Source organism: Polaribacter gochangensis, from assembly GCF_046224025.1.
In the GTDB taxonomy this organism is placed as follows: domain Bacteria; phylum Bacteroidota; class Bacteroidia; order Flavobacteriales; family Flavobacteriaceae; genus Polaribacter; species Polaribacter gochangensis.
In genome coordinates this window covers 403,700-461,370 of sequence record NZ_JBJXRF010000001.1, presented here as the reverse complement: position 1 = coordinate 461,370, position 57,671 = coordinate 403,700, and the positions used below count along the sequence as shown (strand labels likewise).

Sequence of the window (57,671 nt, the reverse complement as noted above, 5' to 3'; positions counted from 1 at the left end):
ACCAGAAACATCTAGCATTTCTCGTTCAATAAATTTTAATGTTTCATACACTGTTTCTTTATAGAGTTCATTCTTTGTAATTAAAAAAGCATCAGAAAATAAACTTACCAACTGCCCATTGTCATACAACATCTTTTCGAAATGCGGAATATGCCATTTTGTATCTACAGAATATCTGGAAAATCCACCGCCAACATGATCAAAAATTCCGCCTAAAGCAATTTTTGTAAGTGTAGTATTTACGTATTTTAGTAAAGATTTATCGTTATTTTGATAAGCATGTCTCAATAAAAAATGATAATTATTTGGCATCGGAAATTTTGGAGCTTTGTTAAATCCTCCCAATACTTCATCAAAATAAATGCTCCATTTTTTTACAGTTTCATTTAGGTATTCTTTGGTAAAAAATGGCTTCTCCGTGTTTAATGTTATCAATCCAGATTGTTGAACTCCTTTCGTTAATTTTTCGGCATATTCAATAACTTTTTTAGGATTTTTTTGATATAAATCACCAATTTGATGTAAGATATTCGACCATTCTTCTTTTTTAAAATACGTTCCGCCCCAAACAGGTCTTCCGTCTGGTAAAGCAACACAGTTTAATGGCCAACCGCCTGCGCCAGTCATCAATTGAACAGCATTCATATAAATTTGATCAATGTCTGGTCTTTCTTCTCGATCAACTTTTACATTGATGTAATGGTGATTCATAATCTCGGCAACTTCTTCGTTTTCAAAACTTTCATCTTCCATGACATGGCACCAATGACACGAAGAATATCCGATAGAAATTAGCAGTAATTTATTTTCTTTTCTTGCTTTTGCTAAGGTTTCTGAATTCCATGCAAACCAATTCACAGGATTGTGTGCGTGTTGTAATAAATACGGACTTGTTTCTGAAGCTAAATGGTTCTTAAATTTTTCCATTGGTGGTTTTGTGTCTAACCAAAGATAAAAAAAGCGATTTGATAAAAACCAAATCGCTAGAAATTATAATTATATTAAATGTAGCTTAAAAATCGATTTGAAAACGAAATTGGAAAATGGTTGCTTTTCCTTTGTTTTTTACATCTGCAAAAACGTTGTTCACCATAAATCGAGTTGATGGGTTTAAGTACCAGTTAAGTCCCAAGGTAACATCAGTTTGCTCTCCGCCATAAATATCACGATTGTTTAAATCAGAATTAGAATACCTTAAGGCTATTTCCCAAGCTCCAGATCCACTTTTACCATAATTATTTTTTGGACTTAATCGATCAAATCCAGCATAAGAGCTTTTAAATTTTTTGCTTTCTCCAGTTAAAAAATAACTTACTTCTCCGTAATAACTAGAAAAATGATAAGTATCAATTGGATTAGCAATTCCTGTATTTATTTTCGTCGTTAAATATTCAGCCTGAAAAGCAAAAGCTTTTTTTACATAAGCGGTTTCAAAATTAAACATACTTACATTTTTAACGCTACTTATTGGACCAGTAAAGATATATTTAATTCTACTTAAATGACTTTCTGGTCTTGATTCAATTTTATATTCTTTAGAATTAGGTTTTCTATTTGTATATGCAACCCCAGCATGTAACATTTCTTTTTGTTCTTTATCATTAATTAATAAACTTGTTACTCTACCTGTAATTGCATAACCATTATTTGCTGATTTATCATCAGAAGAATTGTCTTCGTTTAAAAAATAACCAGCTTGAACAGATAATTTATTGCCAAAATAATCATTAAAAAATACGATTCCGTTGTTTCTTGTTTGCATAAAATCATCGGCAAAAGAACGCTCCATAAAAGTCATGTATTTGCTGCTTGTTATTACATCTAACCTAAAAGGTTCTTTCACATGACCAATTCTAAGATTGCCAATTATTGGTAAATTTTTTAATCCAATATAGGCGTCTTTGATAGTTGATTTATTGCCTGCAAAATCTACAGAGAACTTATAATCTACATTCCCATATAAGGTTCCAGAAGTAAATATTCTAGCGCGTCTAAGTTCGGTTCCAGATATTGTTGTTAATGGATTAAAAGCAGCATCTAAACCTTCATCCTGAGAAAAGAATGCATGATCTATCATAATTCTTCCTCCAAATTTTAATTGAAATTGTTTGTCTGCACTTTCAACTTTAAACCCTTTGTCCCATTTAAAATCAAACGAATTTTGAGAAAAACCAATTTGACTGATTAACAATAGAATAAATGAAAAATAATTTTTAGATAACGTCATTTTAAATTTTTATTAAAGTGCAAATGTTATAAATTTTAAGATAAGTTAACATATACAATGTTATTTCATAACACTTTGATAACATTAAAATAACATTGCGTGAGGATGCTGTATCTAATTTTGCAGAATAATAATTTAAGTAAATAAAATGGAGAATCCATATATTTTAATGCTAATTGCATTGACCGCTTTAGCAATTATAGATTTAGTTGTTGGGGTAAGTAATGATGCAGTCAATTTTTTAAACTCTGCAATTGGTTCTAAAGCTATTTCAGTTAAGAAAATTTTGATTATTGCCAGTATTGGTGTTTTTGTTGGCTCAGTAACATCAAGCGGAATGATGGAGGTTGCTAGAAAAGGGATTTTTGTTCCGAGCGAATTCTATTTTAATGAAATCATGTACATTTTTATGGCCGTAATGATTACAGACATACTACTGTTAGATGTTTTTAACTCGCTAGGAATGCCAACTTCTACAACAGTTTCTATTGTTTTTGAATTATTAGGAGCAGCAGTTGCAATGGCGTTGATAAAAATTTATACAACAGATTCTGGGGAGACAGTTGCTAACTTAGGGAAGTATATCAATACAGAAACAGCTATGTTTATCATTTTTGGTATTTTACTTTCTGTGGTAGTTGCATTTTCTATTGGAGCAATTGTACAATTTATATCTAGGTTAATTTATTCTTTTCATATAGAAAGTAGACCTAGTTATGTAAATGCATTGTTTGGTGGATTTGCCATTACTGCAATAACCTATTTTATTGTGATAAAAGGGTTAAAAGGAACTCCTTTTTATAAAGATGTAAAGCACTTAATAGAAGGGAATCTTGCAATAATTTTGTTAATAGGATTTACTTTTTGGTCTATCGCATCTCAACTTTTAATAAAGCTATTTAAAGTAAACGTTTTAAAATTAATTATTGGTATTGGTACCTTCTCATTAGCGTTGGCTTTTGCTGGAAACGATTTGGTAAACTTTATTGGTGTACCAATTGCTGCTTGGAATTCTTATGAAGCATGGCAGGCATCTGGTGTTGCTGCTGATTCATTCTCAATGGGAGTGTTGGCTAAAAAAGTGCCATCTAATGTTTGGTTATTATTAATTGCAGGGGCAATAATGGTCGTAACTATCTGGACTTCTAAAAAAGCAAAAACGGTAATTGAAACTGGAATTAATTTATCTCGTCAAGGAGAAGGGCACGAGAAATTTCAGCCAAACCCAATGTCTAGAGTAGTAGTTAGAGCAGCAATGGGGTTAAATATTGGTATTGGTTATTTATTTCCAAAGAAAACATTAGCATTTGTAGATTCTAAATTTCAAAAACCAGTCATAGAATTATCAAAAAACAAATCTTACGAAATGCCAGCTTTTGATATGATTAGAGCTTCTGTAAACTTAATTGTTGCTGGAATTTTAATTTCAGTTGGTACTTCGTTAAAATTACCTCTATCAACAACATATGTAACCTTTATGGTTGCAATGGGAACGTCTCTTGCCGATAGAGCTTGGGGAAGAGAAAGTGCAGTGTATAGAGTTGCTGGAGTATTAAATGTAATTGGTGGCTGGTTTATGACAGCCTTAGTGGCATTCGTTGCCGCTGCTACTGTTGCGTATTTGATCAATTTAGGCGGAATTGTAATGGTTGGTGTTTTACTTTTACTAGTATTTGGGTTGATTGCAAGAAACTCTATCAAACACACAAAGAAAAATCAAGAAGTAAAGAAACAAATGTATATTGAAAGAGCAGAATTAATTACTATTAATGGTGTAATTGAAGAGAGTTCAGATCATATTGCAGAAGTTGCTTCTCGTGTAAATAAATTATACACCAATGTTGTAAATGATTTGGCAAATCACGATCTAAATAAATTACGTAAAACCGACAAACATGTTGGGAAGTTAAATGATGAAATTGATGATTTAAAAGATGGTGTTTTCTATTTTATAAAATCACTAGACGAAACATCTGTACAAGCAAGTAGGTTCTATATTTTAGTATTAGGATATTTACAAGATGTTGCACAATCTATTAGTTATATTTCTAGAGCAAGCTTTAAACACGTTAATAACAATCATAAAAATCTTAAAAAAGGACAGTTAAAAGATTTAAAAGAAATTGACAATCAATTAACAGAATTATTAGATAAGGTCAGTGATGTTTTTGAAAATAGAACTTTTGATCATTTAGACGGAATCTTAATCGAAAAACAAGCATTGTTAAATGATGTTTCTGAATCAATAGAAAAACAGGTGGCAAGAATTAGAACAGACGAAACTAGTCCTAAAAACACTACTTTGTATTTTAGCGTGTTATTAGAAACTAAAGATTTGGTTGGTGCTTTATTAAACTTATTGCAAACCTATCAAGAGTTTCATTTGTCTACAAAAGAAGTAGAAAATCTATAAAAAAGATAAAAAGTAATGTGAAAAAAACCGAGTAGTATCTACTCGGTTTTTTTATGTAATACAGATTGCTATTTTAATTTTCCATTGATAATAACACCATTCTTAACTCCATAAAAGTAAAACTCTTATCTACTTTTTCTTTGAGTTCTGTTAAGTTTTTAAACGTTGTTTCTTCAATTGCTTTTATAATTTTGTTATAGCGTTTTAGTGCAATTAATTCTAAAACATCAATTTCTCCAGATGGAATATAACTTGCCAAATGACTTTCTATAGTGTTGCTTTTTAAACTGCGCTCTTTGGCAATTTCTTTTATCGATAACCCGCTTTTAAACAGCTCAAATGAAATTTGTTTCGTTGGTTTTTTATCTTCTTTTTTCTGTTGATTTAAATGATTGATACCATTTTCTTGACAGTAAGAATTTATCAATTCTAGAATTTCTTCGCCATATTTTTGAACTCGGATTTTACCCATTCCTTTTATTTTAAGCAATTCTTTTTCTGTTCTAGGAAGTTCATCACATAGTAAGTATAACGTTTCTTGTGTAAAAATTTGAAAATGAGGAATGTTTTCTGCTTTGGCAATATCATCTCTCAATTCTCTCAATTTTAAGGCGATAATTGGGTCTCTTTTAGAAGCAACCTTCTTCTTTTTTGGTTTTTCTACATTTTGTAAAACTGCGTTTGCTCTAACTTGCAAATACGTTTTTGTAGTAAAACCTTCAGTCATTTTTTTAAGAGCAAAAACTTTTTCCGTGAGCACTTCTTGTAATGCATCAAACTGCTTGTCAAAATCTTTTTTCACCGCTTTGTTATCTGAAGAAAAAGAAATTTTTGACAAAGGCTGAACGATATTTTTGATTGTTTGTGTTAAAAAATAATCAACTGCTTTTGTAAATCGTTCCTGAATTAAAGAACTGTTTTCTGGTAAAATTGCTGCTTCTGAAACTGTTTTTAACTGAATTTTAAATCCGTTTGCAACTTTCATCAATGCTACAATTCCGTTGTCTTTTATAATTTGTAAATGCTCAATTACGTCGCCTTTTATACTCGTTCTGTTTTTATAAAAAATGTCAATTAATCTTGTTGTTGGATATAAAAATTGTTGATAATCAAACAATTCTGAAATTAAATTAAGTTGAAATTGTTTTTCAGATTCGATTAAAACACTTTCATCTGGATGATTTTCTTCCACACTTTTATTAAACGAACCCACTTTTGCATCATTAATAATGGCGTTGCTACTAATTTTTGTCTTCAAGACAATACCTTCTAACGAAGTACATCTACTTAACGCAACATAGGTTTGTCCGTGCGCAAAAGAAGCTTCGGCATCAATAATTGCTTTTTCGAAGGTTAAACCTTGACTTTTATGGATGGTAATTGCCCAAGCCAAACGCAACGGGATTTGAGAAAACGAACCTGTAATATCTTCTTTTATATCTTTGGTTTCATCATTAATAGAGTAGTTGATGTTTTCCCACGTTTCTTTTTCGGTCACAATTTCGTCGATTTCATTGGCACATTGCACAGTTACTGTTTCTTTAGAAATGTCTGTAATAATTCCAATTTTTCCGTTGTAATATCTTTTTTCTTGCGAAGAATCGTTTTTGATAAACATGACTTGCGCACCAACTTTTAGCGCTAGTTTTTCATCGTTCGGAAAAGAGTTTTCGTTGAATTTTCCAGAAATATCCGCTTTAAAAAAAGAAGTTTTGGTTTTTAATTTTTCAAGCTCTAAATTGTTGATGGCATTTGCTCTATTATTATGTGTTGTTAAGGTAATATAACCATCGTCTTTTTTAGGAGAAAAAGTTGGATTGTAACGTTCGTTTAATGTTTTTGCTGATGCTTCAGATAAATTATCATTTCTAATTTCATTTAGAATTTTGATGAAATCTTCGTTTTTTTGACGATAAATATGTTTCAATTCTATAGAAACCACATTGGCTTCTTGATAGGCCTTTGAGCTAAAAAAATAAACCGTTTTATAATGTTGTTGTAGCAAACTCCATTCGTTTGGTTTTACAACTGGCGCTAATTGTTGTAAATCTCCAATCATTAAAACTTGCGCACCGCCAAACACTTTATTTCGGTTTTTATAGCGTCGCATCACTTGGTCAATTCCGTCTAGTAAATCGGCTCTAACCATAGAAATTTCATCGATAATAATTAAATCTAACGATTTGATAATATCAATTTTTGTTCGAGAAAATTTACGTTGTTGGTTAGAAGTATTTGCAATTTGATTTGGTAAAATTGGACCAAAAGGCATTTGAAAAAACGAATGAATGGTAACACCTTTTGCGTTAATTGCAGCAACACCAGTTGGCGCAATCACCACCATTCTTTTTAAAGATTCGTTTTTAATTTTATGTAAAAAAGTAGTTTTTCCTGTTCCTGCTTTTCCGGTGATAAACAAATTTCGATCTGTCTTTTCTATAAAATCTAAAGCAAGTTCTAATTCATTATTTTTTGACATGGTAGCATTTTTGTTGCAAGATAAACAATCAAAAAATGAGTGTATAAAAATTAAAGAAATTTGTTTTTGATTTAGAGGTTTTGCTAGTGTGTTTGTTTTTTAGTTTTCATTTTCCTACCCAATAGTAGATAATCTAAAGAAAAATAACCTCCTCCGCTTATTAATAGACAGATGTAGGTAATTAAAAAAATAAAACTCTTTTCTTGAAAAATAAAACCTTTTCCGCCATTAACTACCCAAGTCGCAACGATCATTGTAATTATTAATGGAATACAGCTCCACCTTGTAAACAACCCAACTATTAAGAATGTAGAACAAAAAAATTCGGCAAACACAACAAGACTTAAACTTAAGGTGGTTCCGATACCTAATGGATCGGCAAATTCAGTATGAATAGTACTGAAATTTATAAGTCTTGGATATCCATGTAAATAAATCATAGAAAATGATATTCCAATCCTTACTATAAGTAAACTAAAACTGACACCTATTTCAGAGGTAGTAAAAATCGATTTGTTTAAAAATGATATTGAATTCATAACTTAATCATTAAATTTTTTTAGAATAATATTTCTTGTACCTCTTAAAATATTGTTTTCATCTTTTGTTAAGGTTATAATGTTAGAAAATCCACCATTTCTTTCAATTTTATCTTTATATTCATTTACCCTATAATCATCAGCAAACCATAGTCCAGTTAACCAATACTCAGGGTAATCAGGAGCTTCAATATTATAATGTATGTGTGCTGGTTCTCCGTCGTGAGTACGATAAGGAGCAGGGCGAATGGTCTCAAATTCATACCTACCATTTGAATTTGTTTTCATCCATCCTCTCAAGTATCCATGGTGTTTTCCATTTTCTTTTTCATTTCCTTTTTTTGGATAGACTCCTTTCGTGTTGGTGTGATAAACGTAAATAATGACATCTTTTACAGGCGTTTTACCATCAGGCAAATAAATGGTTCCAGAAATAATTAGTTTGTCTCCTTGTTCCTCTTTTGGTGGAATAATAGTTCTCCAAGAAACATCTTCCGGAGCTTCAAAAGCTCCACACCAATTACAATCTTTTTGATTCGTATTTTTTGAGGAAATACCTGTTTTTAAATTTGCATTATATTTTTTAGTTGATTGTGAACACACGTTAATTGTAATGAATAAAATAGCTATGGATAACGCTATAATGTTTTTTTTATGAGTCATTGTTTTAAATTTTAATGAACATCAAAAGTCCAAAAAATCTAATGTGTTGAAAAGGGAACTATCAGAAAATAGGCTAACAGGATTGGTTTTAAAGCTTAGTGGTTTAACAACTCATTCCAGTTCTGACGATAATGTCTGCTAAACCGAACAGTTTGACCATTTGTTAAAATACCATCATAATCACCATTTTTTCGTGATTTCAATTCGGTGATGTGATTTTTATTAAGAATTGCAGAGCGGTGGATTCTAAGAAAGATTTGAGGATCTAATAATTTTTCAAGTTTTTTCAAGCTTTCATCGTGTAGAAATTTTTTATCCTTTGAATATACCTTTGTATAAGGTCGGTCTGTTTTAATAAATAAAATTGAAGAAGTGTCTATTTTAATTCTTCGTGTCCCGTTTTTTAATATTATGGTTTTGTTGACTTTTTGAGTGTGCCTTTTCCTTTTAAAGTAATCAATAACAAAAGGACTACATAAATATGCGATAATTGTAATTTGTAACTGATTAGAAATCGCATTTTTAAATATGGTTAGAAACCGGTGTGGAATAGGAAATATAATATGACTTCCTATAATAAAAATGGAAGTAAAAAGAAATATATGCAATATGCTAAATACAAATGCAGTAATTGAAGCGTAAAGAATTTTGTTTACTAATGATTTGGGTTGAACCTTATGATAAATGGAATTGGCAATTTTTAGAAAAGGGATAAATAAGAGCCAATAAATATTATAAAGCATGGTGTCTGACCAATAAAAACTTGCGGGTTTCACTTTAGAGAAAATGTAATCTTGAAAAATAGCCAAACCATATAAGATAACACAAAACACAACTAATAATCTAAAACTTGGATTTAGAAGTTTACTTTTTGTATTATTTACTTTCATCATTTTTTAACCTTGAAAATTTTTGTTGCAAGTTAAACAATCAAAAAATGAGTTTGTAAAAAATGGATAAAATTGTTTGGACATAAAGATTTTGTTAAGCAACAAATAGGATTCCCGTTTTAATAAAATTTATCTAATATTATCAAATTATATAGAAAGGGTAAATAAAAAAGCCTCCCCAACGGAAGGCTTTTTATAGTTTAAGAATGTATGTTATTATTCTGTAGCCTTATCTACAACAATACGGTTTTCTCTGTTAGCTAACTCCCAAGCTGTATGGAAAACAAGACGAGATCTGTTTTCTAGCAAGTCATAGTTAATTTTGTCTGGAGTATCTGTATGTCTGTGATAGTCATCATGTGTTCCATTAAAATAGAAAATAATTGGAATGTTATTTTTTGCAAAGTTATAGTGGTCAGAACGGTAGTAAAAACGATTTGGGTCGTTTTCGTCGTTGTACGTATAATCTAACTCAATATTTGTAAACGTTTTGTTTACTTGTTCAGAAACTTCGTGTAATTCTGTACTTAATTTATCTGCACCAATTAAATAAATATAATTTCTGTCTCCTTCACGTTTTGGATCAATACGACCAACCATGTCAATATTTAAGTTAGCAACTGTATTTGCTAAAGGAACTAAAGGCTCGTAATCTGTGTAGTATCTAGATCCTAATAATCCTTTTTCTTCTCCAGTTACGTGTAAGAAAATAACAGAACGTTTAGGTGTGTGACCATTATCAACCGCTTTTTTAAATGCTTGAGCAATTTCTAACATAGAAACTGTTCCAGAACCATCATCATCTGCTCCATTAAAGATTTCTCCTTTTGCATTTACACCAACGTGATCTAAATGTGCAGAAATAATAATGTATTCTTCTGGTTTTTCAGAACCTTTAATCATTGCTACAACATTTTCTGATGGTTGAGAAACGGTAATACTTTTAAAATTCATTTCAAACTTGGTTGCAACTGAAACGGTTTTAGTCGATTTTGTAATGTTACTTACTAATGCTTTCCCCATTTTTTCGCTAATTAAGAAATAGTACATTTCTGCATCACCATCTTGCTTAGTTGGTAGTGACAATCTATTACTGCCTCCTTTTTCTTCACGTTCTTTATATAATTTTGAATAACGCGTAAACAATGCGTCATCCATAAAAAATAAAGCTTTTGCTCCGTTGTCTTTTGCTGCATTTCTTTTTGATGAAAGTGCTTGACGACCATTAGACCATTTTGAAGCTTTTTTATCACCAGTAATTACATTGTTACCAGCTTTATCTGTTGGTTCTCCACTTCTAACAACTACTATTTTCCCTTTTACATCAAGGTTGTTGTAGTCAGAATATTTTTCATCATCAATTCCGTAACCTGCATACACCACTTCAGAAGCATTTACAGTTCCTGTAGCTGCAGCTGTTTGCGAAATAAAATCGTCAAAATAACTAAATGATTTTCCGTTTACAGAGATGCTTACTTCTGGAGTTTTTACAATGTTTAATGGTACATTCTGAAAATAGTTTCCATCAATTAAAGAATTAATTCCTAAAGCTTCGTAGTGTTTTTTAATGTATTCAACAGCTTTTTTTTGTCCTGGAGACCCAGTATCACGTCCTTCAAATTCATCAGAAGCATAAACATATAAATGCTCTTTTAATTCTTCTTGGGTAATAGTGCTCCCATAAGCGACAACATCCTCATGTGTTGCTTCTTTTTTACAAGAAAATGCTATAAACATTACGCTTAATAGTAATAGTGTTTTTTTCATTTGATTCGGTTGTTATAGTTAAGTAGTGCGATATTACAAAAAAGAACGATTAAGAGGTTCTAAAAGAGTGTCTTTTAACAGTTTTTAACACAATTTTTGTAATTGTAGCTTGCAAAGTTGTATACATAGGTTATTATTAACAAGTTAGTAGTTGATAATAACTAAAAAATCCCGAGCAATATGCTCAGGATTATTTATTTCTAAAATTTCTAAGAATCTAGAAATCCAATTTACATTTCTAATGCTTTTTTAATATCATTATCCATCAATAATTCTACTGGATTTTCTAATGCTTCTTTTATTGCAACTAAGAATCCAACAGATTCACGCCCGTCAATAATTCTGTGATCATAAGATAATGCCACATACATTATTGGCTGAATTACCACTTGTCTATCAACAGCCATTGGTCTGTTTACAATATTGTGCATTCCTAAAATTCCACTTTGTGGAGGATTGATAATTGGTGTTGATAACATTGAGCCAAAAACTCCACCATTAGTAATGGTAAATGTTCCTCCTGTCATTTCATCAACAGTTATTTGTCCGTCTCTAGCTCTTAAAGCCAAACGTTTTACTTCAGATTCTACACCTCTAAAAGATAAATTTTCTGCATTTCTAATTACAGGAACCATTAATCCTTTAGGGCCAGAAACTGCAATAGAAATATCTTGAAAATCGTGTTTGATTTGAAAATCTCCATCAATCATAGAATTTACATCAGGATACATTTTTAATGCTCTCACAACTGCTAAGGTAAAGAAAGACATAAAGCCTAATCCAACACCGTGTTTTGCTTTAAAATCTTCTTTGTATTGAGAACGTAAGTCAAAGATTGGTTGCATGTTTACTTCATTAAATGTAGTTAACATTGCAGTTTCACTTTTTACAGCAACCAAACGTTCAGCAACTTTTCTACGCAACATAGACATTTTTTTGCGTTCTGTTCCTCTTGAACCGTTTGCGGGCTGAGTTCCCATAGAAGGCACTGCTTTTACAGCATCATCTTTCGTAATTCTACCAGCTTTTCCAGTTCCGCTTACAGAAGCTGCATCGATTCCTTTTTCAGCTAATACTTTTTTAGCTGCAGGAGAGGCTGTTCCGGTTGCATAGGTTGTTGTTTTTGGAGCTTCAGCTTTCTTTACTTCGACTTTTTCTGTAGTTTCTTCTTCGTTAGGTGTTGATTTCCCTTCGGGCTTTGCGGCGCTAGTATCTATTAAACAGACTACTTCGCCAACAGCAACGGCATCGCCTTCTTCTGCTTTTAGCGTAATAATTCCGCTTTCTTCAGCAGGTAATTCTAAGGTTGCTTTGTCAGAGTCTACTTCTGCAATTGGTTGGTCTTTTTCAACATAATCTCCATCTTCAACTAACCAAGTTGCAATTTCTACTTCTGTAATTGATTCTCCCGGAGAAGGAACTTTCATTTCTAAAATCATCAGTACTGAATTTTATTTTTATCTAAATTTCTTTATTTTTTAATCAAAAACTTTGTCTAAAACTTTTTGTTGTCTTTTTTTAAAACGTGCGCTAGAACCGGCGGCAGGAACTGCGTGATATTCTCTAGATGCAACTTCTAACCTTAACTTAGGAAAGCGTTCTAACATATAGCTCCAAGCTCCCATATTTTTTGGTTCTTCTTGTGCCCAAACAAAACGCTCTGCTGTTGGATATGCTGCTATCACATTTTCTAATTGTTCTTCATGCAATGGGAATAATTGTTCTATTCTTACCAACGCAATATCGTTTCTTTCTAATTTTTCGCGTTCTGCAAGTAAATCATAATAGAATTTACCCATACAAAATACAACTTTTTTAACTTTTTCTTTATCAACTAAATGATCGTCAATTACTTCTTGAAAAGTTCCGTTTGCTAAATCTTCGATAGGATTCACAGCTTTTGGATGGCGTAATAAACTTTTTGGTGTAAAAACAATTAAAGGTTTTCTGTAGTTGCGTTTCATTTGTCTGCGTAAAATATGATACATATTTGCAGGAGTTGTACAATTGGCTACAATCATATTATCTACAGCACATAATTGCAAATAACGTTCTATTCTGGCAGATGAATGCTCAGAACCTTGTCCTTCATATCCGTGAGGCAATAAGATTACAATTCCGTTTTGTAATTTCCATTTATCTTCTGATGCAGATATGTATTGGTCAAACATAATTTGCGCTCCATTAGAGAAATCACCAAATTGTGCTTCCCAAATTGTCAAACAATTTGGAAAGGCCATTGCGTACCCATAATCAAATCCTAAAACACCATATTCTGATAAATGAGAATTGTAAATGGTCATATTCCCTTTATTTTCAGGGTTTGTATTTAGTAAGTTGATTCTTTCCTCTGTAATTTCATCACGTAAAACTGCATGTCTGTGTGAAAAAGTTCCACGCTCTACATCTTGTCCAGAAATACGTACGTTATATCCTTCTTCTAATAATGAACCATAGGCTAGTGTTTCTGCCATTCCCCAATCTAATTCATTAGATTCGAAAACCATTTTTTCTCTTCCTTTTAAAATACGTTCTGCTTTTCTTACAAACTTCACATTTTCTGGAACTGTAGAAACAACTTTGGCTATGTTTTTTAATTTTTCTATGGCATATGTTGTGTTTTCTGGCAATAACATAGCTTCTTTTCCCTGTCGTAGAAAACCTTTCCATGTGGTTTTCATAAACTCTCTTACTTTAGAAGATGTGTCTTGTTTAGCTTTGTCAAACTCAACTTCTAACATTGATTTAAATTCATCTGTAATTTGAGTTAAATACTCTTTTGTAACAGTACCTTCATTAAGTAATTGATTGGCATAAATATCTTTTAGGTTTTTATGTTTTGCAATTGCTTTGTATAAGTTAGGTTGGGTAAAACGAGGTTCATCACCTTCGTTATGGCCATATTTTCGATATCCTAGAAGATCAATAAAAACATCTTTCTTAAACTTCATTCTATATTCAATAGCAATTTCCATTGCATGACAAACGGCTTCTACATCATCTGCATTTACATGTAATACTGGTGATAGTGTTACTTTAGCAATATCAGTACAATAGGTGCTTGATCTTGCGTCTAAATAGTTTGTTGTAAAACCCACTTGATTGTTTACTACAAGATGTACAGTTCCACCAGTTTTATAACCGTTTAACTGCGCCATTTGTACTATTTCATATACAATTCCTTGTCCGGCTATAGCTGCATCGCCATGAATAACGATCGGTAATATTTTAGAATTATTTCCTTTGTATTTTTTGTCAATCTTTGCGCGAACAATACCTTCAGTAACAGCACCAACTGTTTCTAAATGTGAAGGGTTTGGTACTAAATTCATTTTAATACTTTGCCCGTTTTTATATGTCTTGCTTAGAGTTAGTCCTAGATGATACTTGACATCGCCATCTAAATCTTTATCTTCAAAATCCTTGCCTTCAAACTCATTAAATAATTCTCTAACGGGTTTTTTAAAAATATTAACTAATGCATTTAAACGGCCACGATGTGCCATCCCAAGGACACATTCTTTAACACCGTAATTTTCTGCAGCAGTTCTTAGTAAAACACTTAATCCTGGAATTAATGCTTCTCCGCCTTCTAAAGAAAAACGCTTTTGACCAACATATTTAGTTTGTAAAAAATTTTCGAAACCAACAGCTTGATTTACTTTTTGTAGAATGTACTTTTTAGAATCTACATTGTAATTAGGTAAGTTACTGTTTTTATGTAATCGATCTTGCCACCATTTTAATTCTTCAGGATTTCTTAAATACATGTATTCAACACCAATAGAATTGCAATACACATTTTCTAAGTGTTCAATAATTTCGGTTAAAGTTCTAGGGCCAATTCCTAAAACATCACTTGCATTAAAAACTGTATTTAAATCGTTTTGAGATAATCCAAAGTTTTCAATAGCTAAAGATGGAGTGTATTTTCTTCGTTCTCTAACAGGGTTTGTTTTTGTAAATAAATGCCCGCGAGTTCTATAGCCGTTTATTAAGTCGATAACTAAAAATTCTTTTTTAACATCATCGGGAACTTCTGCGTAAAATTCATCATCATCTGTTAATGAGTAATTTTCATTTGCTAAATCATAACCTTGAAAAAAACTCCTCCAACTTGGTTCAACAGCATCTGGATTTATCAAATATTGATCATATAAATCTCCAATAAAACCTGTATGTGCTGCGTTTAAGAATGAAAATTTGTCCATATATTTATTTAATACTTTGGGTATAATAGTATAACTGACACAAAAATACAACTTTTGCTAAAAATGAGCTTTCTTTTTTTAATTTATTGAATGAATATTTCTTTGTTTTTTCTTCAAAAAAATTTGGCGGTTTTTTAAAAAGATTTATATTTGCACTCGCAAAACTTTTAGTCTTGCAAACTCCTCCTTAGCTCAGTTGGTTAGAGCATCTGACTGTTAATCAGAGGGTCCTAGGTTCGAGCCCTAGAGGAGGAGCAAAAAAGCCTTAACAATACGTTAAGGCTTTTTTATTTTTATGTGCTAAAAATCAAATGGTTATCTGTCGATCTATTTGTTGGTCTAACGAAATAAACGTCTCTGTTCGTGCAACACCTTTGATTTTTTGAATATCTTGATTTAATAAATGCATTAAATCTTCATTGTTTCTACAAAGTATTTTAATAAAAATAGCATAATTACCAGTGGTATAATGGCTTTCTACAATTTCGGGAATTTCTTCTAGTTTTTTAATTGCTGATGTGTACATACTAGCAGAATCTAAGAAAATACCTACAAAAGCTGTTGTAGTGTAACCCAACGCTTTTGGGTTTAAAATCATTTTTGAACCAACAATTAACTTAGACGCTTCAAGTTTTTTTAATCTTTGATGGATTGCGGCACCAGAAATACCAACTTCTTTAGCAATAGTTAAGATAGGTGTTCGAGCATCTTTAACTAGGTTTTTTATGATAATTTTGTCTATACCATCGATTTTTACTTTATTGATCATAGTTTAAGGATATGTTTAGTTGATTTTATTGTGGGTAAATATAAAAAAAATTAGGATATATAACTATATCCTAATTTTTTTATTTAATTATTAAACTATATCTGTATTTTATGGTTGCATTTCGAAATCTTCCATGAATTTTGTTGTGTAGTTTCCAGAAATATAGTCTGGATGTACCATTAGTTGTCTATGAAATGGAATGGTTGTTTTTACCCCTTCAATTACAAATTCATCAAGAGCTCTTTTCATTTTGTTAATTGCTTCTTCTCTTGTTTGAGCAGTTACAATTAATTTAGCAATCATTGAATCGTAATTTGGTGGAATAGAATATCCAGCATATACATGTGTATCTATTCGAACTCCATGTCCGCCTGGCGCATGAAAAGTTGTTATTTTTCCAGGAGCAGGTCTAAAGTTGTTGTAAGGATCTTCTGCATTAATTCTACATTCAATCGAGTGCATTTTTGGGAGGTAATTTTTTCCAGAAACGGGTACTCCAGCAGCAACTAAAATTTGTTCACGAATTAAATCGAAATCAATCACTTGTTCAGTAATTGGATGTTCCACTTGAATACGCGTATTCATTTCCATAAAATAGAAATTACGATGCTTATCAACTAAAAACTCAACGGTACCAGCACCTTCATATTTTATATATTCAGCTGCTTTTACAGCGGCGTCTCCCATCGCTAAACGCAATTCATCGGTCATAAAAGGAGAAGGAGTTTCTTCTGTTAATTTTTGATGACGACGCTGAACAGAGCAATCTCTTTCTGATAAATGACAAGCTTTACCAAAAGAATCACCTACAATCTGAATTTCGATATGTCTAGGTTCTTCAATTAGTTTTTCTAAGTACATTCCGTCGTTTCCAAAAGCAGCTTTTGCTTCTTGTCTAGCAGAATCCCAAGCTTCTTGTAAATCCTCTTCGTTCCATACAGCACGCATTCCTTTTCCTCCACCACCTGCGGTAGCTTTAAGCATAACTGGAATCCCAAATTCATGCGCTAATTTTTTACATTCTTCAAAATCTTCGATAATTCCTTCTGAGCCGGGAATACATGGTACGCCGGCAGCAATCATTGTTGCTTTTGCAGAGGCTTTATCTCCCATTTTATCTATCATATCACCAGTTGCGCCAATGAATTTAATTCCATGTTCTGCACATAAGTTCGAGAATTTAGCATTTTCTGCTAAAAAACCATATCCTGGATGAATTGCATCTGCATTTGTAATTTCTGCTGCTGCAATTATATTTGACATTTTTAAGTAAGATTCGTTACTTGGAGGAGGGCCTATACAAACAGCTTCGTCTGCAAACTTAACATGTAAACTTTCAGCGTCTGCAGTAGAGTAAACTGCTACAGTTTTAATCCCCATCTCTTTACAAGTTCTAATTACACGTAATGCAATCTCACCTCTATTTGCTATTAATACTTTTTTAAACATACCTTGTGTATTAGTGATGTTCAATTGAATTTGAATTGCAAAAACAACTTATTCAATCGATATTAAATTATGATGGATCTACTAAGAATAATGGTTGATCAAATTCTACAGGAGTAGAATCATCAACTAATACTTTAACGATTTTTCCTGAAATTTCAGATTCAATTTCGTTAAATAATTTCATGGCTTCAATAACACAAACTGTATCGCCCGAATTAATAGTGTCACCAACTTCAGCAAAATTAGGTTTATCTGGAGAAGGTTTTCTATAAAAAGTTCCAATAATTGGAGACTTAATTGTTACATAATTTGAATTTTCTTCAGTTGCTGCAGCTGGTTTTGGTGTTTCAGTAATTGTAGGTGTAGCAACTTGAGTTGGCATTTGTGCAACTGGGTTTGCTTGTACAATAGTTGTTTCTGTTTTTTCAGAGCCAGTTTTTATGGTGATTTTTATATCTTCCATTTCTAACTTTACTTCACTTGCACCAGACTTTGCTACAAATTTAATAAGATTTTGAATCTCTTTAATATCCATAATTCTTAAATTTTAGTTATTTGATTTTATGCGTTATATGCCCATTTTAAGTAGATAGCTCCCCATGTGAAACCACCACCAAATGCGGCAAAAATTATATTATCTCCTTTTTTTAATTGGTTTTCGTAGTCAGCTAATAGTAAAGGTAAGGTACCAGAAGTAGTATTTCCGTATTTGTGAATATTTACCATTACTTTATCGCTTTCTAATCCAACTCTATTTGCAGTAGCTTCAATAATTCTATTGTTTGCTTGATGCGGTGCTAACCATTGTATATCCTCTTTTACTAGGTTATTTCTAGTTAGCATTTTTTCTGCGACATCTGCCATGTTAGAAACTGCAAATTTAAAAACAGTTCTTCCTTCTTGATGTACAGAATGTTGCTTGTTTTTTAAAGTTTCTTCTGATGTTGGTAAAATAGAACCACCTGCATCTATTTTTAGAAACTCTCTACCGTTTCCGTCGCTTCTAAGATATTCGTCTTGTAAACCAAGTCCTTCATTATTTGGTTCAAATAAAACAGCACCTGCTCCATCGCCAAAAATAATACATGTTGCTCTATCTGTATAATCTATAATCGAAGACATTTTATCGGCTCCAATAAGTAAAATATTTTTATATCTGCCAGATTCTATGTAGCTAGCAGCAGTAGACATACCGTATAAAAAACTAGAACAGGCAGCTTGTAAGTCGTAAGAAAATGCATTTGTTGCGCCAATTTTTGTGGCTACAAAAGCTGCTGTTGATGCTACAGGTAAATCTGGTGTTGCCGTTGCTACAATAACCAAATCTATGTCTAAGGGATTTTTATTGGATTTTTTTAGTAGGTTTTCTGCGGCTTTAATTGCCATAAAAGAAGTTCCTTTGCCTTCCCCTTTTAGTATTCTACGCTCTTTAATACCAGTTCTTGATGTTATCCATTCATCGTTGGTATCTACCATTGTTTCTAACTCTTTATTGGTTAGAATGTAGTCAGGAACGTATTTTCCTACTGCTGAAATTGCTGCAGTTATTTTTGTCATATTTTTACCTTAATTATTAGAAGGAGGCTTTAAATGCAATATTCAAAGAAATGAAAATTATTTTACATTTTTGAGTAAAAAGCATCAAAAAGCATTTGAATTTGGTTAAAAAACAAAAAAAACTCTCAAAAAAGAGAGTTTTATGTACTTTATAGTAAGTCTATTATGCTTCTGCAGCAGCAGATTCTAATACAATTTGACCTCTGTAGTATAATTTACCTTCGTGCCAGTGCGCTCTGTGATATAAATGAGATTCACCAGTTGTTGGATCTACGGCAATTTGAGGAACGCTAGCTTTGTAATGAGTTCTTCTTTTGTCTCTTCTAGTTTTCGATATTTTTCTCTTTGGATGTGCCATTTTATGTCTTTTTTTCTGTTATTAAACTTTTTAATTTATCCCATCTTGGGTCTACATCTTCTGTAGTTTTTACTTCTTTTACTCTTAATTTTTCTAACTTCTTTAATGCTTCTGATTCCATTGAGCCATCTAAAACTTTTGGATGAACTCTTTTTGTTGGTACTGATAATACAATCATTTCATAGATGTATTGTGCAACATTTAATTGAAATTCTGAATACGGAAGAATTAATATTTCTTCATTATCATCATTATATTCTTCTCCGAATTTTACAATTAACTGTAATTCAGTTTCTATTTCTTGATCAAAAGGTTCTCCACTAACATCACAAGTAACATTAATTGTGCCTTCTGCTTTAAATGATAAATTTAACAATGTGTTTTTCTTATCAAGTGTTAATACTATATTTATAGTAGCATCAAAAAAATCATCAAAATTATAAGCGTCAAAGAACGTTTTTCCAATTTGATATTCAAACAGATGACTTTCTTCTTTTAATCCTACATACTGGATGTTAAATTGTTTCAAGTCTTTCATCTACAAAATCAATTTGAGCGTGCAAAGATATAAAAAATTGTTTTATTAAATAAAGAATCTTTAAAAAAGAAATTTATCTTATTTGTTTCACTTCAAGTACATTAACAGTTAAGTTATTGTATTCTTTTCTTTTTCTGTAAATTTCAATTGCTGTAAAAAGAGCTTCTTTAAATGAGGTGTGATTTGCTTCGTTTTTTCCAGCGATTTCAAAAGCTGTTCCGTGATCTGGCGACGTTCTTATTTTTGATAAACCCGCAGTATAATTTACTCCGTTGCCAAAAGACAGCGCTTTAAAAGGCGCTAAACCTTGGTCGTGATACATGGCTAAAACGCCATCAAACTGTTTGTATGTGTTAGATCCAAAGAACCCATCTGCAGCATAAGGCCCAAAAACCAATTTGCCAGATTCTTTTATTTCGTTAATAGTTGGTCTAATAATCTCATCATCCTCTTTGCCAATAACACCTTTATCTCCGCAATGTGGGTTTAATCCAAGAATTGCAATTTTGGGTTTGTTAATTCCGAAATCTTTTACCAAAGTAGCATGCATAATTGCTACTTTCTTTTTAATCAATTCGGGTGTAATGGTTTCAGAAATTTTAGCAATAGGAATGTGTCCCGTAACTAGACCTACTCTTAATTTATCAGAAATTAAAATCATTAAACTTTCACCTTCCAATTCGTTTTCTAAATATTCTGTATGACCAGGAAAATGAAAGCTATCTGATTGTATGTTTTCTTTATTGATAGGTGCAGTTAGTAAAACATCAATGGTGTTGTCTTTTAAATGGTTTACTGCCGTTTCTAAAGATTTAAACGCATATTCGCCAGAAATTTTAGTTGCATTTCCTATTTCGAATGCAACCTCTTCTTTCCAAATATTTAATAAATTAATTTTATTTTCAGTTACTTGTTTTATAGCCGTAATACTGTGTATTTGTGTTTCAGAATTTAATAATTTTTTGTGATATGAAATACTTTTAGTTGACCCAAAAATAACCGGAGTACAAAAATCTAGCATTCTTTTATCTTCAAAAGTTTTTAAAATGATTTCAATTCCAATTCCATTTAAATCTCCAATTGATATTCCAACAACTATTTTTTCTAATTTATCCATCATTTATGATTCAATATTATTAGTTTTGATTCGTGCAAAAATAACGAATTAAAATTTAGAATCTATGTTTACTGGAATTATTGAAAGCTTAGGAGAAGTGAAACAAATCGTTAAAGAAAAAGACAATTTACACATAACGGTTACGAGTAATTTTACGAATGAATTAAAAGTAGATCAGAGTGTTGCTCACAATGGTGTATGTTTAACGGTTGTTGCTATAGATAATGATGCATATACAGTAACAGCAATTAAAGAAACAATTGATAAAACAGCTATCGGTGATTTGGTTATTGGCGAAAAAGTAAATTTAGAAAGAGCTATGAAATTAGGTGATCGATTAGACGGTCATATTGTGCAAGGTCATGTAGATGAAACAGGAGTTTGTTCAGCTATTTTAGAACAAAACGGAAGTACAATCTTTACGTTTACGTATAGTTCTGGAAGCAACAATCTTACGATAGAAAAAGGATCGATTACAATAAATGGTGTTAGTTTAACTGTTGTAAACTCTAAAGCGAATGAGTTTAGTGTTGCAATCATTCCTTTTACAAAAGAACATACTACTTTTCATCTATTAAAAATAGGAGACAAGGTAAACTTAGAGTTTGATGTACTTGGAAAATATGTTGTGAAACTAAATGCTTTAAGAAACTAATTCTTCTTTAGTTTTGTAACCCCTAAAAGAATTCCAGAAATAATTAAAAATAAAATTCCTCCATCTATTGGCAATCCCGGTGGTGGTGGTGGTGGAACTGGTGGTGGAACCATTTGCGCATAAGTGAAAGTTGTACAAAATACAACAACAAATAACAATATTTTAGTTTTGTTTTTCACTTTATAAAATATAATTTGATTTTGTAAATAATGAGAAAAAATCAATACTTACGGACCAAATATAGGAATTAAATTTCAATAAAATAGTGGACCCACCAGGGCTCGAACCTGGGACCCTCTGATTATGAGTCAGATGCTCTAACCAACTGAGCTATGGGTCCTACTAAAGTTTGGCAAAACTACTATCTTTTTTGAATTACACCAAACTAAAAATATAATTTCTTTATACGTTACGTGTCATTAGTGCTTTTCCAAATTCTAACAACCCGTTTTTTGCTTTATCAGAAATGTTTATGTCATCTAAAACAGCAAAGGCTTTTTGGCTATAATCGTTTATTTGTGCTTTCATGTAAGTAGGAATCTGATATTTGTCAAACATTCTTTTCACTAATGTTATTTTCTCGTTATTATCTTCTAGCTTAGATTGATAAAACTTATTTAACTGGTTTCTATCTTCTGATGAAGCTAATTCTAGCGCTTTTAAATACAGAAAGGTTTTTTTGTTTTCAATAATGTCTCCACCAACTTGTTTTCCAAAAGTTTCAGGATTTCCGTAAGTATCTAAATAATCATCTTGTAACTGAAAAGCGATACCAAGATTTAATCCAAAAGCATATAAAATATCGGCATCTTTTTCGTTAGATTCACAAACAATTGCGCCCATTTTTAAAGCGGCACCAATTAAAACCGATGTTTTTAAAGAAATCATTTTGATGTATTCTTCGATAGAAACATCATTTCTAGTTTCAAAATCTACATCTAATTGTTGTCCGTCACAAACTTCAATGGCGGTTTTACTAAATAACTGTGCTAATTTTTGAAAAATGACTGGAGAATAATTTTCAAAATACTGGTAGGCTAATATCAGCATTGCATCGCCAGATAATATACCAGTATTGATATTCCATTTTTCGTGAACAGTTTCTTTTCCTCTTCGCAACGGGGCATCGTCCATAATATCATCATGCACTAAAGTGAAGTTATGAAACATTTCTACAGCATAAGCTGCTGGAAGCGCTTTTTTATACTCATCAGAAAACAAACTTGCCGCCATTAATGTTAAAACAGGACGAATTTTTTTACCACCTAAACTTAAAATATAACGGATGGGTTCATAGAGGTTTTTTGGTTCTTGAGTTAAGTTTTGAGCCTCTCTATAAGCTGAAAATTCTTGTTGAAATTTTGATAAATCCAAAGTAATTATTTTAAAGAGCAAATGTAGCAAAGATTTTGCTTTGTAAACTCTAAAGTTAAAGAATTGTAAAAACTTTGGAAACTTTTATTGTTTTTTAAGTTTCCGTTTGTATATTTGCATTCGATTATGAAAGATAAAATATTACATAAAGCAACTGAGATGTTTTTAAGCCTTGGGTTTAAAAGTGTTACGATGGATGATATCGCAAATGAACTAGGTGTTTCAAAAAAAACGATTTACAATCATTTTAGAAATAAAACAGATTTAATTAACGAGGTAACCAGCTCTGTTTTTGAAACAGTTTGTACAGGAATTGATATGATTTGTAGCAAAGAAAATAATCCAATAGATGAATTGTATGAAATAAAACGTTTTTCTATGAAGTATTTAAAAAATGAAAAAACATCTCCACAATATCAACTACAAAAATACTATCCAAAGATTTATGCAACATTAAAAAGTAAACAATTTGATGTAATGCAAGACTGTGTTATTAGAAATTTAAATAGAGGTGTAGCGTTAGGGTTTTACAGAAATACCATAGATATTGACTTTGTATCAAGAATTTATTTTCATGGTATGATTGGCTTAAAGGACGAAGAATTATTTCCCTTAAATCAATTCTCTATGAATAATATTATGAGTTTTTACTTAGAATATCACCTAAGAGGAATATGTTCAGAAAAAGGGATTGAAAAATTAAATAAAATTATAACAAACAAACAATCAGAATACAATGCAAAATAAATTAATACTATTTTTTAGTTTATGTTTTATAGCTTTAGGCTTCTCTCAAGAAAAAACAAAGGGTTTTTCTTTAAAAGAAGCTGTAGATTTTGCTATAAAAAATAACTACAATGCAAAAACGGCACAAAATAATGTGTTGGCAGCAAAAGAAAAACAATGGGAAACGACAACAATTGGGTTGCCAAAAATTAGCGCAAAAGTAGATTATCAAAATTGGTTAAAGCAACAAGTTTCTTTGTTGCCAGCTGAAATTACTGGAGGACCAGCAGGAACTTTTGTTCCGGTAACTTTTGGTACAAAGCAAAATGTAAATGCAGCCATTACCTTAAATCAATTAATTTTTGATGGTTCTTATATTGTTGGTTTGCAATCTGCAAAAACCTATTTAAACATCTCTAAACAAGCAAAAGAAAAAACAGCATTAAGTATTAGAGAAGCAGTAATTAATGCCTACGGAAATGTGTTGATAGCAGAAAAAAGCATAGAAATTCTAAAAAGAAATTTAATGACTTTAGAAAAAATGCTTTCTGATACAAAGAAAATCTATAAAAATGGATTGACAGAAGAAGAAGATGTTGAGCAATTGCAAATTACGTTAACGACAGTAAAAAGTCAATTAAATAATACAATTAGGTTAAGAAATCTTGGGTATAAAATGCTAAATATTTCTATGGGAAACTTCATAGACGAGGAGATTGTATTAACAGATAATTTAGATACTTTAATTTTAGAAAATATAGATTTAAGTGTATTAGCTAAAACGTTTAGTGTTACAAATCATATAGATTATAAAATTGCAGAAAACAACAAAGAAGGAAATAGACTGCTTGTGTTGTTAGAAAAATCGAAAGCATTGCCTTCTTTAAGAGCCTTTGTGAATTACGGATATACAGGAAATTCAGATACTTTCAGTTTTTTTAATAGCGATCAAAAATGGTACAATTCGTCTTTATTTGGGGTTAGTTTAGACATTCCAATTTTTAGCAGTTTTGAAAGAAGATCAAAAACAAGACAAGCTAAATTTGAATTCGACAATGCAGACATTCAACTAATAGAAATAAAAGAACAACTAAACTTACAAGCTGCTACTGCAAAAAGCGATTATAAGTTTAGTGTAGAGCAATATGAAGCAGCAAAACAAAATTTAGAATTGGCACAAAGAATAGAAAAAAAGCAACAAATAAAATTCTTTGAAGGTGTTTCTACAAGTTTTGATTTGTCTCAGGCTCAAAATCAATTATACACACAACAACAAAATTATGTACAATCAATGCTAAATGTAATTGCTAAAAAGGCAGCATTAGAAAACGCATTAAACATTCCATTAAATAAGTAATCAAACATTATGAAGAAAATATATTTAATCTTAGCAAGTACTATTGTTTTAGCATCGTGCGGTAGCAAAAAAGAACAAACAGTTGAAGCTGTTATTGCTAAAGGAAACTTAGAAGAAATTAGAAAAAAGAAAACCGAAATTGAAAGTAAACAGCAATTAATAGTGAATCAATTAGATTCATTAAATGTTGCTATTTCTAAACTAGATACTATTAAAAAATTACCTTTAGTAACAACGTTTATTACTAAAACTTCAGAATTTAATCACTATTTAGAATTGCAAGGAAATGTAAGTACCAAACAAAACATAATTGTGTACCCAGAAATGCCAGGAATTTTAGAATCTGTACTTGTTAAAGAAGGAGTATCGGTTAAAAAAGGAGACATTTTAGCAACAATAAATGACGGTGGTTTAAGCCAGCAATTAGCACAAGCAGAAACACAGTTGCAATTAGCAAAAACTACGTTTGATAGACAAGAGCGATTATGGAATCAAAAAATTGGTTCAGAAATGCAATATTTACAATCAAAAACTTCATACTTGTCACAAGTAAATATGGTAAATCAATTAAAAAATCAATTAGAAAAAACAACTATTGTTGCGCCTTTTGATGGTGTAATTGATGAAGTATTTAAAGAAAAAGGAAGTGTTGTTGCTCCAGGTCCTGGGTCAGAGGTTTTTAGAATTATCAACCTTTCTAACATGTATATCGAGGCAGAGGTACCAGAGAGTTATATCGCATTTATAACAAAAGGAAAATCAGTTGAGGTGTATTTTCCTGTTTTAGGAAAAACAATTCAAACTAAAGTTAGACAAGTGGGTAATTACATCAACCCAAATAATAGATCTTTTAAAGTAGAAATTGATGTTCCAAATATTGGAAACCACATCAAACCTAATTTAACAGCAAAGTTAAAGATTAACGATTATACGAATAAAGAGTCTTTTTTAATTCCGCAAAGTATCATTTCCGAAAATGCAAACGGAGATCAATATGTATATGTTGTAGAAAACAGCAATGCTAAAAATGAAGGTATTGCAAGACGTCGAATTATTAAAACAGGAAGAACACAAGGCGATATTATAGAAGTTGTTGAAGGGATTAAAAACAATGTGCAAATTATTAAAGAAGGCGCAAGAAGTGTTAAAGAAGGACAAACAGTTAAGGTAATTAAATACTAAGCAAATCGATGTCAGATAAAAATAAAAAAGTAAATAAAGAATTTGGTTTTTCGTCTTGGGCAATTTCCAATAAAACTACTATGTACGTAGTTATGTTGGTTATTTTTTACTTAGGAATTTCAGCATTTTTTGAAATGCCAAGAGAAAGTTTTCCAGAGATTAAAGAAACCAAAATATATATCAGCTCTGTATATCCAGGAAATACAGCAGAAGATATCGAAAAATTAATTACAGATCCGTTAGAAGACAAACTAAAAACGGTAAGTAACGTAATAAAAATCACCTCCACTTCTCAAGAAGATTTTTCTATGGTTATAGTAGAGTTTGATGAAAATATTACGGTAGAACTCGCAAAACAAAAGATAAAAGACGAAATAGACTCTGAAACTTCAGGAGAAGATTGGCCAACATTTAACGGTGCAAAAGTAGAACCAAATGTGTTTTCGCTTAGTATGAGTGAAGAAATGCCCATCTTAAATATTAATATCTCTGGAGATTATCCGGTTGGGAAATTAAAAGAATTTGGAGAATATTTACAAGATGAAATAGAAAATTTGCAAGAGATTAAGCAAGTAGATATTCGTGGAGTTCAAGAAAAAGAGGTAGAAATTGCTGTTGATATTTACAAAATGATGGCAGCAAAAGTTAGTTTTAACGACATTATAAATACCATTCAAGGAGGAAACGTAACCATGTCTGCCGGAAATTTAATTACAAGCGGACAGAGGCGTACTATTAGAATTTTAGGCGAAATTGAGAATCCAAAAGAGCTAGAAGATTTTGTGGTAAAATCAGAGAACAACAATCCTATTTATTTAAAAGATGTTGCAACCGTTTCTTTTAAAGAAAAAGATAGAACAACTTATGCAAGAGAGTTTGGAAATCAAGTAGTAATGTTAGACGTTAAAAAACGTGCAGGTACAAATATGGTTGCTGCTACAGAACAAATAAAAGTAATTGTAGCCAACACCATAAAAAATGTTTTTCCACAAGATCTAAAAGTTACTATTGCCAATGATCAATCGGCAACAACTATAGCTGCAGTAGATGATTTGGTTAACAATATTATTTTCGGAGTTATTTTAGTGGTAACCGTGTTAATGTTTTTCTTAGGATTTAAAAATGCAGTCTTTGTTGGATTTGCAATTCCGATGTCAATGTTTATGTCTTTAATGTTACTAAACTCATTCGGCTATACCTTAAACACCATGATTCTTTTCGGATTAATTATGGGGCTCGGAATGTTGGTAGACAACGGAATTGTAGTAGTAGAAAACGTATATCGTTTAATGGATGAAGAAGGAATGAGCAGAACCGAAGCCGCTAAAAAAGGAATTGGAGAAATTGCATTTCCTATTATCATTTCTACAGCAACAACAGTTGCAGCGTTTATTCCGCTAGGTTTATGGCCAGGAGTTATGGGAGAATTTATGAAACTCTTACCAATAACATTGTCTACAGTTTTAGGATCATCATTAATCGTAGCCATCTTTTTCAATTCCGTTTTAGTCTCAGACTTTATGAGTGTAGAAGATAAAGATATGCCGTTAAAACAAATTATTAAAACAACAAGTATTATAGCTGTAATTGGTATTTTAATATTGCTTTTTGGAGGTTCGTATAATGCCTTAGGAAGTTTAATGATCTTTACAGCAATCATGTTGTGGGTGTATAGATTGTTCTTAAGAAGATGGGCAAATAGTTTTCAAACAAAAGCATTACCACGTTTAGAAAATTGGTATGAAAAAAGACTCCGAAAAGCCTTAAGAGGTAAAGCGCCATATTGGTTAATCGGAGGAACGTTTTTATTATTAATTGTAGCATTTGTAGCATTTGGAGCTTCTTTAGGAATGCAAAGAACTAAAGTGGAGTTTTTCCCAGATAATAAGCCAAATCAAATTGTAGTTTATATCGAATATCCACAAGGGACAGATATTGAAAAAACAAACGTCATTACAAAAGAAATTGAAGCGAAGGTATTTGATGTTTTAAACGACAAGAAATATATGGATGGCGATTATAACTTTATGGTAGAAAGTGCTGTTTCTCAAGTTGGAGAAGGTGCTGGGAATCCGCAAACAGATGGTGGTTCAGCAGCAGAAATGCCACATAAAGGAAAAATTACCGCTTCGATGCGTCAGTTTAAATATAGAAGAGGAGAAGATAGTGAACTGTTAAGACAAAAAGTACAAAAAGCATTGGTTGGCATTTATCCAGGAGTTTTAATTTCTGTAGAAAAAGATGCAAACGGACCACCGGCTGGAGCACCAATTAATATTGAAATTGAAGGAAGTGATTATAATGAGTTAATTGTTACTGCTGAAAGAATGCGCGATTTTATCAACACAAAAAGTATTGCAGGAATTGACGAATTAAAAATTGATGTAAACAAAGACAAACCAGGAATGCAAGTACTTGTTGATAGAAAAAAAGCGGGTGAATTAGGAGTAAGCACATCGCAAGTTGGTCAACAAATACGTACTTCAATTTTTGGGTCAAAAGCTGGAGTTTACAAAGAAGGTGGCGATGATTTTGATATTTATGTGCGTTTTAATGAAGAAAACAGATACAATACAAGTGCTATCTTTAATCAGAAAATAACATTTAGAGATAATACTGGTAAAGTAAAAGAAATTCCGGTTTCTACTTTAGCAGAACACACGAATAACTCTGGTTTTAGCGCCATTAAACACAACGATACAAAACGTGTGGTTACGGTTTATTCTGCATTGTCTCCGGGTTATACAGATGCTGCGGCAATTGTGAGTCAGGTTCAAAAAGAGATGAAGAATTTTAAAGATTTACCAAACGGAATTAAGATAGATTATACAGGTCAAATTGAAGAGCAAAACAAACAAATGTCTTTCTTAATGGGCGCCTTAGTTACAGGTTTAGGATTGATTTTCTTTATCTTAATTTTCCAATTCAATTCTGTATCTAGACCAACCATTATTATGTTGGCAATCTTTTTAAGTTTGATCGGAGTTTTTGGAGGTTTGGTGATTACAGGAAACGCTTTTGTAATTATGATGACGATGATGGGGATTATATCACTCGCCGGAATTGTAGTTAATAATGGTGTTGTATTGTTAGATTATGCACAGTTATTAATCGATCGGAAAAAGATAGAATTAGGTTTAGATGAAAAGGCATTTTTAGAAGATAACGATTTGTTTGAGAGCATTGTAAGAGCTGGTAAGGCGCGTTTACGTCCGGTTTTACTAACAGCAATTACAACCATTTTAGGACTGGTGCCTTTGGCAATCGGATTTAACATTAACTTCTTTACATTATTTAGTGATTTTGATCCAAATATATACATGGGTGGAGACAACGTTGTATTTTGGGGACCTTTAGCTTGGACAGTTATTTACGGTCTTTTAATCGCAACATTTTTAACATTAATCGTAGTGCCAATATTATTTTACTTAGTCACAAAATTTAAAATGTGGTTGCGTTTAAAGATGGCATAATTGTTTCTTTTAATAGTTGAGAAAGGCTGAGGAAATTTCCTCAGCCTTTTTTTATTGAACTACTTTCTTTGTGATTATTTTTCCGTTTTCTAATAACACTTTTACAATATATATATTAGTAGATTTTATTCTTTTAAGGTTAATGTTTAACGCTTTACGATTAACTTTTTTGTTAAATAATTTTTGACCATAAAGGTTTAGTACCTTAACGTTTTTAATTTTTATTTTAGACTTAATATGTAGCGTGTTTCTTTTTAGATAGATGTTTGCAATTTTGTTTGAAGGATCAATTACTTCAATTTTTTTAGGGTTGATTAATAATTCAAACCTATCATTATAAGTTCCAGCTACATCAACATTAAAAGGATAAGGATCTTTTTTTAAGTTGTGTCTTTTATTTAATTCTTTGTCAAGTAAAACAATTTTCGATTTTTTTAATAAACCTTCAATTTTTTCGATTCCAATTTTAAATTCACCCGTTTTTGTTGAATTAAATCCTAATTGTATTTCTTCACTTTCTTTTAAAGAGGATTTTCCTTGGATGCCATAATGATTATCTTCTAAAATGGAGTAAAAGTTAATGCTTGCTCCACCATTTAAACGCAAACCATCATAAATTCGATCCACACCATCAGTAGCTTTTTTAAAGAAACCAATCAAAATTTGACTAAAACTATTTTCAGCAGTTAAGTTTAACCAAATTCTGTCTTTTTCTTTTTTTACTCCTTTGTAAAATAAAGTATTACTTCCAGAAACTCTCATAGAATTTGTAAACGTAGCTGTGCCCGTAGAAAGTGCTTGTGCAAAAAACCCTTGCCCTGAAGCAATATTTCCATCAGGAGCAGTACAACCTGTACAAGAACCAATTCCGCCACTTCCGTTCCAAAGAACATAATCATCTTGAGTATTGTTGCCAGCCGAATCTAAAGTATTGTGTGTCCAAAAATATAATGTCCCGCCAATGGTTGTATTATCAGCAATAAAAGCATCAGCATCTATTGCAGACGGATATGGATTTCCTAACAAGTTCCAATCGGTTTCTGGGTCAGCATCAGCAGTAAAACCTAACGTAACAGAAATATCTCCGTTGTTAAATGCTGAGCCTGTAAAGTTTGCTGTGTAGGTATTTGGATAGGTAATACCAGAATCTCCAGTAGTAATATAACCAAAACCAGGAGTCATAGAAGTTGATGAAGTACCAGCAACCCAAGCTTGACTTGATGCGGTAAAAGAATAATACCTTTGTGTGTTTGCAACTTCAGCTAAGGTTGATGAGGTTAATGGAGAAGACCAATAGGTATAATTTCCTTCTTCATCTTGTGATGTAGAAATTCTGTTCACAGAATAACCAGTTCCTGTATTTGGGCCATCTTTTGTTGTTTGTACTAGAGAACCATTATCTTCAATAACGATATTCCCACTAACAGAGATGCCATTTTCAATACTAACTATTCCGCCAGAATTAACGGTTAATGTTTTTAAACTATTAATTTGTAATTCACATGCACTAAAATCACCATCGTCAGAAGTGTTGTAATCTCCATCAATAATGGCTTTAAAATAATCTTCAGGATTTGGGTTAGACCAAGAAGTTGTCCATGTTGTTTCTGAGGTAAAAGTATTGCCAAAAGTTTGGTTTACTGAATTTGATCCACCCCAATTAGCATTGTTACAAATTGCACTTAAAATTGCAGCCTTAGTACCAACAAGTGTACTGCTATCATATTTTGCATTGTCTATTTCTGAAATTGCTATCGCATTTACACCATTTGTCAATCCTGTTGGTAAAGCAGAGTTACTTGCATTATTTGCAGTTGTTTGCCAAACTGCAGCCCCTTGATTATTAATGGCAAAAATAAATGTGGGAGATCCACTAGAACCTTGGTATGCTAAAATTTGATCTCCATTAGTCCCTAAAGCTATGTTTGTTAGAGTAAATGTGATGATAGTTCCACATGTAATATTTGAAGGAGCTGTCCAAACGTCTATTCCTTCGTTAGACCTAAAAGTATTATTGCTTCTCCACCCATTATCTGTAAAGTTAATTGTGGTACCTGCTTCCATACTTTTTAAAGCTAAAAATTTGATAACTTCTGGAGAACCATCAGCATTATATTGTAATATTGCAATATCACCAGCTGATAACGTTGTTTGGGAATTGACATTAAATGCTAGAAGTATTCCGGCGAATACTGTTACTAATTTTTTCATTTTCTAGATATTTTACGTGTAATATACTAAACATTAGATACATTTAAAAATAAGAAGTTACAATACATGAGTCAAAATAAATACTTTTCGATTGAAGAAATTAAAAGAAAATTAGAAAGGTACTGTGTATATCAAGATCGTTGTCATAAAGAAATTGAGATAAAATTAAGAGAATTTATATTAATTGAAGAGGCACGGAATCAAATAATTTTACATTTGATGGAGCATGATTTTTTAAATGAAGAACGCTTTTGTAAAAGTTTTGCAAGAGGAAAATTCAATATTAAAAGCTGGGGGAAACAAAGAATTATAAGAGAATTGAAACTTAGAGATATTTCTGAGTACAATATAAAAACAGCTCTTAAAGAAATAGATGAAGAAGCGTATTTAGCAACAATCCATAGAATTGCTATTAAACGAAACTCAATATTAAAAGAATCAGATTTTTATAAAAGGAAAAAGAAATTAACAGATTACCTTATAAGAAAAGGTTTTGAATTTGATCTTATTTTTTCAACTGTAAAGAATGTATTAGAAAAAAAATAGCCTCTTTTTAAGAGGCTATTCTTAATTTATTTAAGAATTAACTTTTTAGTACTTAAAGAGTCATCAACTTTAATTTTAGCAAAGTAAATTCCTTTACTGTATTTAGACATGTCTAATTCAAATCGTTTTATAGCAAGCGAACTATTTTTTTGCTGTAGAACTACTTTTCCTGTAATATCAAAAACGGAAATAGAAAAATCAGCGCCTTGTTTCCAATTGATATTAAATATACTATTTGATGGATTAGGAGAAATATCAAGTCCTTCAATTTCATTAAACTCTTCAACTGGTAAAACCCCTGTAATTACTAAATCATCAATTAGAGCTCCTTCTTCATTTGTTTGGTCATCAGCAAGATATTTAAACCTAAAGATTACATTAGATTCATTTTTAAATGCAGCCAAATCAAAACTATAGTCATGTAATGTTGCATTTGTGCCTCCAAGAGGATTTGAATCTTCTCCTTCCCCTGTCCATTGTTTTCCTGGTAAGCTAGATCTTCCAGTAGCATCTGAGGTAGTAGAACTATTATACCAATTGGCATCTGTTGATGAACCAAGAATAGACCAATTTTTTCCTTGGTCGGTGGTGTATTCTACATTCATATAATCCCAATCTTGCTCAATATCAAAAGCCATTTTAAAGCTTAATACTGGGTTTGTAACCAAGGTTAAATCATAACATTTTGTATACAAATAACCAATTGTTTTATCAGGATGATTTCCATTTAAACTAGTAACATAAGCTGCGTTTCCAGAACCAACAGTTGTTAAAAGTGATTTTATTGGCGTTCCTCTTTGCCACAAACCAAGTAATCCAGCGCCAGAACCACTAGCTTCAGTTACTAGATTATCGTTTGAAGATTCGAAAGTATTTACTGTTGTTGGCGTTGCGTTAGAACCATTTATAGAAAATGACACACTGTTAGCGTTGTTTGTAGTATATGTATCGTTATTGATAACAGTTTCTACGTTAAAAGTATGATTTCCTTCTGCTGCAGCAAATGCAGGAATATCTATTTGAGTAGTTTCATTTGAAGCTAAACTACCTGTCCAATTATAAACAGAATTTGCTCCTCCGTCAATATTGTAATTAACAGTAACAGCAGTAATGGTATTTGTACCTTTATTTTGAATTGTAATGGTTGGAGCAAGAGAACCACAACCTGTAGAATTATTTATTGGAGAATCAATAGAAACTAATTTTACTTCATTTTCGGGGAAAGAATTTGTAATGTCTGAAACCCAAACACCTCTTCCATAGGTAGCAATTACTAACTTAGCTTCTTTTTCATTAATCTCTATATCTCTAACTGCTGTATTTGGTAAATTATTGTCAAAAGTTACCCAATTGGTTAGTGTATCATCAATATAGTAAACGCCTAAAGTAGTTCCTAGATACACTCTATTGTCCTTATTACCAGCATGATGTCTTAATACAAGTTTGTTGTCATTAAAAGGTAAGTTTCCGTTAATATTTGTAAATGTTGGATTGGCATCATGTATGTTTGTGGTTTTATATACAGCTCCATTAGAAACCAACCATGCTACATTACTATCATTATGACTTATTTCTATTGAGTTTATCGTTGAAGTACTATATATTTTGGTAAACGTTACTCCAGCATCTATACTTTTAAATAAATTTCCTTCTCTAGAAACATAAATGTTTTTCTCATTATTTGGGTCAATTTCAATAGTGTATAAATCTCCACCAAAATCATGATTTGAAACTTTAGACCAAGTTCCATCAACTAATTTGTATAAGCTACTATAACCTGCATAAAGATTCCCTTTTCTATCAGCAACTAAAGGAGTTACCCATCTTCCGCCACTATCGTTTGTGCCAGTTTCAGCAGCAGGAGCACCAACAGAACTAGTTCTTGTTAACCCACCATCTTTACTTTCATACAAAGAAGCGCCGTATTGTATAAACCCAAAATAATTTTCTGGATCAAGTGGATTTATTGCACAATCCATTCCGTCTGCTCCATGATAAACACTCCATTGATTACTTTTTAAGGCATAACCCCCATTATCTTGAAGTCCTCCAACAACATTACCTGAGTTTTGATTTGCCACAGAAATTTTATAGAACTGCCCAATTGCTAGATTTTTTGTTAAGTCTGTAAAACTTGCGCCGTGGTTTGTTGAAACATAAACACCACCATCTGTACCTGCAAAAAACTTACCATCAATAAAATCTAAAAAATGAATATCTGCATGTGTATATGAAGGACTATTTGGTGAGCTCCAACTATTTATTGCTGTAAAATTATCTCCTCCGTCAGTAGATTTCCAAATATTTAAAACTCCAACATATACGGTGTTTTCATCTGTATCAGAAACCGTAATATCTAAATCGTACCAAGATTGTGATCCTCCAAAAATATCATCAGTTTCTGCTGTTTTAGTAAAACTAAAGCCACTTGTCGTAGATTTATAAATTCCGTTAAAACCATTCTTAGTTGAACTACCATTCCAACTAACAAAATAAACGAGATTAGGATTTGCAGGAGTTACAGCTAATGCTATTCTTCTTGAATTAGTAAATCCAGTTATTTGAACTGCAGTGAATGTATTTCCTGCATCAAAAGATCTATATATTGTGTTAGATGTTGCTGCATAAAAAATTGATGTAGCTCCTGAAGTACCTGGTTTTCTTTTTAGGTCTGTAATATTTTGATTTAATGTTCTTGTCCAATTTGCTCCACCATCGGTACTTTTATGAACACCAGTACTTGTTGCAACAAGTACTATTTCTGGATTTGCACTATCAATAAAAATATCATTCATGTTTCTTGGGTTTCCGTCCATTGCACCAGTACTATTCCAAGTTGTTCCTCCATCTGTTGATTTCATAACCCCAATGGCATCTGAATCATTGGCATCATCATCTCCTGTTGCGATGTAAATAATATTAGAGTTTGTTGGATGAATTGCAATTCCTGAAACGCCAATTTGAGGTAAAAAGTCGTTTAATGGTTGCCAATTAACACCAGCATCGGTAGATTTCCAAATACCACCAGCTGGAGCACCAACATAATAGGTATTTGAATTACTTGGATCAACAGCAACAACATTAACTCTTCCTTGACCTGCAGACCATGAAGCTGTATTTGTGTGAGAAAACGGACCTAAAGAAGTCCAATTACTTGTGTCGTTTGCATTGTTTTGTACAGAAGAATTCATCTTGTTTTTCTGTTGCCAAGCCTCTGTTTTTTGAGCTGTAGTTTTTAAAGTTCCGTCTGGATTTGTATAAAAACCATTTTGATATTCCCATCTTTTAAAAGGTTTGTATCCGCTTCCTTTTTTGTATCTATCAATGGTTGAAAAGTATTTTTCTGCAGCTATTGAAATATCATTTAATGTAATTTTTCCTTTCTTTTTAAAAACACCATCTTGCATCCAAGGGGCATTGTTTTGGTAAGTTTGAGCAAAAGTTAAAAAAGGAATAAGAAATAATGTGTAAAGTGTAATTTTTTTCATTACTACGGTAAAAATTAGGGTTTTTAATTGATGTTTTCTATATCTTGTTCTACTTCTAGTTGAGAATAGATGGTGTTTATTTTAGAATTTGTTGCAGAAAAGGCTGCGATAATTTTGTTGACTTGAGCATTTACCTCACCTGCTGTAATGGCAGGAATAAAAGTCATGTCTTTTAGTCGAAGTGCTTCGTTTTCTAACACATTAATTCGTGTTCTAAAAGATAAATTCAATAATTCTTTTGGTCTAATGCTATCTTTTAAATTTTTAATTATTTCAGCTAATTTTAATGCATTATTTAAAGCTTCATTTGCAGAAATAGATGAAAACTGTTTTAAGTTGTTTGTAGTTGATTGATATTCTTTCCAGTTTGCAACTTTGTTTTTTGAAATTCCTTCTAGATCTAAAATAGCATGGTGTTTCTGAACAATATTCATGTCAGATTTTTGAACCTTTGATTCTTGATCAGTACTAGTATTTTCTTTACAAGACAAGAAAATTAAAAAAAAGAGAATCAAATAGTTGCGCATTTTAAGAATTTCGGTAAAAATACATTTTTTTAGTATTGCTTTTTTGACTTTAACATTTAATTTTAAATCAATAAAAACATATTTTTTGTTCTTGCTTTTAAGAATACATAAATTATGTACTTTTGTGTTATATATTTTTGAATTATAACGAATGAGTGACACCATCTTAATTATTGGAGCTTGCGGACAAATAGGTTCTGAACTGACTCAAAAGCTTAGAGAAATCTACGGAAATGATCATGTGATAGCATCAGATATTAGAGAAGGAAAAGAAGATTTGATGAGCTCTGGACCCTTTGAAATTTTAGACGCAACAGATAAAGAAGGTATTTTAGAAGTTGTTCAAAAATATAAAGTTACTCAAGTGTATTTAATGGCAGCCATGCTTTCTGCAACGGCAGAAAAATATCCACAAAAAGCGTGGGAATTAAACATGAACTCTTTACTCGGAGTTTTAGAATTGGCAAAAGACAAACACATCAAACAAGTATATTGGCCAAGTTCTATTGCTTCTTTCGGACCAACATCACCAAAAATTAATACGCCACAACAAACCGTAATGGAGCCAACAACTGTTTACGGAATTAGTAAATTGGCTGGAGAACATTGGTGTAATTATTATCATAGTAGATACGGAGTTGATGTAAGAAGTCTTCGGTATCCAGGAATTATCAGTTGGAAAACAAAACCGGGCGGAGGAACCACAGATTATGCCGTTGATATTTATTTTAAAGCGATTGAAATTAAATCTTACGAATGTTTTTTAAGTAAAAACACACGTTTGCCAATGATGTATATGCAAGACGCCATTGATGCAACCATTCAAATTATGCAAGCTGATGTAGCAACAATTAAAACCAGAACGTCTTATAATTTAGCCGCAATTAGTTTTACGCCAGAAGAAATGGCAACTGAAATTAAAAAACATATTCCTGAGTTTGAAATTTCGTATAAAACTGATTTTAGACAACAAATTGCAGATAGTTGGCCACAAGTTATTGACGATGCAAAAGCGAGACAAGACTGGAACTGGACACATCATTTTGATTTGGAGTTGATGACTAAAGAAATGCTGAAAAACTTACAGTAAAATCTTGATAATTATCATGTTTTAAACACTTCTTCACTTGTACTTTTACATTCTAAAAACCAACTGTAAGTTCTTGTTTTTAGAACGTCTAAAAAGTAAAATTTAAAAAGATACATGAGCACGATAATTAAAGATAGTTTGGCAAAAAGCTTGTCGTACGAAGCCTATAGAAAAATGGTGAGCGATTTGTTAGAAGAAGGTAAATCTACTGGGCCAGAACAATCTGCAGATTTACTAAATTACAGTACTTTAAACGATGTAAGAATGAATCGTTTAGACAAAAAAACAACGCTTACTAATGCTACAATTGAAGCTTTAAAAAACACAAAAAACAAACAAACTTGGTTGTTAATTACAGAAGGTTGGTGTGGCGACGCAGCACAAATTGCTCCGGTAATTCATAAGATGAGTTTAGAAAGCGATAAGGTAGATTTAAAAGTTGTGTTGCGTGATGAAAATGAAGAGTTGATGAGCCAATTTTTAACAAACGGAGGAAAAGCAATTCCGAAATTAGTTGTCTTAAACGAAAACAATGAGGTGATTTCTTCTTGGGGACCAAGACCATCAATTGCAACAAAAATGGTAAATGATTACAAAGAAAAACATGGTGGTTTAGACGATAATTTTAAAAAAGAATTGCAAGTTTGGTACAACAAAAATAAAGGCGAAAATATACAGGAAGATATCGTTGCCTTTTTAGAAAAATAAAATTATAAAGAGTGATAGAAAAGTCCTTTTGCATTTTGTGAAAGGACTTTTTCTTTTGTGCTATCTTTGCAGTATCAAAACTAAAAAATGTTAGTAGAATATACATCGCTCCCAGAAACTGCCAAAGTTTGGATTTATCCATCAAACAGAAAATTTTACGATTCAGAAATTGACGGAATTCACGAAAAAATAAAAACTTTTTTAGAAAGCTGGAAAGCTGATGATGCAACGTTTCAGGTTTCTTACCAATTGTTATACAATCGGTTTATTGTATTGTTTGCAGATAGTTCTAATACTGCATTATCAAATACTGATATTGATACTTCTGTTCAGTTTATTTTACAAATCCAACAAGACTATGAAGTGGAATTGTTAGACCGAATGAATGTGTGTTTTAAGCAAGGCGAATTTGTGCAATACAAAGAGTTGAAAGATTTTAAAAAACTGCTTAAAAACAGAGCTGTTACTGGAAAATCTATTGTGTTTGATAATTTAGTAACCACCAAAGAAGAATTTGAAAATTATTGGGAAGTTCCCATTTCTGAAAGTTGGTATGGTCGTTTTTTAAAATAAATTTTTTAATACCTGCTTTTTTTGCTTTTATAAACGCACAAGATTTTACTTCATACTTTATGTTTAAATTTCAAAATATAAAGTATGAAATCACTCGTGATTCATGAATCCAGACTTGTACTACTTGTGCAATACTGTTTGCACCTCTATATTTGGTAAATCATTAAGAGTAAAAAAATAAAATTTAGCTTTAGAAAAACATTTAATATTATGAAAAAGAAACAAATTACTAATTATTTAAAAACTGGAATTTTTTTTGTAGGTGTCTCCTTGTTGTTCTGGGGTTGTGAGAAAAATGAAGTTAATAAAACCTTTGAACCCCAAAATATTATAGAAAAGATACAACAATCTTTTAGTAAGGAAGATTTTGTGAAATCTATTCCTTATGATTTTGAAGTAAATTGGGATTTAGTTGAAAAGGAATATTCTGAAGAATTGAAAACAGATTATTATGAGTTTCCAATTAAATACACTTCTGCTTTAACACCACATTTAAATGATTTAAAAAAAACAAAAGGAGATTATTTTAAGTCGTATAAAATTGTTGTTACTGTTAAAGAAGAAAATATTAATTTTTATGTATTGAGAGTTTATGAGAAAATATCAGAAGCAAGTCAAATAATTTCTGAAATTAATTTTAACTATTCATCTAGTTTTAATGGATTGATACATTTAGTTGATAAGAATGATGAAATTGTTTTTGCAAAGAAGATAGAAAAAGGAGCCGAGTTGATTAAAGATTACTTTGCAAAAGACTTAAAAGACTTAGACCCTATAAAATCAAGAGCGCCAGAAGGTTGTGTTACAGTTAGAACCGAACATTGGTATTACTATTATCAATGGTCTCAAGATGTTGAAGTTTTTTTATATAGTAAAAAGTTATTAGATATAACTTATGAACAAATATGTGCTTATGATTATTTGCCTGAATACGACGAAGGAATGACCAACCCTGATGGCGGAGGAGCGCCAAGCGGAGCTGGAACATATAAAACAGATTGTAGCCCTAATAATACAGGAAGTAAAAGCAAATATTTTTCTAGAGAATCTGAAAATTGCGCAATAGATGTTACAGAAGAAGTTGTAGAATGTGAAAAGGGTTTTGTTATGAATAGTGACGGAAATTGTGTTGAAAGTATTGTTGTAGATAGTCCTGATAATCCAATTAGTGATATAAATGAATATTTGAAATGTTTTGATTTAACAAAAGAAGCTTCAATTACTATTTATGCTTTAGAGCCAAATCCAGGTTCTGGTGATGCCAATAATGGGACAATGGTTGGTCATACATTTATTTCATTAGGACAAGGAAATGAAACGAGAACGTTTGGGTTCTATCCGGTATCAGACAATATATATCCTTTAGTAAATGTATCGAGCGATTCAGTTCTTGGTGATGATGGTGTTGTAAATCATAACTTTTCTGCAAGAGTAACTAAAACAATTACAAGTACTCAATTGATGGCAATAATTGACAAAGCAAAGAACTATAATAAGACATATAATCTTAACACTTATAATTGTACAGACTTTGCAATTGAGTTGGGTAATTTAGGAGGATTAAACCTGCCAGATTCATATGGCACTTGGCTTGGTGGTGGAGGAAGTAATCCTGGAGCTTTAGGGATGCATATTAGAGGGTTGAATCCAAGTAATAATAATGTAAATATAACTGGAGGATTAGCTCCAAAAACTAATAAAGGATGTTAAAAAAAATAAAAAAAGTAAGTGTAATTTTCATTTTACTTGTTTTGGGATGTAATAAACAAAATATGGATATAAAATTAATTAATAATTTTATAGATGAGGTTGTGTTATCTAAAAATGGAACTTATAAAGAATCATCAAGATTTATAGGTTTTGAAAAAAAAATAAGTAAAGAAAAAAAGGAGGTATTTAATTTATTCATTGGTGAAAATATTAAATTCTTAAGGAAAGAACTTATTAATAACAAATACATTGTTGTTTCAAATAATAACATTAAAAGTTTAGATATTAATTTTATTTATAAAATTCAAGATTCAGAAAAAGTATATCATTTAGTCTCAAATGACAAAGTTGTAACGACTTTTATAATTAAAAATGGTAAGATAATTTCTTTCTTCTATAATATTGTAAAGGGTAATAGTAAAAAGCGAACCCCGTTAATGTTAAATGAATAATAATATTTTATTAACTCCAAACAAACTAAAATTTGTTTGGAGTTTTTTTAAAACAAACTAATCCCAATTCCTAACGAAACACTGTCTAAATTATCATCTTTAAATTTATCAATTCGTTTGCGTTGAAAATCTATTGTGTTTGATAATTTAGTAACCACCAAAGAAGAATTTGAAAATTATTGGGAAGTTCCCATTTCTGAAAGTTGGTATGGTCGTTTTTTAAAATAAATTTTTTAATACCTGCTTTTTTTGCTTTTATAAACGTACAAGATTTTACTTCATACTTTATGTTTAAATTTCAAAATATAAAGTATGAAATCACTCGTGATTCATGAATCCAGACTTGTACTACTTGTGCAATACTGTTTGCACCTCTATATTTGGTAAATCATTAAGAGTAAAAAAATAAAATTTAGCTTAAGAAAAACATTTAATATTATGAAAAAGAAACAAATTACTAATTATTTAAAAACTGGAATTTTTTTTGTAGGTGTCTCCTTGTTGCTCTGGGGTTGTGAGAAAAATGAAGTTTTAGAACTAAATCAATTATCTGTACCTAGTATAGAACAATCTAAAAAAGCATTTTTATCTAACAAAAAATTATCTAAAAGTACAAATTCGTTTGTCTCAAAAATTGCATGGGATAAGTCTTCTGAAATTATTTTTAAAGAGGACATTAAAGTTTTAAATACTCCTCTAGATATTAAATCGAATAAAATTAAATCTTTTGTAACCTCTATAGAAAAAAATGGAAAGGTAGAAAACCAAATTGTTACATTATTGTTTGATGATGATGCAAACAATAATTATTTTAGTGGAAAACTATTAATTCATAATAGCGAAGGGGCTTATGTTAAAGGCTATAAATATGAAAAAGGAAAAAAAATGGGTATATACATTTTTAATGAACCTGCATACAAAAGTAAAGGCAACTGCACACCAGAGCCACTTACTTTAGAAGAATATATAATGTTATATCAAGCAGGTATGATTGATGGTTCAGAAACGGAGCTATTTGGATGTACTGTAGAATTAGCAGATGTTCAAGGTATGGATGACAACAGCGATGAAGGTGGTGGTGACGTTGATTGGCAAACACCAGATAACAATTTAGGAGACGGAAACCCAAGTGGTGGTGGAACTGGATTTAGTTGGTGGAATCCAACTTTTAATATATTTAATAATTTAACAGACCCATGTGCAAAAAATATTTTTACAGAACTGGAAAACGGATTGTATAAAGAAGATCCAATAAAACCAGAAGTAATTATTTCAAATACTGATAGTTTAAATTTTTCACAAGAGGTTTTGAAATTATTTAACGATAGTGATAAAACTCATTTAACAATCCAAAACAACAATGACATAGGCGATAGTAATGCGACCACCAAAGGTGCAATAATTACATTAAGTGATACTTATCTTTCTAGTGCATCAAAACTATCTATAGCCAGAACAATGATACATGAAACCATACACGCATACATAAATGCATTATATAATAATGTAGTAGAATTTAGTAGTTATTCGTTTAGTCAATTAATTGAGGAATACGCAAAAGATAATGGCTATACAATAGGAACAAATACATTTCATCATAATTTTATGGGTCAATATATAGATGCTATGGCATACTCTTTGTACGAATGGGATAAGTTATATGGTTCAGGTAAATTCAATTACAGTGCTACAAAACCAGATGATTTATTGGGTTGGGAATATTATAGAGCAATGGCTTTTGGGGGAATGTTTCAAACGGATACAAACGGAAACATAACAGCTGAAACAGATTCTTTCAAAGCGATTGAACCTGATAGCATTAAAAGAGAAGAGATAGCTAAAATAGTTTACAATGAATTAAAAAGTAATAACGATGCGAAAGGAACAAAATGTAGTGATTAAAGTATTTTTATTTTTATTAATAATTAATTCTTTTGACTCACTTTATTGTCAGACCAAAATAAATGGAAAATATTCGGAATTGGCTCCTTTACAAGAACATTATAGTTATTATAATTTTGGCTTGAACGGAACATTTGAATATCATTCTGGGGCTTCTTTAGGGGATGATAAATATGGGAAAGGTCATTATTACATTATTAAAGACTCATTATTTTTAAATTATGATTTAACAAAATTGAATAAGAACAGTTACCATAAATACAAATTTTATAAGAATTCAAAAGATTCAATTCAAATTAAAATATACATCTATAATTTTAAGAATAAACCTCTCTTTGGTATTGGAGCTGCTAACTTAAAAAGCAGAAAAGGAGCAAGTTCAAATAAAAAAGGGGTTGTCTTTTTAAAATTCAAAAAGAAAAAAGGACATATAAAAATAAATGTATCTGACATGTGTTGCGGAAATTATTCTTTTTACATTAATACGGAGTTTAATTATGAAACTGAAGTATTCATAAGGGAAAAGCTTAACAACCCAATAGCTTTAAAGGAAGATATTATAAAATATAAAATCATTACTCTTTCAAAAAATGAGATTAAATTAAAAACAATACGAAATAAGGTAATTATTCTTAAAAAGAGAAAAGATTAGTAATAAGGAGCTCAAACTAAAGTTTGGGCTTTTTTTTAAAACAAACTAATTCCAATTCCTAAAGAAACACTGTCTAAATTACCGTCTTTAAAATAATCAATTCGTTTGCGATGAAAATCTATTGTATTTGACAATTTAGTAACTACAAAAGAAGAATTTGAAAACTACTGGGAAGTACCTATTTCTGAAAGCTGGTATGGACGGTTTTTAAAATAAACTAAATTCCAATTTTCGACTTTAAAATTGTGGGTAATATGAAATAGTTAATTATGAATAGCAAAAAACAAAAAATATTTTTAATTATAAGCATTGCAATATATATAATTGCATTAACCCAAAAAAGTTATTGTTCTTCGTATGGGAATTGCGATAATTACGGAATATTAAGTTTGCTTTTTGGTTGGTTAGGTGTTTTTATGTTACACGTACCTGCTTTCCCTTGGTTAGCAAATCCCATTTTAATTATAGCTTGGAGTTTATTTAAGAAGAAACCAAACATTTCCTTTATATTAAGTGTTGTTGGATTTCTATTAATGTTGTCTTTTTTATTCGTTGATGAAATTATAAATAGTGAAGCAGGCACCAAATCGAAAGTAGTGTTTTATGGTTTAGGTTATTGGTTATGGGTGTTAAGCTCATTTATAATGGTAATTGGTAATTTACTTGTTTGGAAAAAGAAAATTTAAAATTAAAGTGAAAGCTCAAACTTACAGTTTGGGCTTTTTTTAAAATAAGCACTCAACTAAAATCGAATATTAAAAAATGAGCAAGATTGAGATAATAATACAAACGCATTAGAATTAACTAAAAAAGACATGAATGGAGCTACTAAACCACAAAAAGGACAAGATGCAGGTTGTTAAAAAATTATTATTATTTGTTTTAATAATAACATTAAATAGCTGTAATGCACAGAAAAATAATAATAACAAAAAGAATTATATAATCACTAAATATAAATCTAAAGATAAAAGTTCTTGTTATATAAATTTAGAAGCTTTTGAATTTGAAAATAAGAAGAACAGGTATTATTCTGTTTATCATATTAATAATTTAATTTTCAGTGATCACGATCTTAATGCATTAAACAAAAATGTTTTAAAAGGAGAATTTAAAATTAATGCAGGAGCTGTTGGTAAAGAATGGATTAGGGTCCCAAAATTTGTTTTACAAAAAGGAGATTCTATTAATATACGATTCTATCTTAAAGACTCTGATGAAATCTATGTTCAACCTATTATGCATAAAAACTAAAAGAAAAGTTATTCTAATTAAACAATAACTCTACAACCTCTAAATTTTAAATTTAGAGGTTGTTTTTTAAAACAAACTAATTCCAATTCCCAACGAAACACTATCTAAATTACCATCTTTAAAATTGGCAATTCGTTTGCGATGAAAATCTAAACGAAAGACAAAATTTGTTTTTGAGTAGCTATCATTTCCTTGAAAACCAATTCCGAAGCCGTGATATTTTCCTTTTTCGAAATTAGAAGAAGGTTTCCATAAATTTCCATAACTACCATTTACAAAGAACTTAAAATCTTCGTTGGCAATTAAATTGTACTGCACATTTAGATAAGACGGAATTGCTTGTATTCTAAAACGCATGTGAAAATCCAATCCAAAATTAATACTAGATTCTATCCGTTTGTTAAATCGATAACCAAACCCAGAACGGATAAATATTGCTGAAAAATCGAGTAAATATTCTCCATCATCAGGTTCAAACAATACATAGTTTTCATTTAAAGCAAATGTTAAATGTAAATTAGTGTTGAAAAATGGTCCTTTATCTTTGGTTTGAGAAGTGGCTAAAAATGTTGAGAATAATAGAATTAGCAGCAGTGTTTTTTTCATTGTAATTTTTTTGTTCCGTTTGCAGAGACAAAAACTATTCCATTTCTAAATGTTGGATAAAAGCATCAATAGAAACTGCTTTCTCAACGGAATAATCGCCAATTTTTGTTCTTCGCAACGCAGATAAATGTGCTCCAGAATCCAATGCGCTACCAAAATCAAAAGCCAAAGATCTAATGTACGTTCCTTTGCTACAAACAACTCTAAAATCGATTTTTGGTAAATCAATATTGGTAATTTCAAATTGGTTGATGGTAATTTCTCTGGTAGCAATTTCTGTAGTTTCACCTTTTCTAGCCAATTCGTACAAACGTTTTCCGTCTTTTTTGATAGCTGAAAAAATAGGTGGTCGTTGTTGAATTGTACCCATAAATTGTTCAGTTGTTTTATGAATCAATTCATCAGTAATATGTGCTGTAGAAAAAGTTTCGTTTACTTCGGTTTCTAAATCGTAACTCGGTGTTGTTGCGCCAACAGTAAAAGTTCCGGTGTATTCTTTAACTTGACCTTGATATTCGTTGATGTTTTTTGTTTGTTTTCCTGTACAAATAATTAACAAACCAGTTGCCAACGGATCCAAAGTTCCTGCATGACCAACTTTAATTTTTTTGATGTTGAAACGTTGTCTGATATGCCAACGAATTTTATTTACAGCCTGAAAAGAAGTCCATTCTAATGGTTTATCAATCAGTAAAACTTGTCCGTTTTTGTAATCTTCTCCAGTCATTTTTTTGTAATTCTGTGTCAGGTCGAGCGGAGTCGAGACCTCTTAAAAATCTCTCAACTCCGCTCGAGGAGACATTTTTTTAATTCATTAAAGAATAACCAATTGCAATAACACCAACAACGGCACAATAAATTGCAAAGTATGATAATTTACTTTTCTTCACTAAAGAAATCATCCAAGTGCAAGCAAATAAACCAGCAATAAATGCCGCTAAAAATCCGGCAGACATTGGTAAAATTTCTGCGCTTTCAAAATTGATTTCTCCGCTCATTAAATCTTTGGCAATTTTTCCAACAATTAACGGAACCACCATTAAAAATGAAAAACGAGCAGCTTTGTTTCTGTCGACTCCTAATAAAACAGAAGTAGAAATGGTTGCGCCAGATCTAGAAATTCCTGGCAACATCGCAATTGCTTGCGAAACTCCAATGATTATTGCATTTGTAAAAGATACTTTTTTGTCTGTTTTTTTTGCTTTATCAGCCAGTAATAATAGTAAAGCTGTTACAAGAAGCATACAACCAACTAATAAAATTTGTCCGCCAAAAAAAGCTTCTAATTCTTTTTCAAAAAGGATTCCAACAATAACTGCAGGAATCATAGATGCAATAATTTTTAAAGAGAATTCAGTTTCATCATTCCATTTAAATTGAAACAATCCTTTAAAAATTTCTGCAACTTCTTTTCTAAAAATAACAATGGTACTTAATGCAGTTGCAAAATGCAATACAACAGTAAACGTTAAACTTTCTTCGGGCACAGAAGTGTCGCCTAAAATGGCTTTTGCAATTTCTAAATGTCCGCTAGAAGAAACTGGTAAAAACTCGGTTAATCCTTGAATAATTCCAAGAACAATTGCTTCGATAAAATCCATCTTTATTTTTTAGGTTTTGCTAAAATTGCATAAATCTCGATTCCTAACCCAATAATTACCAAAGTTGGGGCTAATCGAATGCGTCTCCAATTGTAAATTTCTTCATTAAATACATTTGGGTCTTCGCTTCCGCCGCCAGCCATCAAGATAAATCCTAGGGCAATAAAAGCAGCACCAATTAGCATGATGATATAATTTCTTTTACTAAAAAGAAATTCTGGTTTTGTATTGTTTTCTTTCTTGCTCATATTAATAGTATAATTCGTCTGTTTGTAGATTTAAAAAACGTTGTGTTGCAAAAAAAGTACTTAGCCAAGTAATTAAAAATGCCACCACTAAAACGCCGCCAAATAAATAACTTAACAAAACATAATCGTTAAGTAATTGCAAAGCTGGTATGTATTTATTTGTGTAGTAAATAACGGTTCCTAAACCAATTAATGATATGGTAGAACCGATCAATCCTAATTTCATTCCTTGTAAAATAAAAGGTCTTCTAATAAAGCTTTTTGTTGCGCCAACCATTTGCATGGTTTTAATATTAAATCGTTTAGAGTATACTGATAAACGCAAAGCACTGTTGATTAATAAAATGGAAATCAAAGCAAAAAATGCGCTAATGATTAACAGCCAGAAACTCATTTTTTGAATGTTTTTTGTTAAAAACTGAATCAAAGGTTTGTCGTAAGAAACCTCTAAAACAAAGGCGTTTTTTTGAAACTTTTTTTCGATTTCTGCCATTTTTTCTGGTGTAACAAACTCAGCTTTAAGATATAAATCAATTCCGTTTTTTAAAGGATTTGTTCCCAGAAATTTTACAAAATCTTCTCCTAAATCTTTGCTGTGAAACTTGGCAGCTTCTTCTTTAGAAATGTACACAATTTGTTTGGTAAATTTTTCTTTTAACAAAGAAGCTCTTAAATCTTCGATGTTTTTTTTAGTAACATCGTCTTTTAAAAACAAGGTCATTGCCGTTTTTTCTTTTACGTGATTGGCAACACTTGTAGATTTTAATAAAATCAATCCTAAAACGCCAACCATAAATAACACCAACGAAATACTTACAATTACAGAAAAGTAAGAAGAGCGTAATCTTCGTTTTTGATATTTATCAAAAGATGTAGACATAAATGTTGTTGAATTCTAGCTCGCAATATAATAATTAGTAAACAGTTGACAGTAACAGTTGGCAGTATTTTAACTAATCAATTTCTTGACATAATTCTATTAAAACGCCGTTGGTAGTTTTTGGATGTAAAAATACAACCAATTTATTATCTGCGCCAAGTTTTGGTTCTTCATTTATAACGGTAAATCCTTCTGCTTTTAAACGTGTTATTTCTGCTTTAATATCTGAAACTGCAAATGCAATATGATGAATTCCTTCGCCTTTTTTATCGATAAATTTTGCAATTGGACTTTCTGGATTTGTTGCTTCTAATAACTCAATTTTATTAGGACCAACATCAAAAAAAGAAGTTTTTACACCTTCGCTTTTTACTTCTTCAACTTTATAATGTGGTTTTCCAAAAAGTGCAGCAAATAATTCATTTGATTTCTCTAAATTTTTTACGGCAATTCCAATATGTTCAATTTTGTCCATTAGATCGTTTTCTATCCATCAAAAATAAACATTCTTTTGGGAATTATGCGTAAATTTGCAGCATGGAACAAACAAATAGACAGAAAAAAATTGCTGGAGTAATTCAAAAAGACTTAGTTGATGTGCTTCAGAAAGCGGCACAAGACGGAATGAAAGGAACTATTATTTCGGTTTCTAAAGTTACTGTTACTACAGATTTGAGTATTGCAAAAGTGTATTTGAGTATTTTTCCATCAGAAAAAAGAGACGAATTGGTAACAGGAATTCAGTCTAATACTTCTATGATTAGACACGAATTGGCAAAACGCACAAAAAATCAGTTGCGTAGAATGCCAGAATTATCATTTTTTGGAGACGATTCTTTAGATTATATCGAAGAAATTGATAAATCTTTAAAAGGTGAAGATGTAAACCCGATTAAAAACCCAGAAGTATTACCAAGACGTCAAAAACGTTAATTTGTTTGCTTCACAACTTTTTTTGCAGTTAGTTTGTATTGATTTGATACAAAAATTGTGAATTTTCCTTTTTACATAGCCAAGAGATATGTATTCGCCAAAAGCGGAAACAATACCATTAATATTATTACCATTATTGCATCTTTCGGTGTAATTGTGGGTTCATTGGCGTTGTTTATTATTCTTTCAGGATTTTCTGGTTTTAAATCTTTTACCAATAATATGTTAGATTATTCTGATCCGGACATAAAAATTACGGCAACAAAAGGAAAATCGTTTGTAGTTTCAGATTCGATTACTTCGCTTTTAAATTCATCCGAAGAAATTAAAGCATTTGCAAATGTAGTTGAAGAACGTGCCTTTTTACAATACAAACAAAGAGATCAAATTGCGTATGTAAAAGGTGTGAGCGACAATTATATGTCGATTACAAAAATAGATTCTACTTTACATGTTGGTCAATGGTTAGATCCAGATTTTATAAATACAGCAGTTATTGGCTTTGGAATTTCTGATAAATTATCGTTAAGCATTTTAAATTTTGGCGAACCTCTACAAATTAAAGTTCCGAAAGCTGGCGAAGGATTAATTTTAAGCGCAGCTTCTGCATTTAATTCTGCCGATGTTCAAATATCTGGAGTCTATACCGGAATGGAAGAATTTGCAAATAAATATGTGTTTGTAAATTTAAGATTGGCGCAAAAACTATTGGGTTATGATAAAAATGAAGTGACTTCAATTGAATTGCGATTAAACGAAAATATTGATTCAGATGATTTTGCTTCCGACTTACAAAATGCTTTAGGAAATAATTTTACAGTAGCAACAAAAACTCAGTTTAACGCCATAACCTACAAAGTTTTAAACACAGAAAGATTGATTTCGTATTTAATTTTTACGTTGATAATTATCATTGCATTGTTCAATGTAATTGGCGCAATTATAATGATGATTATTGATAAAAAGCAAAACTTAAAAACGCTTTTTAACTTGGGCGTTACCATAAAAGAAATAAAGCGAATCTTTGTATTACAAGGCTTTTTACTAACACTTTTTGGATTGTTTATCGGATTGTTAATCGGAACAATTTTGATTTTATTACAAAAACAATTTGCCTTTTTTATGATTACACAATCGATTCCGTATCCAGTAGAATTCCAATTTATGAACTTATTTATTGTGGCAATTACCATTAGTATTTTAGGATTTATCGCTTCAAAAATTGCAAGTAGCAGAATTTCTGCTAACTTTATAGAAAAATAAAATTCATGAAAAAGAAAGTATTCCTCCTGCTTTTTTTGGCAGTTACAAGCCTTGTCTATTCTCAACACAACAATAATAATCTACACGAAACTTTTGATTCAGAAGCTTTTGAAATTAGGGTTCCTGATACATGGAAAGTAATTAATCCTTCTTACCCATATTTTTGGGTAAAAGAATTTAGGTACAAAGATTCTACGTTAAATAGTTATTTTAATGTTGGTCAATATAAAATAGTCAAATTAAAAAAGAAAAATCTTAAAAAAATAGTTAACACTAGAGTAAAGGAACTAAAGAGAGTTCCGTATAAAAAATTTAATTATTCGATAGAAAAGAAAAACCCCAATCATCTAATTTTAAAAACTTCTTGGCAAAACTGGAGAGATAAAAAATCATTAGTAAAACACACAACGGAGTTTTTAATAATAAGGAAAGAGTTATACGTTTTTAAATATTCTGACAGCACAAAAACGTCATTAAATTTTAAAACTGATGTAAGTAAAATGATTTCTTCTTTTAAAAAGAAGAAAGATTTTAAGAAAGATCCTTATATAAGAATTTTTAGTAAACCAAAATTTCAAGTAAAGTTTCTTAGTAATTGGGATGTCACAAAAATTAAAGGTAAGAATTGGTTAAATTCTTTAGTTTTTTATAAAAAAGCAAAGTATGGCGGAGCTGTATCTTATATAGAATCGCCAGTTTTTACAATAGAATCAGATTATTATATTATAAAAGAAGATTTATCCTTGATTCAATTAGAATTAATTATTCTCAAAATGGATAAATCGTTAAGAGGAAATGAAAATTTAAAAAGTAGAATAACTGAAAAATTTATAGAAATTACAGGTGTTTGGAAAGATTATAAAAGAAATAAAAGAAAAAAAACAATCAGATATTTTAAGCACAATAATTCAATTTTTAAAGTAGTTTATGATGCAAATCTTAGAGAGTATGATGATTGTTTAAAAGAAAAAAAGTTGTTTTTTGGAAGTTTAAAGTTTAATTAATCATTGTATGAGAAAAGTAATTTATAGCTTATTTCTTGCTTTATTTATTGGTTGTACAACAATCAAGAATGTTAAAAACTTTACGATTCCTCCCGTTCAGCAAGAAATGTTAGATAGTATTTCTTTAGAAAAAGAAATGAAAACATATACATTAGAGATTCCAAAAACGTGGTATTCCTACAAAGAAGTCCATGGTCATATAATGCATTCACCAAAAGTGATGCAAAAAAGGAATACCAATTTTTATGCAAATAATTTATACGTTACAGAACTTTCTCAAAAAGAAACGAAAGCAAAAAGTATTGAAGCACTTTTTGAGTATTATCATCAAAAAATGAAAGGATTTTATCCAACAATTGATTTTATTCCGCAGAAATTAAATCACAAAAAATATGGTAAATACTATCTAATTAAATATGGAAATTTTTTTGGAAATAAAAATCGGCCAACTACACAGATAGATCTTTTATTTCATTATAAAAATAGAAATTTTGAGTTGAGTTATATTTCTGAAAATAAATACTATGATGAGTTTATTAAAGGTGTAGAAAATATTGTGAAGTCTTTTAAAATAAAAGAACCTAACTAAAATCTGGAATTACTGTATCACCAAATTTTTCAAAAACTTCATCAAAAGCAGCAAAAACATCATTTGCATCATCAGAAGTAACCATTTTCATTCGGTATTCTTTAAAATGCGGAATTCCTTTAAAATAATTGGTGTAATGTCTTCTCGTTTCTAATACTCCCAACGTTTCACCTTTCCAATCAATAGCCATTTTTAAATGTCTGCGTGCAAGTTCTACACGTTCTGCAATAGTTGGTGAAGCCAAATGTTCGCCTGTTTTAAAGAAGTGTTTTACCTGATTAAAAAACCAAGGAGAACCGATTGAAGCTCTGCCAATCATTGCGCCATCTAAACCATAAACGTCACGCATTTCCATGGCTTTTTCTGGTGATGTAATATCGCCATTTCCAAAAACAGGAATGTGCATTCTTTGGTTGTTTTTTACTTCTGCAATTGGTTTCCAATTAGCATTTCCTTTATACATTTGCGCACGTGTTCTTCCATGTATAGAAATTGCTTTACAACCAACATCTTGCAAACGTTCGGCAACTTCTACAATTCTGATAGAATCTTCGTCCCAACCCAAACGTGTTTTTACTGTAATTGGTAAATTGGTGTGTTTTACCATCGCTTCGGTTAAAGAAACCATCAAGTCGATGTCTTTTAAAATTCCAGCTCCGGCTCCTTTAGAAACTACTTTTTTTACCGGACAACCAAAATTAATATCAATAATATCTGGATTTGATTTCTCAACAATTTCAACGGTTTTTAACATCGATTCTAAATTGGCTCCAAAAATTTGAATTCCAACCGGACGCTCTTTTTCGTAGATGTCTAATTTCATCACACTTTTTGCAGCATCACGAATCAATCCTTCAGAAGAAATAAATTCTGTGTACACAACATCTGCTCCGTTTTCTTTGCACAAAGCTCTAAATGGTGGATCACTAACATCTTCCATTGGTGCTAACAACAACGGAAAATCTGGCAATTCTATGTTTCCAATTTTAACCATGGCGCAAAAATACTTATTTTATCTCAAAAAAAATACCTGTTGGGTTTTAATCTAACAGGTATTTAAATGTTATTTTTTTAAGTTTAAAACTGAATGTCTGCTTTTACTTCTTTTCCATTTCTGTTTAAAACAACGGTCGTTTTATCTCCTTTCTTAAAGACTGATAAAGCCTTCATATAGCTCATCATGTCTGTAATCTTATTACCACCCAATTCAATTACGATATCTCCTTTTTTAATGCCGGCTGCAACAGCAGGCTTTCCTTCAGAAACCCCATCAACACGCATACCTTTTCCGTCGTACATATAATCTGGTATAACACCTAAACCAACTTTAAAACGAGGTGTTTCTTCACTTTCGTTTTTTGTTTTTCTAAAGGCTAATTTTCCGTTGTCATTTAAATCAGAAATTACATTAAATATATAATTAGAAATGATTGCCATTCCATCATAATTTAATGTTTCTGTGTCGTCGCTTGGTTTGTGGTAATCTTCGTGTTGACCGGTAAAGAAATGTAGCACCGGTATGTCTGCTAAATAAAAACTCGTGTGATCACTTGGTCCAACACCAGATTCTTTTTGAATCAATTTAAAATTGTTGTTATGCGATTTTAAAGTTTGTTTAAAAATTGGAGAAGTTCCAGTTCCGTAAACAGCCAAAGCGCTGTCTTTTAGCCTACCAACCATATCCATATTTATCATATAAGAAACAGCTTTGGTATCGATTGTTGGATTTTTTACAAAATAATTAGAACCTAATAAACCCATTTCTTCACCAGAAAAAGCAATAAATAAATAATTGTTGTTTGTGTTAGTGTTTTTTAATTTGCTTGCTAAGTTTAGCATTACAGCTACACCACTTGCATTATCATCTGCTCCGTTATGAATGGCTTTGATAGAATCTCTGTATAAAGATCCATCACCGCCATACCCTAAATGATCAAAATGCGCTCCGATAATTACCGTATTTTTTGCTTTGTTATCTATAAATGCAACAACGTTTTTACCAGTAATTGTTCCGTCTGCATTTTCGGTAAATTTTACTTCTTCGTGAGGGTTGGTTTTTGGTTTAAATGTAAACGATTGATAAAAACCATTTGTTCCTTTGGGTTTTAATCCTAAATTTTCAAATCTGTCTTTAATGTATTCAGCAGCTTTTAATTCTCCAGGAGTTCCAGTTTGCCTTCCTTCCAATTTATCATCGGCTAAAAAAGAGACATCTTGTTTAATTTTATGCTCTGGTTTATGTTCTTTATTACAGGAAATTAGCAGCGATAAAAAGATTAAAATTAGTAAGTTTTTCATTGTATATGTATTATTTTTGTCAAAAATAACTAATAATTATTAGTTGTAGAATTAAATTAGGATCTAATGAAATTAAGAAGTATTTATTTGGTGATTTTTGCACTGGTAATCGTTTCGTGCAAAACAGGTAAAAAAGATAAAACAGATGCAACATCTGGGGCAACAAAAAAATGGGATACTACATTAATATACCCAGAAGAAGTGCATTTTAAAACCATGCAACAAATTACATTTGGTGGAGATAATGCAGAAGCATATTGGAGTTTTGATGACAAACAAATTATTTTTCAATCGAATAATAAAAATTGGGGTGTAGAGTGTGATCAAATGTTTTTGATGAATGTAGGAGAAACGTTTCAAGATTCAATTCCGCCAATGATATCTACAGGTTTAGGAAGAACAACGTGTGCTTATTTTTTACCAGACAATAAAAGCTATGTCTATGGTTCTACACATTTAGGAGGAAAAGAATGTCCGCCAGCACCTTTACGAAGAGAAGGGAAATATGTGTGGCCAATTTATGATAGTTACGATATTTTTGTTTCTGACTTAGAAGGAAACATTACCAAACAATTAACTACAGAGCCAGGTTATGATGCTGAAGCAACCGTTTCGCCAAAAGGAGATAAAATTGTTTTTACTTCGATGAGAACTGGAGATTTAGAGTTGTTTACAATGAATATTGATGGTTCAGACGTAAAACAAATTACTTATGAATTAGGATATGACGGAGGCGCATTTTTCTCGCCAGACGGTACCAAATTAATTTTCCGTTCTTCGAGACCAAAAACCGAAGCAGAAATTAAAGAATACAAAGATTTATTAAAAGAAGGTTTGGTGCAGCCAACAGAAATGGAATTGTATATCTGTAATGCAGATGGTTCTGACTTACGTCAGTTAACAGATTTAGGAAACGCAAACTGGAGTCCATTTTTTCATCCTTCAGGAAAGAAAATTTTATTTTCTTCAAACTTTGAAGCAGAAAGAGGATTTCCTTTCAATTTATATATGATTGATATTGACGGGAAAAATTTAAAAAGAATCACACACGGAGAAACATTTGATGCATTTCCAGTATTTTCTAACGATGGTAAAAAGCTGATTTTTTCATCAAATAGAAATAATGGTGGTGGACATGACACCAATTTGTTTATTGCAGAATGGCAAGATTAGTTTAACAGACTTCTCGATAACAATTTTATGAAAAATCAAATTCACTCGAAGCGACACATCAGATTGTCTGTTCGAGTAAACTTTTCAAGATTGAAACTTCTAAACAACATAATTTTTCAATACCAAAAAGCCTATATTTGCAGACCATATTTAGAAACAAGATTTAACGAATGAAGAATATTAGAAACTTTTGCATCATCGCACATATTGATCACGGTAAAAGTACGTTGGCAGATAGATTGTTAGATTTTACAGGATCTGTAACGGCTCGCGAAAAGAAAGATCAATTATTAGATAACATGGATTTAGAGCGCGAACGTGGAATTACCATTAAATCGCACGCCATCCAAATGGATTATACACACAATGGAGAACAATATATTTTAAACTTAATTGACACTCCAGGTCACGTAGATTTTTCGTACGAAGTTTCTCGTTCTATTGCCGCTTGTGAAGGTGCGCTTTTAATTGTTGATGCTGCACAAAGCATACAAGCACAAACAATTTCTAATTTATATTTGGCATTAGACAACGATTTAGAGATTATACCGATATTAAATAAAGTGGATTTGCCAAGTGCAAATCCTGAAGAAGTTACCGATGATATCGTAGATTTATTAGGTTGTGATTCAGAAGAGGTAATTCATGCAAGTGGAAAAACAGGTTTTGGGGTTGATAATATTTTAGAAGCAATTATTGATAGAATTCCTGCTCCGAAAGGAGATCCAAATGCACCATTACAAGCCTTAATTTTTGATTCTGTTTACAATTCTTACAGAGGAATTGAAACCTATTTTAGAGTATTGAACGGAGAAATTAAAAAAGGGCAACGCATCAAATTTATGGCAACAAACAATGAATATGTTGCGGATGAAGTTGGGACATTAAAATTAAGTCAAGTTGTAAAACAATCTGTAAAAACGGGTGATGTTGGGTATTTAATAACAGGAATTAAAACGGCAAAAGAAGTAAAAGTAGGAGATACAATAACAGATGCAGCAAACCCAACGCAAGAAATTATTGATGGTTTTGAAGATGTAAAACCAATGGTTTTTGCAGGGATTTATCCTGTTGATACAGAAGATTATGAAGAGTTGCGTTATTCTATGGAAAAATTGCAACTAAATGATGCTTCGCTGGTTTTTGTACCAGAAAGTTCTGCTGCTTTAGGTTTTGGTTTTCGTTGTGGATTCTTAGGAATGTTACACATGGAAATTATTCAAGAACGTTTAGAGCGCGAGTTTAATATGACGGTTATTACAACGGTTCCCAACGTTTCGTATCATGCGTTTACAAGAAAGAACCCAAATGATGTCATCATTTTAAATAACCCAACAGATTTACCAGATCCATCGAGCTTAGATAGAGTTGAAGAGCCTTATATTAAAGCATCAATCATTACAAAATCAGATTTTGTTGGACAAGTAATGAGTTTGTGTATCGAAAAAAGAGGAGAAATTACCAATCAAACCTATTTAACAACACAAAGGGTTGAGTTGACTTTTGATATGCCATTGGCAGAAATTGTATTTGACTTTTATGATCGATTAAAAACGGTTTCAAAAGGGTATGCTTCGTTTGATTATTCTCCGATTGGAATGCGCCCTTCTAAATTAGTTCGTGTAGATATTTTATTAAACGGACAACCTGTTGATGCGCTTTCTGCATTATTACATGCTGATAATGCCTATTCAATTGGAAAGAAAATAGTTGAAAAATTAAAAGAATTAATTCCAAGACAACAGTTCGACATTCCTATTCAGGCTGCAATTGGAGCAAAAATTATTGCTAGAGAAACTACAAAAGCATTGCGTAAAGATGTAACTGCAAAATGTTATGGTGGAGATATTTCTAGAAAACGTAAATTGCTAGAAAAACAGAAAAAAGGAAAGAAAAGAATGCGTCAAGTGGGTAATGTAGAAATTCCGCAAGAAGCATTTATGGCGGTTTTAAAGTTGAATGATTAACCGTAATAATCAAGTTTTTATGAAAAATTACGATGTTATTATTGTTGGAGCGGGAACAGCAGGGTTAATGCTTGCAAGAGAATTAGGACGTCAAAAACACAAAACACTTCTTTTAGAAAGGAAGAGGAACTTACTTGAGTTTTCATTTAATACATTAGGGAGTTTTATAGATTTAGATAAATTTGAACTGCCACAAAGTGTTGTTGCTCAGAATATTGATACAGCTGTTGTGCATTCTAAAAATTTAACAAA

Annotated in this window: 52 protein-coding genes, 2 tRNA genes and 2 pseudogenes (2 of these 56 running past the window's edge); 26 read left to right on the top strand and 30 right to left on the bottom strand. The window is 31.2% G+C overall.

Features of this window, described 5'->3' with window-relative positions; translation table 11 throughout:
- Both ACEWL1_RS02125 and ACEWL1_RS02120 read right to left on the bottom strand, forming a co-directional pair.
- On the bottom strand, positions 1 to 927 hold the 5' end (the start) of the coding sequence (locus ACEWL1_RS02125) for a thioredoxin domain-containing protein (protein WP_409231634.1). The gene continues 1,116 nt to the left of window position 1, outside the view; 927 of the gene's 2,043 nt are visible here — the first part of the coding sequence; its start codon is at positions 925 to 927; its stop codon lies off the left edge, out of view.
- An 85-nt stretch (positions 928 to 1,012) separates the two neighbouring features.
- On the bottom strand, positions 1,013 to 2,227 hold the full coding sequence (locus tag ACEWL1_RS02120; protein WP_409231633.1) for an OprO/OprP family phosphate-selective porin: 1,215 nt from the start codon (positions 2,225 to 2,227) through the stop codon (positions 1,013 to 1,015).
- A gap of 148 nt (positions 2,228 to 2,375) precedes the next feature.
- Between ACEWL1_RS02120 and ACEWL1_RS02115 the strand changes: the two genes are divergently transcribed.
- Entirely contained in the window at positions 2,376 to 4,640 is a 2,265-nt protein-coding gene (locus ACEWL1_RS02115) for an inorganic phosphate transporter (protein WP_409231632.1), read from the top strand.
- A gap of 73 nt (positions 4,641 to 4,713) precedes the next feature.
- On the opposite strand, the gene ACEWL1_RS02110 is transcribed toward ACEWL1_RS02115, so the two are convergent.
- The 7 genes from ACEWL1_RS02110 to ACEWL1_RS02080 all read right to left on the bottom strand — a co-directional run bounded on the left by ACEWL1_RS02110 (position 4,714) and on the right by ACEWL1_RS02080 (position 15,189).
- Entirely contained in the window at positions 4,714 to 7,119 is a 2,406-nt protein-coding gene (locus tag ACEWL1_RS02110) for a helix-turn-helix domain-containing protein (RefSeq protein WP_409231631.1), read from the bottom strand.
- Positions 7,120 to 7,202: 83 nt separating this feature from the next.
- Positions 7,203 to 7,658 (bottom strand): DoxX family protein, encoded by a 456-nt coding sequence (locus ACEWL1_RS02105; RefSeq protein ID WP_409231630.1) that lies wholly within the window; start codon positions 7,656 to 7,658, stop codon positions 7,203 to 7,205.
- Positions 7,659 to 7,661: 3 nt separating this feature from the next.
- Positions 7,662 to 8,261 (bottom strand): dioxygenase family protein, encoded by a 600-nt coding sequence (locus tag ACEWL1_RS02100; protein ID WP_409231629.1) that lies wholly within the window; start codon positions 8,259 to 8,261, stop codon positions 7,662 to 7,664.
- 155 nt (positions 8,262 to 8,416) lie between these two features.
- Positions 8,417 to 9,214 carry a LytR/AlgR family response regulator transcription factor gene (locus ACEWL1_RS02095; protein ID WP_409231628.1) on the bottom strand — a complete coding sequence of 266 codons (798 nt, stop codon included), beginning with the start codon at positions 9,212 to 9,214 and terminating at the stop codon, positions 8,417 to 8,419.
- Between the two features lie 213 nt (positions 9,215 to 9,427).
- Positions 9,428 to 10,978 carry a M28 family peptidase gene (locus ACEWL1_RS02090; RefSeq protein ID WP_409231627.1) on the bottom strand — a complete coding sequence of 517 codons (1,551 nt, stop codon included), beginning with the start codon at positions 10,976 to 10,978 and terminating at the stop codon, positions 9,428 to 9,430.
- A 230-nt stretch (positions 10,979 to 11,208) separates the two neighbouring features.
- A complete protein-coding gene (gene odhB / locus ACEWL1_RS02085; protein ID WP_409231626.1) occupies positions 11,209 to 12,417 on the bottom strand; it encodes a 2-oxoglutarate dehydrogenase complex dihydrolipoyllysine-residue succinyltransferase in 1,209 nt (402 codons plus the stop codon).
- Between the two features lie 39 nt (positions 12,418 to 12,456).
- The gene (locus ACEWL1_RS02080; RefSeq protein WP_409231625.1) at positions 12,457 to 15,189 is read right to left on the bottom strand and encodes a 2-oxoglutarate dehydrogenase E1 component; all 2,733 of its coding nucleotides are present in this window, start codon (positions 15,187 to 15,189) and stop codon (positions 12,457 to 12,459) included.
- A 181-nt stretch (positions 15,190 to 15,370) separates the two neighbouring features.
- Between ACEWL1_RS02080 and ACEWL1_RS02075 the strand changes: the two genes are divergently transcribed.
- Positions 15,371 to 15,444, top strand: a tRNA-Asn gene (locus tag ACEWL1_RS02075).
- A gap of 52 nt (positions 15,445 to 15,496) precedes the next feature.
- On the opposite strand, the gene ACEWL1_RS02070 is transcribed toward ACEWL1_RS02075, so the two are convergent.
- The 7 genes from ACEWL1_RS02070 to pdxA form a co-directional block, all read right to left on the bottom strand.
- Positions 15,497 to 15,958 carry an Lrp/AsnC ligand binding domain-containing protein gene (locus ACEWL1_RS02070; RefSeq protein WP_409231624.1) on the bottom strand — a complete coding sequence of 154 codons (462 nt, stop codon included), beginning with the start codon at positions 15,956 to 15,958 and terminating at the stop codon, positions 15,497 to 15,499.
- Between the two features lie 108 nt (positions 15,959 to 16,066).
- Positions 16,067 to 17,407 carry an acetyl-CoA carboxylase biotin carboxylase subunit gene (gene accC, locus ACEWL1_RS02065; protein ID WP_409231623.1) on the bottom strand — a complete coding sequence of 447 codons (1,341 nt, stop codon included), beginning with the start codon at positions 17,405 to 17,407 and terminating at the stop codon, positions 16,067 to 16,069.
- Positions 17,408 to 17,474: 67 nt separating this feature from the next.
- Complete coding sequence (gene accB / locus ACEWL1_RS02060) at positions 17,475 to 17,942, bottom strand: acetyl-CoA carboxylase biotin carboxyl carrier protein (protein WP_409231622.1); 468 nt, start codon at positions 17,940 to 17,942, stop codon at positions 17,475 to 17,477.
- Between the two features lie 26 nt (positions 17,943 to 17,968).
- Positions 17,969 to 18,964: a beta-ketoacyl-ACP synthase III gene (locus tag ACEWL1_RS02055; protein WP_409231621.1), complete on the bottom strand. Its 996-nt coding sequence runs from the start codon at positions 18,962 to 18,964 to the stop codon at positions 17,969 to 17,971.
- Between the two features lie 163 nt (positions 18,965 to 19,127).
- On the bottom strand, positions 19,128 to 19,322 hold the full coding sequence (rpmF, locus tag ACEWL1_RS02050) for a 50S ribosomal protein L32 (protein ID WP_409231620.1): 195 nt from the start codon (positions 19,320 to 19,322) through the stop codon (positions 19,128 to 19,130).
- Between the two features lies 1 nt (position 19,323).
- The gene (locus ACEWL1_RS02045; RefSeq protein ID WP_409231619.1) at positions 19,324 to 19,860 is read right to left on the bottom strand and encodes a YceD family protein; all 537 of its coding nucleotides are present in this window, start codon (positions 19,858 to 19,860) and stop codon (positions 19,324 to 19,326) included.
- Positions 19,861 to 19,933: 73 nt separating this feature from the next.
- Positions 19,934 to 20,977, bottom strand: a complete 1,044-nt coding sequence (gene pdxA, locus ACEWL1_RS02040) for a 4-hydroxythreonine-4-phosphate dehydrogenase PdxA (protein ID WP_409231618.1) — start codon at positions 20,975 to 20,977, stop codon at positions 19,934 to 19,936.
- 64 nt (positions 20,978 to 21,041) lie between these two features.
- Between pdxA and ACEWL1_RS02035 the strand changes: the two genes are divergently transcribed.
- A complete protein-coding gene (locus ACEWL1_RS02035) occupies positions 21,042 to 21,632 on the top strand; it encodes a riboflavin synthase (RefSeq protein ID WP_409231617.1) in 591 nt (196 codons plus the stop codon).
- Here the strand turns inward: ACEWL1_RS02035 and ACEWL1_RS02030 are convergent.
- The 3 genes from ACEWL1_RS02030 to ACEWL1_RS02020 form a co-directional block, all read right to left on the bottom strand.
- Positions 21,629 to 21,811, bottom strand: a complete 183-nt coding sequence (locus tag ACEWL1_RS02030) for a PID-CTERM protein-sorting domain-containing protein (RefSeq protein WP_409231616.1) — start codon at positions 21,809 to 21,811, stop codon at positions 21,629 to 21,631. The two genes, ACEWL1_RS02035 and ACEWL1_RS02030, sit on opposite strands and share 4 nt — an antisense overlap.
- An 87-nt stretch (positions 21,812 to 21,898) precedes the next feature.
- Positions 21,899 to 21,972 (bottom strand) — tRNA-Ile (locus ACEWL1_RS02025).
- 62 nt (positions 21,973 to 22,034) lie between these two features.
- Positions 22,035 to 23,006, bottom strand: a complete 972-nt coding sequence (locus ACEWL1_RS02020) for a polyprenyl synthetase family protein (protein ID WP_409231615.1) — start codon at positions 23,004 to 23,006, stop codon at positions 22,035 to 22,037.
- Positions 23,007 to 23,132: 126 nt separating this feature from the next.
- Here ACEWL1_RS02020 and ACEWL1_RS02015 point away from each other — a divergent pair, with 126 nt between their 5' ends.
- Genes ACEWL1_RS02015 through ACEWL1_RS02000 form a run of 4 tightly spaced genes read left to right on the top strand, consistent with a single transcriptional unit; the run spans position 23,133 to position 29,744 of the window.
- Positions 23,133 to 23,753, top strand: a complete 621-nt coding sequence (locus ACEWL1_RS02015) for a TetR/AcrR family transcriptional regulator (RefSeq protein WP_409231614.1) — start codon at positions 23,133 to 23,135, stop codon at positions 23,751 to 23,753.
- On the top strand, positions 23,743 to 25,089 hold the full coding sequence (locus ACEWL1_RS02010; RefSeq protein WP_409231613.1) for a TolC family protein: 1,347 nt from the start codon (positions 23,743 to 23,745) through the stop codon (positions 25,087 to 25,089). Before ACEWL1_RS02015 ends, ACEWL1_RS02010 begins: the two co-directional genes overlap by 11 nt.
- A gap of 9 nt (positions 25,090 to 25,098) precedes the next feature.
- Positions 25,099 to 26,271, top strand: coding sequence for an efflux RND transporter periplasmic adaptor subunit (locus tag ACEWL1_RS02005; RefSeq protein ID WP_409231612.1), 1,173 nt, complete (start codon positions 25,099 to 25,101; stop codon positions 26,269 to 26,271).
- A gap of 8 nt (positions 26,272 to 26,279) precedes the next feature.
- The gene (locus ACEWL1_RS02000; protein WP_409231611.1) at positions 26,280 to 29,744 is read left to right on the top strand and encodes an efflux RND transporter permease subunit; all 3,465 of its coding nucleotides are present in this window, start codon (positions 26,280 to 26,282) and stop codon (positions 29,742 to 29,744) included.
- Positions 29,745 to 29,795: 51 nt separating this feature from the next.
- Here the strand turns inward: ACEWL1_RS02000 and ACEWL1_RS01995 are convergent, their stop codons facing one another.
- Positions 29,796 to 31,955, bottom strand: coding sequence for a hypothetical protein (locus tag ACEWL1_RS01995; protein WP_409231610.1), 2,160 nt, complete (start codon positions 31,953 to 31,955; stop codon positions 29,796 to 29,798).
- Positions 31,956 to 32,021: 66 nt separating this feature from the next.
- On the opposite strand from ACEWL1_RS01995, the gene ACEWL1_RS01990 reads away from it, so the two are divergent.
- On the top strand, positions 32,022 to 32,501 hold the full coding sequence (locus tag ACEWL1_RS01990; RefSeq protein ID WP_409231609.1) for a regulatory protein RecX: 480 nt from the start codon (positions 32,022 to 32,024) through the stop codon (positions 32,499 to 32,501).
- Between the two features lie 26 nt (positions 32,502 to 32,527).
- Here ACEWL1_RS01990 and ACEWL1_RS01985 read toward each other — a convergent pair whose 3' ends face one another.
- Both ACEWL1_RS01985 and ACEWL1_RS01980 read right to left on the bottom strand, forming a co-directional pair.
- Positions 32,528 to 35,989: a T9SS type A sorting domain-containing protein gene (locus tag ACEWL1_RS01985; protein ID WP_409231608.1), complete on the bottom strand. Its 3,462-nt coding sequence runs from the start codon at positions 35,987 to 35,989 to the stop codon at positions 32,528 to 32,530.
- 23 nt (positions 35,990 to 36,012) lie between these two features.
- Positions 36,013 to 36,423 (bottom strand): hypothetical protein, encoded by a 411-nt coding sequence (locus ACEWL1_RS01980; RefSeq protein ID WP_409231607.1) that lies wholly within the window; start codon positions 36,421 to 36,423, stop codon positions 36,013 to 36,015.
- Between the two features lie 244 nt (positions 36,424 to 36,667).
- On the opposite strand from ACEWL1_RS01980, the gene ACEWL1_RS01975 reads away from it, so the two are divergent.
- The 11 genes and pseudogenes from ACEWL1_RS01975 to ACEWL1_RS01925 all read left to right on the top strand — a co-directional run bounded on the left by ACEWL1_RS01975 (position 36,668) and on the right by ACEWL1_RS01925 (position 44,857).
- Positions 36,668 to 37,606, top strand: a complete 939-nt coding sequence (locus ACEWL1_RS01975; protein WP_409231606.1) for an NAD-dependent epimerase/dehydratase family protein — start codon at positions 36,668 to 36,670, stop codon at positions 37,604 to 37,606.
- A gap of 114 nt (positions 37,607 to 37,720) precedes the next feature.
- Positions 37,721 to 38,314 (top strand): thioredoxin family protein, encoded by a 594-nt coding sequence (locus ACEWL1_RS01970; RefSeq protein WP_409231605.1) that lies wholly within the window; start codon positions 37,721 to 37,723, stop codon positions 38,312 to 38,314.
- Between the two features lie 87 nt (positions 38,315 to 38,401).
- Positions 38,402 to 38,887 carry an ABC transporter ATPase gene (locus ACEWL1_RS01965; RefSeq protein WP_409231604.1) on the top strand — a complete coding sequence of 162 codons (486 nt, stop codon included), beginning with the start codon at positions 38,402 to 38,404 and terminating at the stop codon, positions 38,885 to 38,887.
- A gap of 210 nt (positions 38,888 to 39,097) precedes the next feature.
- Positions 39,098 to 40,597 (top strand): hypothetical protein, encoded by a 1,500-nt coding sequence (locus tag ACEWL1_RS01960; RefSeq protein WP_409231603.1) that lies wholly within the window; start codon positions 39,098 to 39,100, stop codon positions 40,595 to 40,597.
- Positions 40,591 to 41,049, top strand: coding sequence for a hypothetical protein (locus ACEWL1_RS01955; RefSeq protein ID WP_409231602.1), 459 nt, complete (start codon positions 40,591 to 40,593; stop codon positions 41,047 to 41,049). Before ACEWL1_RS01960 ends, ACEWL1_RS01955 begins: the two co-directional genes overlap by 7 nt.
- A 126-nt stretch (positions 41,050 to 41,175) precedes the next feature.
- Positions 41,176 to 41,277, top strand: a pseudogene (locus ACEWL1_RS01950) (ABC transporter ATPase); the annotation flags it as partial.
- 270 nt (positions 41,278 to 41,547) lie between these two features.
- Positions 41,548 to 42,951 (top strand): hypothetical protein, encoded by a 1,404-nt coding sequence (locus tag ACEWL1_RS01945; RefSeq protein ID WP_409231601.1) that lies wholly within the window; start codon positions 41,548 to 41,550, stop codon positions 42,949 to 42,951.
- Positions 42,923 to 43,603, top strand: coding sequence for a hypothetical protein (locus ACEWL1_RS01940; protein WP_409231600.1), 681 nt, complete (start codon positions 42,923 to 42,925; stop codon positions 43,601 to 43,603). The genes ACEWL1_RS01945 and ACEWL1_RS01940 overlap by 29 nt, the downstream gene beginning before the upstream one ends.
- A 114-nt stretch (positions 43,604 to 43,717) precedes the next feature.
- A pseudogene (locus tag ACEWL1_RS01935) lies at positions 43,718 to 43,819 on the top strand (ABC transporter ATPase); the annotation flags it as partial.
- Positions 43,820 to 43,872: 53 nt separating this feature from the next.
- Positions 43,873 to 44,289 (top strand): hypothetical protein, encoded by a 417-nt coding sequence (locus ACEWL1_RS01930; protein ID WP_409231599.1) that lies wholly within the window; start codon positions 43,873 to 43,875, stop codon positions 44,287 to 44,289.
- 133 nt (positions 44,290 to 44,422) lie between these two features.
- Positions 44,423 to 44,857, top strand: coding sequence for a hypothetical protein (locus tag ACEWL1_RS01925; protein WP_409231598.1), 435 nt, complete (start codon positions 44,423 to 44,425; stop codon positions 44,855 to 44,857).
- Between the two features lie 66 nt (positions 44,858 to 44,923).
- On the opposite strand, the gene ACEWL1_RS01920 is transcribed toward ACEWL1_RS01925, so the two are convergent.
- From ACEWL1_RS01920 to mce, 6 genes are all read right to left on the bottom strand, one after another.
- Positions 44,924 to 45,463, bottom strand: coding sequence for a hypothetical protein (locus ACEWL1_RS01920; protein WP_409231597.1), 540 nt, complete (start codon positions 45,461 to 45,463; stop codon positions 44,924 to 44,926).
- Positions 45,464 to 45,497: 34 nt separating this feature from the next.
- Positions 45,498 to 46,190, bottom strand: a complete 693-nt coding sequence (gene truB, locus ACEWL1_RS01915) for a tRNA pseudouridine(55) synthase TruB (protein ID WP_409231596.1) — start codon at positions 46,188 to 46,190, stop codon at positions 45,498 to 45,500.
- Between the two features lie 79 nt (positions 46,191 to 46,269).
- Positions 46,270 to 47,064, bottom strand: coding sequence for an undecaprenyl-diphosphate phosphatase (locus ACEWL1_RS01910; RefSeq protein ID WP_409231595.1), 795 nt, complete (start codon positions 47,062 to 47,064; stop codon positions 46,270 to 46,272).
- Between the two features lie 2 nt (positions 47,065 to 47,066).
- Positions 47,067 to 47,312 carry a DUF3098 domain-containing protein gene (locus ACEWL1_RS01905; RefSeq protein ID WP_347173422.1) on the bottom strand — a complete coding sequence of 82 codons (246 nt, stop codon included), beginning with the start codon at positions 47,310 to 47,312 and terminating at the stop codon, positions 47,067 to 47,069.
- A gap of 1 nt (position 47,313) precedes the next feature.
- Positions 47,314 to 48,192 (bottom strand): cell division protein FtsX, encoded by an 879-nt coding sequence (locus tag ACEWL1_RS01900; RefSeq protein WP_409231594.1) that lies wholly within the window; start codon positions 48,190 to 48,192, stop codon positions 47,314 to 47,316.
- Between the two features lie 73 nt (positions 48,193 to 48,265).
- Positions 48,266 to 48,667, bottom strand: coding sequence for a methylmalonyl-CoA epimerase (gene mce / locus ACEWL1_RS01895; protein ID WP_409231593.1), 402 nt, complete (start codon positions 48,665 to 48,667; stop codon positions 48,266 to 48,268).
- Between the two features lie 62 nt (positions 48,668 to 48,729).
- Between mce and rbfA the strand changes: the two genes are divergently transcribed.
- Genes rbfA through ACEWL1_RS01875 form a run of 4 tightly spaced genes read left to right on the top strand, consistent with a single transcriptional unit; the run spans position 48,730 to position 51,981 of the window.
- Complete coding sequence (rbfA, locus tag ACEWL1_RS01890) at positions 48,730 to 49,125, top strand: 30S ribosome-binding factor RbfA (RefSeq protein ID WP_347173425.1); 396 nt, start codon at positions 48,730 to 48,732, stop codon at positions 49,123 to 49,125.
- A 57-nt stretch (positions 49,126 to 49,182) separates the two neighbouring features.
- The gene (locus tag ACEWL1_RS01885) at positions 49,183 to 50,388 is read left to right on the top strand and encodes an ABC transporter permease (protein WP_409231592.1); all 1,206 of its coding nucleotides are present in this window, start codon (positions 49,183 to 49,185) and stop codon (positions 50,386 to 50,388) included.
- A gap of 5 nt (positions 50,389 to 50,393) precedes the next feature.
- Positions 50,394 to 51,392, top strand: coding sequence for a hypothetical protein (locus tag ACEWL1_RS01880; protein WP_409231591.1), 999 nt, complete (start codon positions 50,394 to 50,396; stop codon positions 51,390 to 51,392).
- A 7-nt stretch (positions 51,393 to 51,399) separates the two neighbouring features.
- Positions 51,400 to 51,981: a hypothetical protein gene (locus ACEWL1_RS01875; RefSeq protein ID WP_409231590.1), complete on the top strand. Its 582-nt coding sequence runs from the start codon at positions 51,400 to 51,402 to the stop codon at positions 51,979 to 51,981.
- On the opposite strand, the gene dusB is transcribed toward ACEWL1_RS01875, so the two are convergent.
- Entirely contained in the window at positions 51,974 to 52,975 is a 1,002-nt protein-coding gene (gene dusB, locus ACEWL1_RS01870) for a tRNA dihydrouridine synthase DusB (RefSeq protein ID WP_409231589.1), read from the bottom strand. The genes ACEWL1_RS01875 and dusB overlap by 8 nt on opposite strands.
- A gap of 83 nt (positions 52,976 to 53,058) precedes the next feature.
- Positions 53,059 to 54,279 carry a M28 family peptidase gene (locus ACEWL1_RS01865; protein WP_409231588.1) on the bottom strand — a complete coding sequence of 407 codons (1,221 nt, stop codon included), beginning with the start codon at positions 54,277 to 54,279 and terminating at the stop codon, positions 53,059 to 53,061.
- A gap of 66 nt (positions 54,280 to 54,345) precedes the next feature.
- Here ACEWL1_RS01865 and ACEWL1_RS01860 point away from each other — a divergent pair, with 66 nt between their 5' ends.
- The 3 genes from ACEWL1_RS01860 to ACEWL1_RS01850 form a co-directional block, all read left to right on the top strand.
- Positions 54,346 to 55,452: a TolB family protein gene (locus ACEWL1_RS01860; protein WP_409231587.1), complete on the top strand. Its 1,107-nt coding sequence runs from the start codon at positions 54,346 to 54,348 to the stop codon at positions 55,450 to 55,452.
- Between the two features lie 170 nt (positions 55,453 to 55,622).
- Positions 55,623 to 57,419 (top strand): translation elongation factor 4, encoded by a 1,797-nt coding sequence (lepA, locus tag ACEWL1_RS01855; protein ID WP_409231586.1) that lies wholly within the window; start codon positions 55,623 to 55,625, stop codon positions 57,417 to 57,419.
- A 19-nt stretch (positions 57,420 to 57,438) separates the two neighbouring features.
- On the top strand, positions 57,439 to 57,671 hold the beginning of the coding sequence (locus ACEWL1_RS01850) for an FAD-dependent monooxygenase (RefSeq protein ID WP_409231585.1). Its footprint extends 859 nt past the window's final position; the window shows 233 of its 1,092 coding nt (coding positions 1-233); it begins with the start codon at positions 57,439 to 57,441; its stop codon lies off the right edge, out of view.

What these genes read in the sequence shown, in the direction of transcription:
- ACEWL1_RS01865 (WP_409231588.1), bottom strand. Translation starts at nt 54,279, where the DNA reads ATGAAAAACTTACTAATTTTAATCTTTTTATCGCTGCTAATTTCCTGT.
- ACEWL1_RS01970 (WP_409231605.1), top strand. Translation starts at nt 37,721, where the DNA reads ATGAGCACGATAATTAAAGATAGTTTGGCAAAAAGCTTGTCGTACGAA.
- ACEWL1_RS02090 (WP_409231627.1), bottom strand. Translation starts at nt 10,978, where the DNA reads ATGAAAAAAACACTATTACTATTAAGCGTAATGTTTATAGCATTTTCT.
- ACEWL1_RS01860 (WP_409231587.1), top strand. Translation starts at nt 54,346, where the DNA reads ATGAAATTAAGAAGTATTTATTTGGTGATTTTTGCACTGGTAATCGTT.
- ACEWL1_RS01910 (WP_409231595.1), bottom strand. Translation starts at nt 47,064, where the DNA reads ATGGATTTTATCGAAGCAATTGTTCTTGGAATTATTCAAGGATTAACC.
- ACEWL1_RS01995 (WP_409231610.1), bottom strand. Translation starts at nt 31,955, where the DNA reads ATGAAAAAATTAGTAACAGTATTCGCCGGAATACTTCTAGCATTTAAT.
- ACEWL1_RS02035 (WP_409231617.1), top strand. Translation starts at nt 21,042, where the DNA reads ATGTTTACTGGAATTATTGAAAGCTTAGGAGAAGTGAAACAAATCGTT.
- lepA (WP_409231586.1), top strand. Translation starts at nt 55,623, where the DNA reads ATGAAGAATATTAGAAACTTTTGCATCATCGCACATATTGATCACGGT.
- ACEWL1_RS01930 (WP_409231599.1), top strand. Translation starts at nt 43,873, where the DNA reads ATGAATAGCAAAAAACAAAAAATATTTTTAATTATAAGCATTGCAATA.
- ACEWL1_RS02080 (WP_409231625.1), bottom strand. Translation starts at nt 15,189, where the DNA reads ATGGACAAATTTTCATTCTTAAACGCAGCACATACAGGTTTTATTGGA.
- ACEWL1_RS01965 (WP_409231604.1), top strand. Translation starts at nt 38,402, where the DNA reads ATGTTAGTAGAATATACATCGCTCCCAGAAACTGCCAAAGTTTGGATT.
- truB (WP_409231596.1), bottom strand. Translation starts at nt 46,190, where the DNA reads ATGACTGGAGAAGATTACAAAAACGGACAAGTTTTACTGATTGATAAA.
- ACEWL1_RS01975 (WP_409231606.1), top strand. Translation starts at nt 36,668, where the DNA reads ATGAGTGACACCATCTTAATTATTGGAGCTTGCGGACAAATAGGTTCT.
- ACEWL1_RS02000 (WP_409231611.1), top strand. Translation starts at nt 26,280, where the DNA reads ATGTCAGATAAAAATAAAAAAGTAAATAAAGAATTTGGTTTTTCGTCT.
- ACEWL1_RS01940 (WP_409231600.1), top strand. Translation starts at nt 42,923, where the DNA reads ATGCGAAAGGAACAAAATGTAGTGATTAAAGTATTTTTATTTTTATTA.
- ACEWL1_RS01905 (WP_347173422.1), bottom strand. Translation starts at nt 47,312, where the DNA reads ATGAGCAAGAAAGAAAACAATACAAAACCAGAATTTCTTTTTAGTAAA.
- ACEWL1_RS01990 (WP_409231609.1), top strand. Translation starts at nt 32,022, where the DNA reads ATGAGTCAAAATAAATACTTTTCGATTGAAGAAATTAAAAGAAAATTA.
- ACEWL1_RS01985 (WP_409231608.1), bottom strand. Translation starts at nt 35,989, where the DNA reads ATGAAAAAAATTACACTTTACACATTATTTCTTATTCCTTTTTTAACT.
- ACEWL1_RS01960 (WP_409231603.1), top strand. Translation starts at nt 39,098, where the DNA reads ATGAAAAAGAAACAAATTACTAATTATTTAAAAACTGGAATTTTTTTT.
- ACEWL1_RS01980 (WP_409231607.1), bottom strand. Translation starts at nt 36,423, where the DNA reads ATGAATATTGTTCAGAAACACCATGCTATTTTAGATCTAGAAGGAATT.
- ACEWL1_RS02015 (WP_409231614.1), top strand. Translation starts at nt 23,133, where the DNA reads ATGAAAGATAAAATATTACATAAAGCAACTGAGATGTTTTTAAGCCTT.
- ACEWL1_RS02115 (WP_409231632.1), top strand. Translation starts at nt 2,376, where the DNA reads ATGGAGAATCCATATATTTTAATGCTAATTGCATTGACCGCTTTAGCA.
- pdxA (WP_409231618.1), bottom strand. Translation starts at nt 20,977, where the DNA reads ATGGATAAATTAGAAAAAATAGTTGTTGGAATATCAATTGGAGATTTA.
- rpmF (WP_409231620.1), bottom strand. Translation starts at nt 19,322, where the DNA reads ATGGCACATCCAAAGAGAAAAATATCGAAAACTAGAAGAGACAAAAGA.
- ACEWL1_RS01925 (WP_409231598.1), top strand. Translation starts at nt 44,423, where the DNA reads ATGGAGCTACTAAACCACAAAAAGGACAAGATGCAGGTTGTTAAAAAA.
- ACEWL1_RS02010 (WP_409231613.1), top strand. Translation starts at nt 23,743, where the DNA reads ATGCAAAATAAATTAATACTATTTTTTAGTTTATGTTTTATAGCTTTA.
- ACEWL1_RS02110 (WP_409231631.1), bottom strand. Translation starts at nt 7,119, where the DNA reads ATGTCAAAAAATAATGAATTAGAACTTGCTTTAGATTTTATAGAAAAG.
- ACEWL1_RS01920 (WP_409231597.1), bottom strand. Translation starts at nt 45,463, where the DNA reads ATGAAAAAAACACTGCTGCTAATTCTATTATTCTCAACATTTTTAGCC.
- ACEWL1_RS02105 (WP_409231630.1), bottom strand. Translation starts at nt 7,658, where the DNA reads ATGAATTCAATATCATTTTTAAACAAATCGATTTTTACTACCTCTGAA.
- ACEWL1_RS01880 (WP_409231591.1), top strand. Translation starts at nt 50,394, where the DNA reads ATGAAAAAGAAAGTATTCCTCCTGCTTTTTTTGGCAGTTACAAGCCTT.
- ACEWL1_RS02005 (WP_409231612.1), top strand. Translation starts at nt 25,099, where the DNA reads ATGAAGAAAATATATTTAATCTTAGCAAGTACTATTGTTTTAGCATCG.
- odhB (WP_409231626.1), bottom strand. Translation starts at nt 12,417, where the DNA reads ATGATTTTAGAAATGAAAGTTCCTTCTCCGGGAGAATCAATTACAGAA.
- ACEWL1_RS02120 (WP_409231633.1), bottom strand. Translation starts at nt 2,227, where the DNA reads ATGACGTTATCTAAAAATTATTTTTCATTTATTCTATTGTTAATCAGT.
- ACEWL1_RS02070 (WP_409231624.1), bottom strand. Translation starts at nt 15,958, where the DNA reads ATGATCAATAAAGTAAAAATCGATGGTATAGACAAAATTATCATAAAA.
- dusB (WP_409231589.1), bottom strand. Translation starts at nt 52,975, where the DNA reads ATGGTTAAAATTGGAAACATAGAATTGCCAGATTTTCCGTTGTTGTTA.
- ACEWL1_RS02095 (WP_409231628.1), bottom strand. Translation starts at nt 9,214, where the DNA reads ATGATGAAAGTAAATAATACAAAAAGTAAACTTCTAAATCCAAGTTTT.
- ACEWL1_RS02045 (WP_409231619.1), bottom strand. Translation starts at nt 19,860, where the DNA reads ATGAAAGACTTGAAACAATTTAACATCCAGTATGTAGGATTAAAAGAA.
- rbfA (WP_347173425.1), top strand. Translation starts at nt 48,730, where the DNA reads ATGGAACAAACAAATAGACAGAAAAAAATTGCTGGAGTAATTCAAAAA.
- ACEWL1_RS02055 (WP_409231621.1), bottom strand. Translation starts at nt 18,964, where the DNA reads ATGACAAAAATAACTGCAGCAATTTCAGCAGTAGGAAAATACGTTCCT.
- ACEWL1_RS01900 (WP_409231594.1), bottom strand. Translation starts at nt 48,192, where the DNA reads ATGTCTACATCTTTTGATAAATATCAAAAACGAAGATTACGCTCTTCT.
- ACEWL1_RS01875 (WP_409231590.1), top strand. Translation starts at nt 51,400, where the DNA reads ATGAGAAAAGTAATTTATAGCTTATTTCTTGCTTTATTTATTGGTTGT.
- accB (WP_409231622.1), bottom strand. Translation starts at nt 17,942, where the DNA reads ATGGATATTAAAGAGATTCAAAATCTTATTAAATTTGTAGCAAAGTCT.
- ACEWL1_RS01955 (WP_409231602.1), top strand. Translation starts at nt 40,591, where the DNA reads ATGTTAAAAAAAATAAAAAAAGTAAGTGTAATTTTCATTTTACTTGTT.
- accC (WP_409231623.1), bottom strand. Translation starts at nt 17,407, where the DNA reads ATGTTTAAAAAAGTATTAATAGCAAATAGAGGTGAGATTGCATTACGT.
- mce (WP_409231593.1), bottom strand. Translation starts at nt 48,667, where the DNA reads ATGGACAAAATTGAACATATTGGAATTGCCGTAAAAAATTTAGAGAAA.